Origin of the sequence: Gordonia marina, assembly GCF_052036135.1 — a bacterium.
In the GTDB taxonomy this organism is placed as follows: domain Bacteria; phylum Actinomycetota; class Actinomycetes; order Mycobacteriales; family Mycobacteriaceae; genus Gordonia.
The window spans coordinates 115,344-173,014 of the sequence record NZ_JBPSDN010000004.1 but is presented as its reverse complement, the minus strand read 5'-3'; the positions used below and the strand labels follow the sequence as shown (position 1 = coordinate 173,014).

Genomic DNA, 57,671 nt, shown 5'->3' with positions numbered 1-57,671 from the left:
CGCCCTGCCCCTCAGCTTCGGCGGCGGACTCGACATCGCGCTCACCGCGCTGTTCACCGGGGCGACGCTGGTGCCGGTGGACCCGCGCGACTCCGGCGTCGACGGCCTGCTCGCGACGATCGACGGTCACGCGCCCGACGGCCTGCACCTGTCCCCCCACCTGCTGCGGCAGGTCACCGCCCACCCCGCGGCCGCCGATGCGCTGACGGCCGTGCGCCTGACGTGCACCTGCGGCGAAGCCCCGGACGGCGCGGACCTCGCCGCGCTCCGCGCCGTCGCACCGCACCTCACGTACGTCAACCGCGCCGGATCCAGCGAGACCGGAAACCTCGCGAGCAACGTCTTCCCGCCCGGCCGGCCGATCCCGGACGGCACCGTGATCCCCGGCCGCCCGGCCGCGGGCAAGACCCTCGTCATCCGCGACGACGCCGGACGCCGCCTCGGCGACGGGCAGGTCGGCCGGATCGAGGTGGTGTCGGAGTTCCTCGCCGACGGCTACCTGGTCGACGGCGTCCCCGTCGATTTCGCGACCGACGAGTCCGGTGCCCGCCGCTACCCGCTCGGCGACGCCGGAACGCTGACCGGCGGGGAACTGCGGCTGGCGGGCCGCCTCGACGACGCCGTCAAGATCCGCGGCTACCTGGTCGACGTCTCCGAGGTCACCGCCGCCGTGCGCCGCTGCCCGGGCATCGGCGAGGCCGCGGTCATCGCCCGCGGCGCGCCCGCCGAACTCGTCGCCTACCTGGTGCCCGCGCCCGGCGCCCGGCCGCCGTCGATCGCCGCCGTGCGGACCGCGCTCACCGCGGCGCTGCCCGGATGGATGCGGCCGGCGCACTACGTGCTTCTCCCGCAGCTGCCCCGTACCGAACGGGGAAAGCTCGACCGGCAGGCCCTGCCGGCGCCCGACCCGCGCCCGGACCACGTGCCGCCGCGCACCCGGACCCAGCGACTGCTCGCACCGCTGTGGGAGGACCTGCTGGCCGTCACCGCGGTCGGCGCCGACGACGATTTCGCGGCCCTCGGCGGCGACTCGCTCACCGCGGTCGTCCTGATCGACCGCATCGACGACTGCTTCGGCGTCCGGCTGTCCCCCGCCGACCTCGCGGCGGCCCCGACGCTGGCGAGTTGCGCGGCCCGCATCGACGCGGCCGGGCAGACCGGCGACGCCCGCACCGGCCGGCCGCTGCCCCGCGACACCGTGCTGCTCTCCCCGGCCCGCGACGACGGCCCCATCCCGGACGAGGGCCCCCTCCCGGACCAGAGCACGGCCCGCCCACTGGTGGTCGTCTTCGCCGGCGCCGGCGAGTCGGTCCATGCCTTCATGCCGCTGGCCCGGCACCTGCCGGACTTCACGCTCGTCGGCCTCGGCGCCCACGCGCTCGAGCGCCGCGGCATCCCCGACTACACGATCGGGCGGGCCGTTCGCCGGGCGGTCCGCCAGGTCCGCGCGCTCTCCCCGCACGGACCGTACCGATTCGTCGGGCACTCGATCGGCGGGGTGATCGCGATGGAGACCGCGCGACGCCTCGAGGCCGCCGGCGGCCGCGTCGAACACGTCGTCTGCCTGGACACCGTGCTCGACGACGCGCTGCGCCGCCGCGCACCGATCGACTTCCCGGAGCCTGTCCCGACCGCGCCCGCGAACCGGCCCGAGCCCGCGCCCAGCCCCTCGAGCGCGGCGCGATGGCGGACCCGGCTGCGGTTGCTGACGGCCGGCTGGTGGCCCCGGCCCGCGCACGACCAGTGGGCGCTGTTCCACGAACTCGGGCGCCGCAGCGCCCTCCTGCATCGATTGCGCCCGTGGCCGGGCCCGGTCACCCTGATCAAGGCGGAGGAGAACGACGACCCCGACGACTGGTGGCCACTGCTCGCGCCGGGCACCGTGTCCATCGACCGGGTGCCCGGCGACCACGCCGGAATGCTGCGGCCGCCGTACGCGACCGCGACCGCGGCCCTCGTCGAGCGGGCGCTCGCCGGCCACGGGTCGTCGTGACCTTCCCGCGGCGGCCGCAGCGGTACGCGGTCCACATCCTGGCGCACGCCGATCCCGGCCTGTTCGGTGATCTCGTCGCCTCGCTGCGGCACGACCGCGTCGACGTGTACGCGCACATCGACGCGAAGGCCGACCAGCGGCCGTTCGCCGAGGCCGCCGGCGGCGCGGTGCGCTTCGTCGCCGACCGGACGACCGTCCGCTGGGGCGGCTTCAGCCAGGTGCGGGCCACCCTCGCCAGCCTGGACGCGGCCGGTGACGGCTACCACCGGCATTCCCTGCTGTCCGGCGCCGACGTTCTGTTGCGGCCCATCGACGAGGTCGTGGACGTGTGGTCGGGTCGCACCGAGCTTCTCCGTATCGACCGGCGGATCGACGACGAGCGATGCCCGCAGTACGGCAAGATCGGCCGCTTCCATTTCCCGGATCAGCCGGGGTGGCGGCGGTTCGACGGGCGGATACCGCGCCGGGTCCCGCGGCAGGTCCCCCTGATGCAGGGCAGCACCTGGTGGTCGCTCACCGGCGACGCGGTGCGTCATCTGCGCGGACACCTCGAGGAGCATCCCCGCTGGCTGGCCTTCTTCCGCTTCTCGCACTGTCCGGACGAGTACGTCTTTCACTCGGTGCTGTCCGCCTCGCCCTTCGGCGAGGCCCTGACCAGCATCGGAGGCTCGGTGACGGGCGCCTCTTCGGTGCACGGCCAGCACTTCATCGACTGGCCGCGTGACGGCATCCACCCGAACATGCTCGACGAGGCGGATCTCCCGCGCGCACTGGCCAGCGGGGCGCTGTTCGCCCGCAAGGCCGGACCGTCCTGGGTGTGGCGGGGGGCGGCGGTGTGAGCGTGCGCGATCGGCTCGTGGTCAACGCGAGCGCCCTGATGCTCTCGTCCCTGGCGACCGGCGCCCTCGGCCTGGTCTACTGGATCGCCGCGGGCCGCCTGTTCGATCCGGCGTCGGTCGGCCGCGCCTCGGCGCTGATCAGCACCGCGACCATGCTCGGCTCGTTCTCCTGCCTGTCGCTCGGCGGGGCCTACCAGCGCTTCCTTCCGCTCGCCGGGACCGCGACCCGATCGCTGGTGGCCGGCGGCTATCTGCTGAGCGGCGCGGTCGCGGTGGTCCTGGGTGCCGGTTTCGCGTGGACGCCGCTGTCGGACCGGCTCCTGCACTCCACCGGGCAGCGGCTCGCGTTCCCGGCGATGGTCGTGGTCTTCACCGCTTTCGCACTGACCGACCCGGTGCTCACCGCACTGCGGAAGGCGCCGAGCGTCGCCACCAAGAACATCACCTTCTCGCTCGTCAAACTGCTGCCGCTCGCCGTCCTCGGCGCGGGCAGCGCCGCGGTCGGCATCGTCTTCTCCTGGACGTTGCTCGCGCTGCTCGCCGCCGCGGTGTTCGGCACCGTCGCCATCCGGGGGGCGATCGCCGGAAGCCACGGCGCCAATCTGCTGCCTCCGGTCAAGGAACTGCTGTCCTTCCAGAGCGCGTTCTTCGCCCTGATGCTGGTCTCGGTGGTGACGCCGCTCGCCCTCCCGTTGATCGTCGTCCACCAGGCCGGGGTGAGCGACAACGCCTACTTCAATCTCGCGTGGACCATGTGCAGTGCCGCCGGTCTGCTCAGCGGCGCCGCGGGATCGGCGTTCATCGTCGAGGTGTCGGTGCCGGGGGCGGACCGGCCGGCGCTGCTGCGCCGCTACGCGCCGATCCTCGGCGGGGTCACCGCCGTCACCGCCGTCGGACTGGCGACCGGCGGCCCGCTGGTGCTGTGGATCGCCGGCGGCGACTATCTGGCGGCCGGCTGGAAGCTGATGCTGGTGATGGCGCTGAACACCGTGATCGAGACCGTCGTCACCTTCTACTACACGATCGCCCAGCTGCATCGGCGGCTGCGGCTGATGCTCGTGTCGCAGGTGCTCATCGTCGCGGTGACGGTCGGTGGCGCATACCTGCTGGTTCCCCGCATCGGTCTCGTCGGCGCCGGTCTGGCGAGCCTGACCGCCTCGTGCCTCGCGCTGGCCGTCGTCGCCCTGCCGCTGGTGCATGGGGTGCGGGCGATCTTCGACGAGGTGCCGCCGCCGTCGCCCGTCGGCGAGACGGTCGTGGAGATCCGGGGTTCCTGACCGGGGCGGTGGCGCGCCCGCTCAGCGGCGGGCCGCGGCCTCGATCACCTTCCGCCCGGTGAAGCGGGCGGTCTGCACGCCCGGCCGACGCCGCACCACGCGGGCCGCGGCCCTTACGGCCAGCCAACCCGACGCCGCGCGGGCGCGGACATCGCCGCCGCGATCGGGCCACAGCAGCGCGCGCAGGTCGTCGTCGGCGACCGGCGCCGCGCCCGCCGCGTCGGCGAAACGCCGGGCGATCCGCAGATGCGCCCGATGCTGGGCCTCGGCGTGACGGGCACTGACCTGCGTCGCATGGACGCGGTAGTGATAGCCGACGATCGGCAGATTGCCGAGCCGCCCGTGGCCGGCGAGCCGGGTGATGAACTCGTAGTCCTCGGCGTGCGCGAAGTCCGGGTCGAAGCGCAGGTTCGCGTCTTCGATCACCGACCGGCGGGCCACCAGCGATGCCCCGCAGTGGCAGCTGCCCATCAGCAATCGCTGACGGCAGGCCCGGTCGGAGCGCGGCATCCGCACCCGGCCGGTCATCGCTTCGAACAGCGTGTAGTCGGTCCCGCACGCGACCGCGTCGTCGTGCGCGCGCAGCCACGCCAGCTGCCGCGCGATCCGGCCGGGAACGGACAGGTCGTCGGCGTCCATGCGGGCGATGAACTCGCCGGTCGCCGCGTCGAGGCCGGTGTTCAGGGCGGCGACCAGGCCGGCGTTGTCCTGCCGGATCACCCGGATCCTCCGGTCGCCGGCGGCGGCGACCAGCTCGCCGCCGCCGTCGGTCGAGCCGTCGTCGATCACCAGCAGCTCGAGCCCGTCGATCGGCTCGGCGAGGATCGACTCGGCGGCGTCGACGATGGTGTCGGCGGCGTTGTAGGCGGGCATGATCACCGTGACCACGGGCCGATCGCCCGGTGCGGACCGGTCCACTAGGGCAGCCCCCTTCGGTCGAGGCCGAGCCGGGCGAACAGTGTCTCCCACTGCCGCACGACGTCGCTCGGCGACCGGTCGGCCAGGAACCGCCGGCCGTGCTCACCCATCGCCCGGCGACGCTCGGGATCGGCCATCAACGACGCCAGCGCGTCGGCGAGATCGCCGGGGTCCCCGGAGGCGGCGATCACGCCCGCGGCGCCGCCGTCCGCCAGTTCGACGACGCCCGGCGCGCACGGTGTGGAGACGAACGGGACACCGGCGGACATGGATTCGGTGAGGACCACCGGGAGGCCCTCGTCGATCGACGACAGCGCGAACACGTCCGCCGCGGCGTACAGCCCCGCCACGTCGTGCACGGCCGGTTCGACGGTGACCGAATCGCCGACCCCGGCGCACGTGATCGCCTCGCCGATCTCCGCGCGCAGCGGCCCCGATCCGACGATGCGTAATCGCCACCCCGAGCGTTCGGCGCCGATCCGGCTCCACGCTTCGACGAGCGCCGGGAACGCCTTCTCCTCGACGAATCGTCCGACCGCGACCACGGTGTGCGCGGCCGTGGGGGGACGGAACCCGTTCGGGTCCGCCGGTACGGTGACGGCGACCGGATTGGTGACGACGTGCACGCGCGGTACCCCGGCCCGCCGGAACCGCGCGGCGTCGATCTCGGTGAGTACGCAGAACGCGGCGAGCGAGGGCGCGTGCCGCTGGATGCGCGCGAGGTCGCCGCTGCGCTCGGCCGCGCCGAAGCTGGAGTGATACTGGCCGATGGTCCGCGCACCGATCCCGGCCGAGACCGCGTGCTCCACCAGTCGCCACTGCGTGAGAAGCCAGATCGCCGACGGGTGCGCGTCGGCCAGCGCCCGCAGCTCCGCGACAGCGCGCCGCCGCACCAGCAGGCCGCCGGTGTGGCCGCGGACGGCGAGTTTCGCCGTCTGAAGCCGGGTGGTCGGCTCGTACGGGAGTCCGCTGCGCCGGGTGGTGAGCCGGTATGCGTCGAGGACCGGCCCACCGGCGTCCATCCGGAAGGGCTCGGCCGACGGTTCGATGTCGAGGAGCGACACGGCGTGGCCGTGCTCGGCGAAGGCACGCGCCAGTGTCCGGACGACGGTCTGGACACCGCCGAGGTTCTCCAGGCAGTCCATGCCGAGGACGATCTCGGACGGACCGTCACCGGAGGGCGGACGCACGGGTTGCAAGCGGGTCACGCGTCAGGCCGCCATTTCTCGTGCGCCGGGCTCGGCGCGCGCATGGATCCGGATCTTCTCCTCGTCGGTGAGCCCGATCCGGCGCATCGACCACTTGAGCATGGGCGGTGCCATCACCGAGGTGGTCACCGCGACGATGATCACCGCCGTGTACATCGGTGCCGAGAAGATGCCCAGGCTCAGCCCGGTGGTGGCGATGATGATCTCGACCGCGCCCCGGGCGTTCAGGCCCGACCCGACAGCGGTCGCCTCCCATCGGGACAGACCGCCGACTCGAGCGCCGGCGAAGCTGCCGGCGAACGTCGCGGTGACCGCGACGACGAGCAATGCGAGTGTGCCGAGCGCGACGGTGACGTCCGCGAGAGCGGTCAGGTCCACACGCAGACCGGCATTCGCCAGGAACAGCGGCATCAGCACGGTCATGGTGACGGTGCGCAGCGGTGCGAGCAGGAACGGCGCGCGAGGTCCGATCACCAGGCCGGCCAGAAACGCCCCCAGGATCGCCTCCAGATGCAGCGCCTGGGTCAACGCCGCACATGCGAGCACGAAGACGACGCAGACCGGCACGAACAGCCCGGCGGAAGCCCCCGGCGAGGCTTCGTACCGTTGCAACAGCGGCTGCGCCAGGGGCCGCAGGAGGAACAGTGTCACCGCGAACGCCCCCAGCGTCACGACCGTGATGACGGAGATGTGACCGAGCGTCACACCGGCGGTCGCGGAGGCGGAAGCGACCGCGATCAAGATCCAGGTCATCGCATCCTTCACCGAGGCCGAAACCAGGATGATCTGGCCGACATTGCGGTGCAGTAGACCCATCTCGGTGAGGATCTGGGCGATCACGGGAAGCGCGCTCACCGAGATCGCTGCCGCGATCATCATGACGAACAGGCTTTTCGGTGAGTCGGTCCGCATCGCCTGCGGTACCCACAGGCCGAATCCGACACCGGCGAGCGCGGGAACGGCCATGCCGATCAGGCCGATCGACGCGACTGCTCTGCGCCTTCTTCGCACGAATCCCAGGTCGAGCTCGGTACCGGCGAGGGCCACGAGCAGGATCACGCCGATCTGCCCTACGGCATCGCACAGATGCTGGCGCGCCGGATCACTCGGGATCACCAGGTGCTCGAGCCACGGCCAGACCAGGCCGAGTACAGAGGGGCCGAGCAGAACGCCGGTGAGCATCTCTCCGACGACCTTCGGCATGCCGAGACGCCGCATGGCCTGTCCCAGCAGTACCGCGACACCGAGCAGCACCGCGATCTGGGTGAGGAGACAGACCACGTCGGTGGGCTTCAGGAAGGGCGCCGCCTCGGCGGCGACCGCGGAGGTCGTCATCGGCCGTCTCCGTCAGATGAGGTGTTCGGGGTGCATGTGCGAGGGCGCGAGCTGGAGCACGGTCATGTCCCAGGCGAACATCCGCCGATGACCGATCCGCTCGGAATACAGGTCCGCGAGTGCTGCTCGCTTGTCGCTGTGCGGCCCGACGACGCGGTAGCACGCCTGGTTGAAGGTCCCGAACCACATGTGCATGAACAACCGGGGATTGCGCATCATCATCCGCATCGGGATCAGGCAGCCGATCTCCTTGGCGAGGGCGTCCAGATAGAGGATGTTCGACGGGGTGGCCTCCGGGTGCCGCGGGCTCAGCGACGTCCAGTACTCCTCCCACGCCTTGTCGGTCTCGATGCGCTCGGGCAGGTTCTCCGGGACGGTCAGCTTCCCGTTCAGGACCCGCGCGAAGTAGCGCGACTGCATCTCCGCGCAGAGCGGGACCGCGCCGCTGAGCGGGCGGATGAAGCCGATGAAGGCGGCGGTGCCGTCGTGGTCGGGGTGCAGGAAGTGCCGGTAGAGGTTGCGGACGTTGCCGTCTTCCACCGACAGGTCGCCGATGGCCAGCTCGGTCGCCTGGTAGCCGGTGCACAGGATCACCGTGTCGAATTCGCCGCTGGTGCCGTCGCCGAAGTACACGGTGGAGCCGTCGAAGCGATCGACCCCGGTGTCGTTCAGGGTCACCGCGCCGCTGACCAGAGCGGGGATGAAGGAGACGTTCTTGCAGAAGATCGCCTTCTGGGTCCAGCTGCCGTCCGGATGCGACGCCCGGTTCCACTGCCGGATCGCGTCGAAGTTCTCGTCGTTGTGGAGGGTGTCGATGTCGAGCTTGAGCGGATGCATCGGCTGGCCGAGCGGATTGACGGCGGGTTCGGGTTCGCGGGTCCACGGGAGGACCCGGTTCAGCCCTTCCTTGAGGACGCCGAGGGCCGTCGTCACGACGCCGAGGACCACGGCCATCGCCAGGAACGCCGTCTTGGCGATCCGGCTGTCGCCCCAGAACGTGGAGAAGGCCAGCGGGTAGTCGGTGGAGCGGCGCAGCATCTCGTGATGGTGCGACCGGACGGTGCCGTGATCGGTGGTGCGGCTCCCCTCGACGCGCGGCAGCAGGAACGCCCGCGACCGGATCGCCAGGGTGCACTCGCTCGCGACCTGCGCCACCTCGCGCACCACGTCGGCGCCGGATTCGGCGAGTCCGACGATCAGCACCCGCTTGTCGCGGAACGGTTCGGCGTTGCGGTAGCCGGCCGAGTGGACCACCTCGCCGGAGAAGTCCGCGATCCCGGGGATGCCGGTGTTCGGCGTCTTGAACGGCCCGGAGCACACCGCGACCGCGCCGAACTCCTCCTCGGTCTCGACGCCGTCGCGCCGGACGGTGACGGTCCAGCCGCCGCCGTGGCGGGTCAGGCCGGTCACCTCGGTGCCGAACCGGATGTGGTCGGCGAGGTCGTACCGGCGCGCGTAGCTGCGCAGGTACTCCCAGTACTGGGCCCGCGTGTAGAACACGCGGTCGCCCCGGTGCGGATGGTCCGAGTAGGCCATCAGCTTGATCGAGATCGTCAGGAACAGGTTGTCGCACGCCTTGGTCTTGCCCGCGTCCGCACCCTCCCGGAGCCACAGTCCGCCGAGATCGTCGTTGCGGTCGTAGCAGACCACCTCGTGCCCCTCGTCGCGCAGCTGCTTGATCGTCGTCAGTCCGGACGACCCGGCACCCACCACACAAACCCTCATCGACACTTCCCCTTCATCTCCGGCGCACTCAGCGCCGGCGCAGAACCGCCGAGTACACACCCGGCGCCGACTTCATCAACACGGCGAACACGCAGGAGCGGAACTGCCGCTCGGCCAGCAACGCAGGCAGGTCGCGGAGCGCGACGCCGTCCTGGACCCGGCGGATCGCCGTCGCGTACAGCGGTGGGCGCCGCGGACTCGCGTGATCGGCCCGCATCGCCAGATGTGCGACCGAGATCAGCACCTGCCGGTACCGGAACGCGAGATAGTCCCGATGCCAGTCCAGGCCGCTGGCGGCCACCAGTGTCCGCACCTCGTCACCCGCCGTGAACAGGTCGAACGTGGTGTCCGAGAGCGCCGTCGACAGCGACCCCTCGCGATACAGGTAGCGGTACAGCGCGCGGTCGACCATCGCGACCCGTCGTGCCCGCAGGGCGAGGCGCACGGCGGCGGCCAGATCCTCGTACGCCTGGTCTTCCGGCCACGGCCGGTCGCCGAGCAGGTCGCGGCGGAAGAGCTTGGTGCACGCGTACGCCTTGACACGCCCCCGGAGCAGTTCGCGGGCGTAGACATCGCCGTCGACGACGGGTGCGGGCGAGGCCGCCTCGTCCGTCTGCAGCACCCGTCCGCCCGGATCGACGCGGTGCGTGCGGCACACCGCGAAATCGGCGTCCGCGGCGGTCAGGGCGCCGAGCAGCGTCTCGACGAAGTCGGCGTGGGCCTGATCGTCGCTGTCGAGGAACCACACCAGATCGGTGTCCAGCGCGTCGAGCCCGGTGTTGCGGGCGCGGCCGAGGCCGCCGTTGCGGACCTGCGTGATCAGCGTGTAGTCGCGGGCGTGCTCGCGGAGCGTGTCCTCGGCGATCCGCACCGATTCGTCGCCGCCCCGATCGTCGACCAGGACGATCTGGTCCACCGGATGCGTCTGCGCCAGCACCGATTCGAGGCAGCCGCGCACGTACGGGGCGCAGCGGTACACCGGGATCACCACGCCGACGGTGGGCGTGGTCACCGTGGCGCGAGCTCGCGTGACAGCAGCGGGATCACCTGTTCGGCGAACCGTCGCGCCTCGGCGGCCAGCGGCCATCCGGACAGGATCCAGTGATCGGCGCCCACCTGCTCGGAGAGGCGTTCGATGGTGGCGGCGACGGTGCGCGGACTCCCGATGAGATAGTTGCCCGATCCCTTGCCCGCGATGTCGAACGGTGGTTCCCCCGATGTCCAGGTGGTCAGGCCGGAGGCCAGTCCCGGCGCGAACTCGAGTTCCGCGCGGCCCGGGAGGCGGCCGGCGCGCAGCGCGTCGATCCGGGCCTGCACCTGCGGGTCGTCGCTGGTGATCTCGTCGAGTCCGCCGAACCCGAACGAGCGCAGGTTGCGGTCGGCCAGCCGCGCCATCTCCACCGGATCGGTGCGGGCCAGCTGCCATTCGAAGTGCGCCCAGGCCTCGTCGTCGGTGTCCCGGACGATCACGCTGGCGAGCACCCCGCACGGCAGATCACGGCCGGCGGCCGCCGCCGCGGCGCGGGCCGCGTCGAAGGTCTTCGCGAGCGCGTCCGGCTGCGCCAGGAAGCTCAGGTAGACGTCGAGCACCTCGGCGGCGTGGGCGAGACCGGCGGGCGAGGCGCCGGTCCCCCAGATCGGGAGGCGGTGCTGGCGCGGACCCGCGATGGCGGGTTTGTACTGCGGCCCGGCCCGGAAGTAGTCGCCGTCGACGGCCGCGGTGTCGTCGCCGTACATCGCGCGCACGGTGGCCCAGTACTCGGCGGAGACCCGGTAGCGCTCGTCCTTGCCCTCGAACCGTCCGTAGCGGGCCAGCACCGGATCGGCGCCGTTGACCTGATTGATGATCAGGCGGCCGTCGGAGTAGTGATCGAAGACCTGCGCCTGCTCGGCCATCAGCGCCGGCGGCTTGACGCCCGGGTACTCCGGGATCAGGAAGCGCAGCGCTCGCGTGGCCGAGACCAGCGCGATCGGCTCGCGCGCCGTGCACAGCACGCCGTAGTAGCCGAGCCGGTCGATCTCGGCGGCCACACCGCGCAGGTGGTCCAGCGACGGCGGCACCCGGTACTCCGGCTGCCACGGCACCGTGCCGTCGGCGTGGTTGAGATACCAGAGAAAGGTCTTCTCGCGGGTCATCGCCGGGTGCTCCGATGCAGCTTGCGCTCGTGATTGATGGTGCGCAGCACCCGCATCCCGTCGCTGACCGCGTTGAGGTTGCTGCGGCCGTGGATGCGGCAACGCTCGTGGCTGCCGACCTCGCGGATCTTCTTGCCCGCGCGGATCATCCGCACGTTGATCACGGTCTCCACCTCGAAGCCGTCACCCCACTGCGGCGTCTTGGCGTGCACGTCCGGCAGGTCGAGGACCGGCAGATTGGTCCGCCAGAACGCGTTGTAGCCGTAGCAGAGATCCTGGTATTCGGCGTCGAAGATGCGGTTGACCAGCCAGTTCAGGCCGCGGTTGCCCCACCGCCGGAAGAAGGTGATGTCGTCGCTGGCACCGCCCTGAGAGAACCGGCTGCCTTTGGCGAGGTCCGCGCCGCACAGCAGGGCGTCGACGAAATCGGGGATCTCCGCCGGATCGGTGGACCCGTCGGCGTCGATCATCACGATGATGTCGGCGGTGGCGTGGGCGAAACCGCACGCCAGCGCGTTGCCCTTGCCGGACCGCGTCTGTGTCAGGACCAGGGCCTCCGGCCAGAGCGTGCGTGCCACCTCCACGGTGTCGTCGGTGGAGTGCCCGTCGACCACGATGATCTCGTCGACCTCGGGCATCCGCTCGGCGACGTAGGGCAGGTTCCGCGCCTCGTTCATCGCCGGGATGATCACCGCGACGGTGGCGAACCGGGGCTCGAAGTCGAGTAGCGCGGCGGCGTGGTCGTCCACCGGGGTGGACTCGGATTCGTCGAAGACCTCGGTCACTGGTTCTGTCCCCTTGCATTGAACATGTTCGTGTCGGATTGGAGTGCCCAGCCCCGGCTGGCGCCTCCTACCGTAGGTACATTAGGTTAGCCTGACCAAATACTTACAGAGGAGTGTGGGCACCATCACGCAGGGAATTCAGCGCAGCCGCACGCAGGTCGCGATCGTCGGAGCGGGGCCGGCGGGCCTCAGCCTGGCGCACATGCTCGCCCGGCAGGGCATCGACGCCGTCGTCCTCGAACGGCACGACGAGTCGTACGTGCGGTCGCGGGTGCGCGCCGGAGTGCTCGAGCAGACCACCGTCGACCTGCTCGACGATCTCGGACTGGCCGATCGGCTGCACCGGGAAGCATTGCGGCACAACGGCTTCTACCTGCGCTTCGACGGCCAGACCCACCAGCTCGACTTCCACGCCGACACCGGCCGCAACGCCTGGGTGTACGGGCAGGCCGAAGTGGTCGCCGACCTGATCGACGGCCTGGCCGCGCGGGACGCGCCGGTGCGATTCGGCGCGGCCGACGTCGCCGTCCACGACATCGACACCGACCGGCCGTCCGTCACCTACACCGGTGCCGACGGAACACGGCACCTGGTCGAGGCGGATTTCATCGCCGGTTGCGACGGCTTCCACGGCGCCTGCCGCGCGGCCGTCGCCGATCGCATCCGGACCGCCGAGCGCGCCTGGCCGTTCGCCTGGCTCGGCATTCTGGCCCACAGCACGCCGGTGGCCGAGGAAGGCACGTATTCGGTGCACCCGGACGGTCTCGCGGTGCACAGCATGCGCGGTCCGCGGTTGTCGCGTCAGTATCTCCAGGTCCCGGCCGGCACCGACCCGGCCGCCTGGTCCGACGCCGAGATCTGGGCGGAACTGCGCCGCCGCGGCGCGGCCGACGACGCCCCGGAGATCGAGTCCGGGGAGATCATCGAACGCAGCCTCGCCCTCCTGCGCAGCCTGGTCTCCGAGCCGATGCGCGTCGGTTCGCTGTTCCTGCTGGGCGATGCCGCGCACATCGTGCCGCCGACCGGGGCCAAGGGGCTCAACCTCGCGGTCTCCGACGCGTGCGTCCTCTCGCACGCGCTGGGCGGCTTCTACGCCGAACGGCGCACCGACCTGCTCGACGCGTACTCGGACACCGCACTGCCGCGCATCTGGCAGGCGCAGGCGTTCTCCTGGAACATGACCTCGATGCTGCACCGCACCGACGGTGATGGATTCGACTGGCCGCTGCGCCGGGCCCGGTTGCAGCGGATCGTCGATTCGGACGATGATCGCCGGGCGATCGGACATGTCTACCTCGGACTTCCGTTCCCGACGCGCTGGCGGTACGCGTGATCGACCACGTAGCTGGTGTCCGGCGCGACGGCATCGGGCATGCCGAACCTGCTGGTCAACAGTGCTTCGGCGGCGTCGCGGGTCAACGCCCGCTCGGTCCGCCGCGGTCCGCGCGCCTCGATGAGGCGGTAGGCGATCGGGCCGGCCGGGCGATCGGGGCGCCCGGTGAGCGTGTCCCGCCCGCCGGGGCCGACCGGACGGGTGCAGATCACCGAGCCGGTGAACCGCGAATGCGGCGAACTGCTGTGCCAGCGCGCCATCTCGGCGAAGTCGTCCAGGTTCCGGTCGATCGGGTCGAGCCGGTACGACGCCCCGCCGAGCCGCACGAGGAGATCGGCGGGGTCGCTCGGATCGATCGGCCGGGTCACCGCCTCCCCGCCGAAACCGACGTCGACCAGCAGCCGGCGGTCCGGCGTGGGTGCGGCGACCACGGCCATGTGCCCGCGGGCCGGTCCCTCGCCCGCGCCGGAATCGACCCGCGCGCCCCACAGGGTCACCGGTACGCCGAGGGCGTCGAGCGCGAGCGCCAGCAGCCCGTTGAGCTGGTAGCAGATGCCGCCGCGGCGGCCGTCGATCAGCCGGGCGATCAGCGCGCCGGGCGCGACCCCGACGCATTCGCCGCGATGGATGTCGAGGTTCTCGAAGGCGATCGTGGCGTGCTGGGCCGCGGCGCACATCCGGATCAGCGCGACCGGATCGGACACGGCCGCCACCTGCGGCGACAGCCCGATGCGTGCCAGGTACGCGCTCGTCGGGAAGGTCACATCGCGCTCAGCCATACCAGTAGGATAGGCTACCCTCACATTCTTGAAGAAGGACCCCTCAGATGATCGAGAACGCCACCGCCCGTCCGGCGATCCTGGACGGCAAGCAGGTGCGGATGCACCGTATCTTCTCCGCGTCCAGCGGGCGCGCGCTGATCGTGCCGATGGACCATTCGGTCACCATCGGGCCGCTGGGCGACCACGCCCACGCCGACCGGCTGGCCGCGGTCCTGGGTGACGCCGGCGCCGACGCCATCGTCGTCCACAAGGGCCGGGCCCGGCACATCGACCCGGCGCATCTGCGGTCTCTCCGCCTCATCGTGCACTTGTCCGCGGGTACCGCCCTGTCGGTGGACACCACCGGAAAGGTGCTGGTCGGGTCCGTCGAGGAGAGCCTGGTGCTCGGCGCGGACGCGGTGAGCGTGCACGTCAACATCGGTTCCCCCACCGAGGCGCAGCAGCTCGCCGACTTCGGGGCCGTCGCCGCCGAGTGCGGGCGGCTCGGCATGCCGCTGCTGGCGATGATGTATCACCGCGGCCTCGTCGACGCGCCGGAGCCGCCGTCGGTGACGACGCTGTCGCATCTCGCGGCGATCGCGACGGATCTGGGCGCCGACATGGTCAAGCTCGACTACGCCGGCGACCCGGCCTCGATGGACGCCGTCGCCGCCACCTGCCCGCTGCCCATCGTGGTCGCCGGGGGTGCCGCGACCAACGACGACCACGCCGTCGACCTGGGCTCGGAGATCGCCGAGTCCCGGGTGGCGGGGCTGAGCTTCGGCCGCCAGATCTTCCACGCCGCCGACCCGGCCCGCGTCGCGGGCGCCCTCGCCCGCCGCCTGCACCACCGCACCGGCTCCCGCGCCCTCACCCCCGCCTGACCGCCCATGATGGTCGAGCGGAGTCGAGACCTCCGCCCAGTCCGGGTGATCTCGACTCCGCTCGATCGTCCTGTACTCCGCTCGATCGTCACACGCGGGCGCGCACCCCATGATGGTCGAGCGAAGTCGAGACCTCCGCCCAGTCCGAGTGATCTCGGACTCCGCTCGATCGTCGAGCGCTCCGCTCGATCGTCATGCCGGGGAGCAGCGCCGTCTCAGAGCCGGATTCTGCTCAGCACCGCGTAGTGGTCCGATCCCGGCAGCCGGACCCGCTCGAACGACACCGGCTCCGGTCCCCCGCGCGTCGCGATCCGGTCGAGCGCGAGCACCGGCGGGATCAGCGTGCGGTTCGCCGGATAGGTCGCGACGATCCCGGCGCCCGTGTGCTCGGCGGCGTCGGTGAGCGCCGCGTCGCCGAACAGTGCGCGCAACTGCGCGTGGTCGTACGTCGAGTTGAAGTCCCCACCGATGACGGCCGGCAGCGGCTCGGCCCGCAGGGTGGCCCCGAGTGAATCCAGTTCGGCCGCCCAGTGCCACGCGGGCTCGGGCCACGGCGGTACCGGGTGCACCGCGTACAGCGCGAGTCGCCCGAAGCCCGGGACCAGCGCCTCCGCCCGGACGTTCGCCATCCGGTACGCCCGGATCCCTTCGCCCGTCAGCCGCGTCCCGTTCTCCAGCGGATAGCGGGAGAACAGCCCGGTCCCGCCGCCGCCCGAGGCGACGGGGTACACCACCGAATACGGCAGCCGGTCCGCGATGCCCGACTCCCGGATCCGGTCGAGCGCCGCATCCGTCAGCTCCGACACCGTCAAGACATCGACGTCCCGGTCCTGAACCGTCCGGGCCAGCGCGGGGACGTCGGCCCGGCCCAGATAGATGTTCGCCTGCAGCACGGTCAGCGTCGCACCGTGCCCATCCGCGTTCGCCGACCCCAGGTACAGCGGCGCTTGCGTCAGCACGGCCGCCGCGGTCACGGCGACCGCCGGAACGATCAACCGCGCGCGCCGCGAGAACAGACTCAGCGTCAGCCCGGCCGGGGCGGCGAGCATCAGATACGGCGCCACCGAACCGAGCCGGGCGACCAGATTGCTCGTGACGTCCACGTAGTGCAGCAGCACGCCGAGCACCCCGCACGCGAGCAACGCGATCACCGCGGGCGTCCGGAGTCGGGTGATCACCCCTCCATCTTAGGGTGCCCTCACGGACTGAGCCTCGGGCCGGTCTCGAAAACACTAGGCTCGGAGTCACGCGCATCCGACGATCAGGAGCCCCCGTGTACCCCGGTTCTCACCTGCCCGAGTTCGCCGACAAGCCCGCGCTGATCCGCGCCTCGACCGGTGAGACGGTGACCTACGCGGAACTGATGGACTCGTCGACGCGGATCGCCAATCACCTCCGCGACCTGGGCCTGCGCCCCGGCGACACCATCGCGATCGTCTCCGAGAACGACCTGCGCGTGTTGAGCGCCTACTGGGCGGCGGTGCGCAGCGGCATGTACGTGACCGCGATCAACTGTCACCTCACCGCGGGCGAGGTCGACGTGATCCTCGAGGACTGCGGCGCGGGCGCGCTCTTCGCCGGTGCGGGCTCGGCCGCGGCCGTCGCCGGTGCGGCCCGGCTGATCACCGATCCGGCCCGGCGGATGGCGTGGGGCGGCCCGATCCCCGGCTTCACCGACTACGACACCGTGCTCGCCGCCGCGTCGCCTGCGCCGCTCACCGACCAGCCCCGCGGCACCGACATGCTGTACTCGTCGGGTACCACCGGCCGGCCGAAGGGTATCCGTCCGCCGCTCCCGGACGGGCAGGTCGACGAGGTGCCCGACATGGTGACGGCGGTCTTCGGCCCGCTCTACGGCTTCGGCCCGGACACCGTCTACCTGTCCCCCGCGCCGGTGTATCACGCTGCGCCCCTTCGCTATTGCGCGATGGTCAACGCTCTCGGCGGCACCGTGGTGATGATGGACCGCTTCGACCCGGAAGAGGCTCTCGCGCTGATCGAGCGGTACCGCGTGACCCACAGCCAGTGGGTGCCGACCATGTTCATCCGCATGCTGAAACTGCCGGACGACATCCGCGCACGCTACGACGTGTCGAGCATGACCGTCGCCATCCACGCCGCGGCCCCGTGCCCGCCCGAGGTCAAGCGCGCGATGATCGAGTGGTGGGGGCCGGTGATCCACGAGTACTACGCCGCGACCGAGGCCGCCGGCGTCACCCTCATCGGCCCCGGCGACGCCCTGCAGCGGCCGGGCTCGGTCGGCCGGGCGGTCCTGGGGATCGTCCACATCTGCGACGACGACGGCCGCGACCTGGCGCCAGGCGAGATCGGCACCGTCTACTTCGAACGCGACAGCGTGCCGTTCGTCTATCACAACGACCCGGTGAAGACGAAGGCCGCGCAGCACCCCGATCACGAGTTCTGGGCCACCACCGGCGATCTCGGCTATCTCGACGACGAGGGCTTCCTCTATCTCACCGACCGGCGCGCGTTCACGATCGTCTCCGGCGGCGTCAACATCTACCCGCAGGAAGTCGAGAACGTGCTGGCCACGCATCCCGCCGTCTACGACGTCGGCGTCATCGGTGTGCCCGACGACGACCTCGGCGAGGTCGCGCGCGGGTACGTCCAACTCGCCGACGGCGTGGAACCGTCCGCGGAACTGGCCGCGGAGCTGCTCGCCTACGCGGGCGAACACGTCGCCGCATTCAAACTGCCGCGGTCTATCGAGTTCCTCGACGAGTTGCCGCGCACCCCCACCGGCAAACTCGTGAAGGCGACGCTGCGGACCATGGTCGCCGACCGGAATGTGGGATAGGTAACACCTGTTCGGGGGCCGGCGACATAACCGGTGTCGGGACTCCCGGGTCGGGGAGGATCGAGAACACCGTGCACCGCACCGCATTTCGTCGTCTACCGGCCTGTCTCGCCGCGGCCGCTCTGCTGGCTGGAACGGGCCTGATCACCGGGCCGGCACTCGCCGACGACAGCACCACCACCACGACGACGACGCAGACCACCGAGACCACGACCACCACCGACACCACGACACCGACCGAGACCACGCAGACCACCACACCGAGCGGCGACACCGGCACGCCCGCCACCAGCGGCTCGGCGACCGAATCGGGATCACCGACCGAAGGTCCGCCCACCTCCGCGCCGACCGACGGCATCCTGAGCATCCGGGCGATCGACGTGGCCGGTGGCACCGACGTGACCGACGTCCCGGCGCGCGTCTTCCGTCCCGATCCGGCCGACACCCGCCTGCCCGCATCGATGCTGCTCCCGTCGGGCCGGTACCGCGTCGAACTGCTGGCCGTCCCGGGCGGCTACCGGCTGCTCTCGCCGTGGCACCTGGAGGGCGTGGTGCCGCCCGGTGAGACCGGCGTCGTCGTGTTCCGGATGGAACAGACCGGTGGACCGCACGACCGCGTGCCGATCAAGTCGATCCCGTCCGGCCGCACCCGATGAGCGCCACCCTCCGGTCGCTGCTGGCCGTGCTCGCGATCCTCGCGACCGCGCTGCTGGCCGGTTGCGGCACGCAGAGCGCGGCACCGAGCAGCCAGACCGGCGCCCAGCGGTCGCTACCGCCTCCGGTGGTCACCCACACCGACGACGCCTCCGCCCCGGTCCGGATCGCCGTCGGCGGCCAGTCCGCTCCGACCCGCACGGTCGACACCGACGCCGATGGGGTCCTGCTGCCGCCCAAGGACATCCACGAACTGGGCTGGTGGATCGGCTCGGCGCGGCCGGGCTCCGGGGCCGGCACCATCGTGGTCACCGGGCACGTCGACGACGTCGACCTGGGTACCGGCTTCGCCGCCCGATTCGCCACGCTCAAGCCCGGGGACCCGATCGAGGTCGATACCGCCGATCAAGCCGTGCATCGCTACCGGGTCACCACCACCGAAGAGGTGTCCAAGGAGGGCGGTCTGCCCGTCGACCGGCTGAACCGCCTCGACGGGCCGGAGACCCTGGCCCTGGTCACCTGCGGCGGCCCGTTCGTCGGCCCGCCCCTCGGCTACCGGGACAACGTGGTGGTCTTCGCCTCCCCGGCGTGATGCCCTCGGTGTCCTACACTCCATCGGTGACTTATGTGAACCCCGCGATGGGGCAGATGGCTCCGGCGCCCGCCCTCGATGCGCCGTATGCCCGTATCCTGCGTCCCGACGCGATCGCCGTCCTCAGCGAGCCCGCGCTCGTCGAGCTGTCGCGATCCGCCACCCGGATGACGACGCGGCGTCCGCTGATCATGGTCGCCGTGATGGTGCCGCTCATCGTGCTCATGATCACGCTGCCGGATCTCGGTACCGCGTCCGGGCTCGTGGGACTCATCGGCGGACTGATCATGGCGGCGATCGTCCTCGGAGTGTTCTTCGTCGGCGTCAACCGCCGCCGGGAACGTGCCCTGATGGACATCGCCACCGCCGGAGTACGGGCGCCCGAGTATCGCTACGAGGCCGCCTTCACCCCCCATTTCGCGGACATCGCCGTGGTGGGCAGCCGGATCGTCCGCATCTACTACACCACCCTGACCAGGGCGAACGTTCGAGACGGCGTCGTTCTCCTCTACTGCCGCGACCTCTTCTACTTCCTGCCGCGGGAACTCTTCGACGACACCCGGCTCGACCACCTGCGCGCGTGCGGCGTGCGGGTCACCGTGCGCTGAGCGCGCACCGTCGTGTCGGCGGCGGTCACGCCAGCTCGATGATCTCCTGGTACTCGTCCGACCAGTGGTCCTCGGTGCCGTCCGGCAGCAGGATCACCCGCTGCGGATCGAGGGCCGCGGCGGCGCCGGGGTCGTGCGTCACCAGCACGACGGCGCCGGTGTAGCTGCGCAGCGCCTCGAGGACCTGCTCGCGCGAGACGGGGTCGAGGTTGTTGGTCGGCTCGTCGAGCAGCAGCACGTTGGCGGCCGACGACACCAGCCCGGCCAGCGCCAGACGTGTCTTCTCGCCGCCGGACAGCGTCCCGGCCGGCTGTTCGAGCTGCGGGCCGGTGAACATGAAGGCGCCGAGCAGCCCGCGCAGGTCCTGCTCCCCCGCGTCGGGCGCGGCATGCCGGATGTTCTCCCAGACGCTCGCCCGATCGTCGAGCGTGTCGTGTTCCTGCGCGAAGTAGCCGAGCTTGAGGCCGTACCCGGCCTCCACGGTGCCCAGGTCGGGCTGCTCGGCACCGGCGAGGATGCGCAGCAGCGTCGTCTTACCCGCACCGTTGAGGCCGAGGACGACGACGCGGCTGCCCTTGTCGATCGACAGGTCGACGCCGGTGAAGATCTCCAGCGATCCGTAGACCTTGGTCAGTTCGGTGGCCGTCAGCGGCGTCTTCCCGCACGCGGCGGGCTCCGGGAACCGGATCTTCGCGGTCCGGTCGGCCACCCGCTCCTCTTCGAGCTCGTCGATCATCTTCTCGGCGCGCTTGAGCATCTGCTGCGCCGCGGTGGCCTTGGTCGCCTTGGCCCCGAGTTTGGCGGCCTGCGCACGCAGCGCCCCGGCCTTCTTCTCGGCGTTGGCGCGTTCGCGGCGGCGACGCTGCTCGTCGGTGGCGCGCTGATCCAGGTAGCGCTGCCAGTTCATGTTGTAGACGTCGGCCTCACCGCGCACCGCGTCGAGGAACCACACCCGGTTCACCACATCGGCCAGCAGTTCGACGTCGTGGCTGATCACCACCAGCCCGCCGTCGTGATTCTGCAGAAAGGTCCGCAGCCACGAGATGGAGTCGGCGTCGAGGTGGTTGGTGGGCTCGTCGAGCAGCAGGGTGGTGTCCGACTTGCCGGACCCGTCCGAGGCGGCGAACAGGATCCGGGCCAGCTCCACGCGGCGGCGCTGACCGCCGGACAGCGTCCGGAGCTCCTGCTCCAGCACCCGGTCGGGCAGGCCCAGGTTGTTGCAGATACGAGCGGCCTCGGACTCGGCGAGGTAACCGCCGAGCGTGCCGAAACGCTCCTCGAGCCGGGAGAACCTGGCGATCGCCTGATCGCGCTTCTTGTCGTCGACGGCCTCGGCCATGATGACCTGCTGCTTGGTCATCTGCGCCAGGATCTCGTCCAGACCGCGCGCGGACAGCACCCGGTCCTTGGCCAGGACGGAGAGGTCGCCCTCCTTCGGATCCTGCGGCAGATAACCGATGGGCCCGCTGCGGCGCACCGAACCGGCGTACGGTTCGGTCTCGCCGGCCAGGATGCGCAGGCTCGTCGTCTTGCCCGCGCCGTTGCGTCCCACCAGGCCGATGCGGTCGCCGGGGGCGATGCGCAGGGCATCGCCGGGCGCGGACAGCAGGGTCCGGGCGCCCGCTCGAACCTCCAGGTCGGTCGCGGTGATCACGACGAGCCATGCTACCGCCGGGCCCGGTGCCCCCCGAAATCGTCGCCGCCATCCCCTACCCTGGCCCCATGACCTCGTCGGCGCGCACCCTGCTGGTGGTCGGCGCCGGACCGGCCGGCCGGGCCCTCGCGCATCGCGCGCTGGTGCACGGGATGTCGGTCACCGTCGTCGACCCGGCACCGGACGCTGCGTGGCGGTCGACCTTCGGGATGTTCGACGACGACCTGCCCGGGTGGCTGCCCCGCGACGTGATCGCTTGCGACGCACCCAGTTTCACCGTCTTCACCCCGGAGCGCCGGGAGGTCGGGCGCCGCTACTGCGTGCTCGACGCACCCGCCCTGCAGCGTGCGCTCACGCTCGACGGCGCCCGCCTCGAGGCGTCGCGGGCGAGGGAGATCACCGCGCACACGGTCCGGCTGGACGACGGCCGGCTCCTGTCCGCCGACCACGTGATCGACGCCCGCGGCGGCGGGGCCACCGACCCGCGGATCCCCCGGCAGACCGCCTACGGGGCGGTGGTCTCCGGCGACGGGACCGAGATGGTGCTGATGGACTGGCGGCAGACCGGTGCGGCGGCGCCCACGTTCAGCTATCGCGTCGGCCTCGGCGGCGGGCGGCGGCTGATCGAGGAGACCTGCCTGGCCGGAGCTCCCCCGGTCCCGCTGGACGTGCTCGCCGCCCGGAACGCACGACGCGCCGGCAGCGCAGAACCCGGCGGCGCAGAACCCGAACTGGTCGACTTCCCGCTCCACCCCGGGCCGGCGCCGTGGCGGCCACCGGACGGTGTGCCGCGCTACGGCGCCGCCGGCGGGCTGATGCACCCGGCGACCGGCTACAGCATCGCCGCCTCGCTGGGCGCGGCGGACGGCCTCGCGGCGGCGCTGGCACGCGGCGGCGATCCGGTGCGCGCGCTGTGGCCCCGGCGCGCCCGCTGGACCTACCGTCTCCGGCTGGTCGGCCTGGCGGTGCTGCTCGGGTTCGACGGCCGCGAACTGACCGCGTTCTTCGACGCCTTCTTCGGCCTGCCGGTGCACCGCCAGCGCGCCTACCTCGGCGGTCGTGACGACCTGCGGGGCACGCTCGCCACGATGTGGGCGGTCTTCCGGGCGCTCCCCGGACAGCAGAAAGCGCGCCTGGTGAGACTCACCGGGCGCGCCGTCTGGGCTGGACGCCCTCGCTAGTCGTTGCCCTGCGCCTGGGATTCGGCGATCGCCTTCTCCACGTCGAGGGCCTCGACCTGCTCCACCAGCGACTCGAGTGCCTGCGGCGGGAGGGCGCCGGCCTCGTTGAACACCAGGTGGCCCTTCTTGAAGACCATCAGCGTCGGGATGGAGCGGATGCTCGCCGCCGAGGCGAGCTGCTGCTCGGCTTCGGTGTCGACCTTGCCGAACACCAGGTTCGGGTACTTCTCCGAGGCGGCCTCGAAGGTGGGCGCGAATTGGCGGCACGGGCCGCACCACGACGCCCAGAAATCGACCAGGACGATCTCGCTGTCCAGAATGGTCTGCTCGAAGTTCTCGCCGGTCAGTTCAATAGTGCTCATGTGTTCCTCAACATCGGTGACACCGGGATATTCCCGAGGCTACCGGGACGGCCCGCCGCCCGGGGCACTACCGCCACCGGGAGGGGCGGATCCCTGGGTATCGGCCGGCAGGACCGGCCTCGGCTGATCGAGCACCGTCGGCTGTTCCCCGAAGCCGGCGGTGGCGCCGCCGGGCCGCGGCTGGTTCAGCACGGTCGGCGCCTCCCGCGGTGGGGGCGGGACGGGCGCCGCGCGGGCCGGCATCGGTGGCCGGGGCGGTGCCGGGCGCGGCGGTGCCTGCTGGGGGCCGGGACGTCCTCCCGGGCGGGGTGGCGCGGCGAAACCCGGTCCGCGGGGCGGTCCGGCGACCGGTGAACCGGCGTACGGCCGTGGTCCGGGCGGCCCGCCGACCGGTCCGAACGGCGCAGGACCGGGCGGCGGACCCGCGGGCGTCCGGCGCCGGCGCCGGCGAAGCAGCACCGTGACCGCCGCGATCACCACGACGACCACCGCCACCGCGATACCCACCCCGATCCAAAGCCACCGGCCGGGGAACGACGACGACGGTGCCGCATCGACGGCGGCGAGCGTGACACCGTTCTGGGTGAGGAAGGGCCGCAGGGCGATGTTGTCGGTGATGAAGTTGAAGGTGGCCTTGTCGTCGGTCAGCGCCGCGTACGCCGAGTTGGTGCCGATCACCCGGGACTGCGCGTCGACCGTCGGGCCGCCCGACATGCCCTTGCCGAGCGTCGCCGAGATCTCGGTCCGGTACAGGCCGCTGTCCGCGGTCTGCCGCGACGACACCTTGCCGAACTGGAACGACGGCTGCGCCAGCTTGTCGGAGTCGTTGGTCAGCTGCACCGCGCCGGGGAAGCCGGCCGACACCACGTCCTGCCCGGGTTCCGGGGCGCGGTCGGAGATCGCCAGCGCGGGAAGCTTCTTCGGCGGCGCGGCGATACGCACCACCGCGTTGTCGCCCTGCTCGAAGGTCTGGAACGCGACCACCGACACCGGAACCCAGTCGGCGAAGACCTGCCCGGCACCGTCCGCCTGCCGAAGCTTGACCGTGACCGCGGCGCCGTCGTCGCCGGACTCGCCCGCGACCGGCCACTTGTCGTGAATCGCGACCTGCGCGTTCTGCTGGATCCAGCTGTCCGATGCGTTCTGGCTCTGGCCGATCATCCGCACGGCCTCGGCGCGGAAATCGTCGAGCAGGGTCGGTTCCTTGCCGTTGACGCAGTGTCCGGCGGTCGCCACGTACCCGGCCGGGTCGACGATGTAGCCGGTGCAGCTGGCCTGCACGGTCAGCGGCGGGGTCCACTGCGGGCCCGAGCGCAACGGCACCTGGACCCGCGCGGTGTACTCGCTCTGCAGGTAGACCAGGGACGACCGGATCGCGGCCGAGATCTCCGAATCGTTCGGCTCGGCGGCGGCGGGCGCCGCACAGAGCAGCGCGAGGAGAAACGCCGAGGTCAAGGACGCGGCGCGCAGGAGGAGCCTCACCCGGGTGAAACTATCACAGCCCTCAGACGGTGAAACCGAGTGCGCGCAGCTGCTCGCGGCCGTCGTCGGTGATCTTGTCCGGACCCCACGGCGGCAGCCAGACCCAGTTGATCTCCACGTCGGTGCACAGGCCGCTGGTGACCAGCGCGCCGCGCGTCTGATCCTCGATCACGTCGGTCAGCGGGCAGGCCGGCGAGGTCAGCGTCATGTCGACCTTCACCGACGCGTCGTCGTTGATGCTCAGGTCGTAGACCAGGCCCAGGTCGACGACGTTGATGCCCAGCTCGGGGTCGACGACGTCGCGCATGGCCTCTTCGACGTCGTCGTAGGTGGGCAGCGAGGTCTGCGGTTCGTTCACTTCGGTCATGTCAGATTCCGCTCTTTCAGGTGGGCTTGGGCGAGGGCGTCCTTGAAGGCGAGCCAGCCGAGCAGTGCGCATTTGACGCGTGCCGGGTACTTGCTGACCCCGGCGAAGGCGATGCCGTCGCCGATCACGTCCTCGTCACCGGCGTCGGCGCCGCGGGACGTCAGCATGGCGTTGTACGAGTCGACGGCCGCCAGCGCGTCGTCGATCGACAGGCCGACGATCTGGTCGAACAGCACCGACGTGGACGCCTGCGAGATGGAACAGCCCTGGCCGTCGTACGACACGTCGGCTACCACGCCGTCGTCCAGGTGAACGCGCAGCGTCACCTCGTCGCCGCAGGTCGGGTTCACATGATGCACCTGGGCGTCGTACGGGTCGCGCAGACCGCGCCCGTGCGGGTGCTTGTAATGGTCCAGGATCACGTCCTGGTACATCTGCTCCATACGCATCAGGAAAAGAACTCCTGCGCCGTGACGATCGCGCCGGCCAGCGCGTCGACCTCGGCGGTCGTGTTGTAGAGGGCGAACGAGGCGCGGGCACTGGCCGCGACGCCCATCCGGCGGTGCAGCGGCCACGCGCAGTGGTGGCCGACGCGGATGGCCACCCCCTCGTCGTCGAGGACCTGCCCGAGGTCGTGGGCGTGGATGCCGTCGACGACGAACGAGACGGCGCCGCCGCGGTTCTCGGCGGTGGCCGGGCCGACCAGGCGCAGCCCGTCGATCGCGGTGAGCCGCTCGAGCGCGTGCGCGGTCAGCTCGTGCTCGTGCGCGGCGACCGCGTCCATCCCGATGTTCTCCAGGTAGTCGACGGCCGCGGCCAGCCCGACCACCTGCGAGGTCATCGGCACCCCGGCCTCGAAGCGCTGCGGCGGTGCCGCGTAGGTGGAGACCTCCATGGTGACGGTCTCGATCATCGAGCCGCCGGTCAGGAACGGTGGCAGCTGCCCCAGCAGCTCGGCGCGCCCGTACAGCACGCCGACGCCGGACGGTCCGAGCATCTTGTGCCCGGAGAAGGCGGCGAAGTCGACGCCCAGGGCCGCGAAATCCACCGGCAGGTGCGGCACCGACTGGCAGGCGTCGAGCACGGTGAGCGCGCCCACCTCGCGGGCCCGCCGGACCAGCTCGGGCACGTCGGCCACGGCGCCGGTGACATTCGACTGGTGGGTGAACGCGACCACCTTGACGGTGTCGTCCAGGGTCAGCGAGTCGAGATCGATGCGACCGTCGTCGGTCACCCCGTACCAGCGCAGGGTGGCACCGGTGCGGCGGCACAGTTCCTGCCACGGCACCAGGTTCGCGTGGTGCTCCAGTTCGGTGATGACGACGGTGTCGCCCTCCCCTAGCGGGGTGCCGCCGAACAGGCCGGCCGCCCGGTCGTCGCCCAGGGTGTAGGCGACCAGATTCAGCGCCTCGGTCGCGTTCTTGGTGAACACGATCTCGTCGACCGCGCCGCCCACGAAGCCGGCGATCCGGGCGCGGGCGTGCTCATAGGCGTCCGTCGCCTCCTCGGCCAGCTGATGGGCGCCGCGGTGCACGGCGGCGTTCCGGGTCAGCAGGAAGTCGCGCTCGGCGTCGAGCACCTGCAGCGGGCGCTGCGAGGTGGCCCCGGAATCGAGGTAGACCAGCGGCTTGTCGTCGCGGACGGTGCGGGCCAGGATCGGGAAATCCGCGCGCACCGCCGCGACGTCGAAGGTCGGGACCGTCGTAGTCACGCCGATCAGCTCGCGGCGGCCGCCGCCGAGGTGAACCGCACGTAGCCGTTCTCCTCCAGCTCGTCGGCCAGTTCGGGGCCACCGGACTCCACCACGCGGCCGTCGACGAAGACGTGCACGAAGTCGGGCTTGATGTAGCGCAGGATGCGGGTGTAGTGCGTGATCAGCAGCACGCCGCCGTGCACGCGCTCCTTGTAGCGGTTGACGCCCTCGGACACCACGCGCAGGGCGTCCACGTCCAGACCCGAGTCGGTCTCGTCGAGGACCGCGAACTTCGGCTTGAGCAGGGCCAGCTGCAGGATCTCCAGGCGCTTCTTCTCGCCGCCGGAGAAACCCTCGTTGACGCCGCGTTCGGCGAACGACGGATCGACCTCGAGCTCGGCCATCGCCTCCTTGGTCTCCTTGACCCAGTGGCGCAGCTTCGGGGCCTCCCCGCGGACCGCGGTGGCGGCGCTGCGCAGGAAGTTCGACGTCGAGACGCCGGGCACCTCGACGGGGTACTGCATGGCCAGGAACACACCGGCACGGGCGCGCTCGTCGACGCTCATCGCCAGCACGTCCTCGCCGTCCAGGGTGATCGAGCCCTGGGTGACGACGTACTTGGGGTGACCGGCGATCGCGTACGCCAGCGTCGACTTGCCGGAGCCGTTCGGGCCCATGATGGCGTGCGTCTGATCGGAGTCGATCGACAGGTTCACGCCCTTGAGGATGTGGATCGGCTCGGCATCGGGGTCGGTGGAGGCGACGTCGACGTGCAGGTCGCGGATTTCCAGGGTGCTCACGAATTCTCTTTCTCGGGGTCTCGACGGTGCTCGACCGTCGGAAGGGATGATCAGGCGCCGGCGGATTCGAGTTCGGCTTCGACGGCGGCGGCGAGACGCTCGCGGAGTTCCGGGACGGCGATCTTGGCGAGGATCTCGCCGAAGAAGCCGCGGACCACCAGGCGGCGCGCCTGCTCCTCCGGGATGCCGCGCGACTGCAGGTAGAACAGCTGCTCGTCGTCGAACCGGCCGGTGGCGCTGGCGTGACCGGCGCCGACGATGTCGCCGGTCTCGATCTCCAGGTTCGGCACCGAGTCGGCGCGCGCGTTGTCGGTCAGGACCAGATTGCGGTTGAGCTCGTAGGTGTCGGTGCCCTCGGCGCTCGGCCGGATCAGCACGTCGCCGATCCAGACGGTGTGCGCTTCGCCGCGCTTGTCGCCGGACGGATCGCCCTGCAGGGCGCCCTTGTAGACCACCTGCGACCGGCAGTGCGGTGCGGAATGGTCCACCAGCAGCCGCTGCTCGAGGTGCTGACCGGCGTCGGCGAAGTACAGGCCCCACAGTTCGGCGTCGCCGCCGGGCGCGCGGTACTGGACGCGCGGAGAGAGCCGGACGGTCTTGCCGCCCAGGCTCACCGCGAAGTGCCGGAGCACCGCGTCGCGGCCCATGCCGATGTGGTGGGCGGCGACGTGCACGGCATCGTCGTCCCAGTCGTGCACGTTCACCACGGTCAGGTGCGCGGAGTCGTCGACCACGAACTCGATGTTCTCGCCGATCACCCCGCCGCCGCGCTGATCGATCACCACGGTCGCCTTGCTGAAGGCCTCGGCGTGGATCTGGATGTGCGAGTAGGCGACCTGGCCCTCGCCCGGACCGGTGACGGTCACGACGACCGGTTCGGCGACCTGCGCCTCACGTTCGACGGTCACCACGGTGGCCTCGGTGAACGACGAGAACGCCTGCGCCGCCACCCGGTCGAAGGGCACACCGCCGGTGCCGAGCCGCTGGTCGGTGCGGTCGACGGTCTCCAGCCGGACGCCGGCGCCGAGGCCCTCGGCGGTGACCGTGGTCGACGCGGTGGCGACCGCGGTGCCGTCGTGCAGCCCGTGCAGGCGGCGGAACGGGGTGAACCGCCACGCCTCCTCGCGCTGGCTCGGGACCTCGAAGGCCTCGACGTCGAACGAGCTGAACAGCTCGCCCTTGTTGACGACGGGGGACGTCGTATCGGTGGCCGCCATCAGCCGACCGCTCCTTCCATCTGCAGCTCGATGAGCCGGTTGAGTTCCAGGGCGTACTCCATCGGCAGCTCCTTGGCGATCGGCTCCACGAAGCCGCGGACCACCATGGCCATGGCCTCGTCCTCGGTCAGGCCGCGGCTCATCAGGTAGAAGAGCTGGTCGTCGCTGACCTTGGAGACGGTGGCCTCGTGGCCCATGGTGACGTCGTCCTCGCGGATGTCGACGTACGGGTAGGTGTCGCTGCGGCTGATCTGGTCCACCAGCAGCGCATCGCACTTGACCGTCGACCGGCTGCCGTGGGCGCCCGGGTTGATCTTGATCAGGCCGCGGTACGACGACCGCCCGCCGCCGCGCGCCACCGACTTGGAGACGATGTTGCTCGACGTGTACGGCGCCAGGTGCACCATCTTGGAACCGGTGTCCTGGTGCTGGCCCTCGCCGGCGAACGCCACCGACAGGACCTCGCCCTTGGCGTGCTCGCCGGTGAGCCAGACCGCCGGGTACTTCATGGTGACCTTGGAGCCGATGTTGCCGTCGACCCACTCCATGGTGGCGCCGGCCTCGGCCTTGGCACGCTTGGTGACCAGGTTGTAGACGTTGTTCGACCAGTTCTGGATGGTCGTGTAGCGGCAGCGGCCGCCCTTCTTGACGATGATCTCGACGACGGCCGAGTGCAGCGAGTCCGACTTGTAGATCGGCGCGGTGCAGCCCTCGACGTAGTGCACGTAGGCGCCCTCGTCGACGATGATCAGGGTCCGCTCGAACTGGCCCATGTTCTCGGTGTTGATCCGGAAGTAGGCCTGCAGCGGGATCTCCACGTGCACGCCCGGCGGGACGTAGACGAACGAGCCGCCCGACCAGACCGCCGAGTTGAGCGACGAGAACTTGTTGTCGCCGGCCGGGATCACGCTGCCGAAGTACTCCTGGAAGATCTCCGGGTGCTCACGCAGGCCCGAGTCGGTGTCCAGGAAGATGACGCCCTTCTCCTCCAGGTCCTCGCGGATCTGGTGGTAGACCACCTCGGACTCGTACTGGGCGGCGACACCGGCGACCAGGCGCTGCTTCTCCGCCTCCGGGATGCCGAGCCGGTCGTAGGTGTTCTTGATGTCCTCCGGCAGGTCCTCCCAGGACTGGGCCTGCTTCTCGGTGGACCGCACGAAGTACTTGATGTTGTCGAAGTCGATGCCGTCCAGGTCGGCGCCCCAGCGGGGCATCGGCTGGCGGTCGAAGATGCGCAGCGCCTTGAGGCGCTGTTCCAGCATCCATTCGGGCTCGTTCTTCTTCGCCGAGATGTCGCGGACGACGGCCTCGGACAGGCCGCGCTGTGCCGAGGCACCGGCGACATCGCTGTCGGACCAGCCGTAGCCGTACCGGTCGAAGGACGCGATCGTCTCTTCCTGGGACAGCGGTGCCGGTGGCGCGGTGGTCGCGGCGGGATCGGTGACCGTCATCGTGAGGCCTTTCCGTCGGGGTGTGCGGGACTGTGGGGCTGGACTGGCAGGGGCCGGACGTGCGGGAGCGTATCCGGCGGGGGATGCAGTGGAACGTGGGTGGTGCAGACGCAGTCGCCGTTGGCGATGGTGGCGAGCCGCTGGACGTGCGTGCCGAGAAGATCGGTGAAGCGCTGCGTCTCGGCCTCGCAGAGTTCGGGGAACTCGGCGGCGACGTGCGCCACCGGGCAGTGATGCTGGCAGATCTGTACGCCGGTGCCGGCCTCGCGGACGTTCGCCGAATAGCCGGCGCTGGTCAGCGCGTCGGCGATCTCGGTGACGGCGCGGATCACGTCGCCGTCGCCGGTCGCCGGGGTGACCGGCGCGACGATCCCGTCGATCCGGTCGCGGGAGAACGCGTCGACCGCGTCCTGCCCGCCGATCTCGCGGAGCTTGCGCAACGCCGCACCCGCGAGGTCGTCGTAGGCGTGCCGCAGTTTGCCGCGCCCGGCCGGACTGAGCTGGAACCACTTGGCGGGCCGGCCGCGGCCGCCCTTCCCGAAACCGGGAGCGGCGGTCTCCACGTCGCCCGCGGACGCCAGATTGTCGAGGTGACGGCGCACCCCGGCCGGACTGATGCCGAGGCGTTCGGCGATGTCGCTCGCGGTGAGCGGACCCTCGTCGACCAGCAGAGACACGACGGCGGCGCGGGTCTGGCCATCGGCACCAGATCCTTCCGCGGGCTGCTCGGCGAGCAGCGGCCTTCCGTCGTCCACGCTTTTCACAACATTATTGTGACGTAATTATTCCGGGCGTTCCAGCAAGGGTGACCTAAGCGCGGGCGACGTCGCCGCACCGGCCCGGACGCGGCCATGCCCTAGAGTCTCACCCGTGCGGCAAGTTCCCGGAGTGCGCCCGGCACTCGACTACCTCGGCCTGTCCCGGCCGTCGCGGAACACCGACATCGATGCGACCGGCGACTACGGCGTCACCCTGGCCCGGCTGCACGGTGACGAGCACGAGGTCGGCCCGCTCAACGCGCTGGAGAACAAGCGGCTGCGCCGCATCCGGCTGTTCGGCACCACCGGGACGGTGCTCATCCTGATCGGCTCGCTCGGCACCGGCATGATGCCGGTCCTGCAGAACCCGATCGTCGGGATGCGGGTGCTGTCGCTGCCGTCGCGGATGTTCTCCACGGCGCTGACCATCACCATCGGCGGCACCATGATCCTGGTCGCGGCCTGGATCCTGCTCGGGCGCTACGCGATCGGCCGCTACGGCGTGGAGGTCGCGGAGAACCGCAGCCCGGTGCGCCGGATGTCGCGGCGCCAGGCCGACCGGACGCTGGTGATGTGGATCGCGCCGCTTCTCGTCGCACCACCGCTGATCAGCAAGGACGTCTATTCGTATCTCGCGCAGAGCGCGATCGCCTATCGGGGGATGGACCCCTACCGGTACAGCCCGATGCGCGGCCTCGGCGTGGACCACCCGCTCACCGTGTCGGTGCCGAACCTCTGGAAGGACACGCCGGCGCCCTACGGCCCGTTGTTCCTGTGGCTCGGTGAACAGATCACCCGGGTCACCGGCTACGACATCACGGCGGGCATCGCGCTGCACCGGCTGCTCGCGCTGTGCGGGCTGGCGATGATCGTCTGGGCGCTGCCGCGCCTGGCCCATCGCTGCGGCGTGTCGTCGGTGGCGGCGCTCTGGCTCGGCGCCATGAATCCGCTCACCATCATCCACCTGGTCGGCGGCATCCATAACGAATCGTTGATGATCGGCATGATGCTGGTCGGCGTCGAATGGAGCTTCCGCGCGATCTACGGGATCCGGCGGCTCTGGGTGCCGGGCGGCTGCCGGCCGTCGCCGGCCGGCTGGCTGCTGCTGGCCGGTATCGCGATGATCTCGGCGTCGGCGATGATCAAGGTCGCCTCGATGCTGGCCCTCGGCTTCGTCGGCGTCGCCCTCGCCCGCCGCTGGGGCGCTACTCTGCCCGCCCTGCGCAACGCCCCGCGGAGTCAGTGGTGGGACCGGTCGCGCGAGTCGATCCGGGCGCTGCTGGCCGCCGGGCTGGTCACCGCGACGGTGATGGTCGTGGTGGTGGTCGCGATCTGCCTGGGCACCGGCCTCGGCTTCGGCTGGACGCGGACGCTCTCCACCGGCGGCATCGTCCGCTCGTGGATGTCGATGCCGACGCTGCTGGGCGTGGTGTCCGGCCGGCTCGGCCTGTGGCTGGGTCTCGGCGAGCAGACCGAGGCCATCCTGGAGATCGCCCGCCCGATCGGCGAGCTGATCGCCGCGCTCTTCGTGGTCCGGTGGCTGCTGGCGTGCCTGTCCGGCCGCATCCATCCGCTCGGTGGACTCGGCATCTCGATGGCGACCGTGGTGGTGCTGTTCCCCTTCGTGCAGGCCTGGTACCTGCTGTGGGCCGTCATCCCGCTCGCCGCGTGGGCCACCACGCGCTGGTTCCGGATCACCACCGTTGTGATCTCGGCGATAATCGCCATCGTCGTGATGCCCGCCGCCTCCGGAACACCGCCGCTGACGGTGCTGCAATCGCTGGCGACCGGCGTCGCCGTCATGCTCGTGACCAGTGTGTTCTTCTTCATCGACCACCCGCTCCGGCGGTGGATGCGGGCCCGGCGCCGCCGCTGACCCGCCTGCCGGGCGACGGCGCCCGGGGCCTAGGCTGTTGGTCGTGCCCTCCGATCCCGCTTCCATTCCGGCCGTTCAGGTCACCGGACTGGTCAAGCGATTCGGCGACGTCACCGCGGTCGACGGCCTGGATCTGGAGCTGGCCCGCGGCGAGATCCTCGCCCTCCTCGGCCCCAACGGCGCGGGCAAGACCACCAGCGTGGAGATCTGCGAGGGCTTCGCGGCGCCCGACGCCGGTGAGGTGCGCGTCCTCGGTCTCGACCCGATCGCCGACAACGACGCCCTGCGCGCCCGCATCGGCGTGATGCTGCAGGGCGGCGGCGCCTATCCCGGCGCGAAGGCCGCCGAGATGCTGTCGCTGTGCGCCGCCTACAGCGCCGACCCGCTCGACCCCGAGTGGCTGCTGACCACCCTCGGCCTCGCCGACTGCGCCCGCACGCCCTACCGCCGGCTCTCCGGCGGGCAACAGCAACGACTCGCCCTCGCGTGCGCGCTGGTCGGCCGCCCCGAACTGGTCTTCCTCGACGAGCCGACCGCCGGCCTGGACGCGCACGCCCGCATCCTGGTGTGGGAGCTGGTGTCCCGGCTGCGCGACGACGGCGTCGCCGTCCTGCTCACCACCCACCTGCTCGACGAGGCCGAGGAACTGGCCGACCGGATCGTCATCATCGACCGCGGGCGGGTCGTCGCCGCGGGCACCCCGGCCGATCTGACCGGCGCGCACGCGCAGGACCGGCTCCGGCTGGTGACCGCCGTCCCCGTCGCCCCCGCCGATCTGGAGGCGGCGCTCGGCGCGGACTACCGCTGCGGCGCGGCGCCCGGCGCGACCGCGAACGCCGTCACGGTGACCGGCCCGGTGACCCCGGACCTCGTCGCGCGGGTGGCCGCCTGGTGCGCCGAGCACGACATCCTCGCCACCGAGCTCACCGCGGCCACCGACAGCCTCGAAGAGGTCTTCCTCAGCCTGACCGGACGCGAGGTGCGCGCATGAGTAACCGCTTCGCCCCCGGCACCTTCGCCCCGGCCCCGCGCCCGGCCCCGCTGCCGGCGATGCTGGCCGCCCAGACCCGCATGGAACTGCTGCTGCTGATCCGCAACGGCGAGCAGCTGCTCCTCACCCTGTTCATCCCGGTCACCCTGCTGATCGGCTTGAGCCTGCTCCCGCTGACCACCGATGCGGGCGACACCACCGCGGCGCGGGTCACCACCTTCGTCCCGGCGATCATGGCGGTCGCCATCATGTCGACCGCGTTCACCGGTCAGGCCATCGCCGTCGGCTTCGACCGGCGCTACGGCGCCCTCAAGCGCCTCGGGGCCACCCCGATCCCGCGCTGGGGCATCATCGCGGGCAAGTCGTTCGCGGTGGTCATCGTCGTCGCCGGCCAGGCGGTGATCATCGGGCTGATCGCCCTCGCGCTCGGCTGGCGGCCGTCGGCCGCCGGCCTGGCGATCGGCATCCTGGTGATCGCGCTCGGCACCCTCGCGTTCGCCGCACTCGGCCTGCTGCTCGGCGGCACCCTCAAGGCCGAGGTGGTCCTGGCGCTGGGCAACCTGATCTGGTTCGTCCTGCTCGCCTTCGCCGGCCTCGTCGTGTACGACGACAAGGTGCCCGGCGCGGTCAAGATCCTCGCGCGCTGCACCCCCTCCGGAGCACTCACCGAAGCGCTGACCCGGGCCACCGCGCACTCCTCGTTCGACGTCGCCGGGATCGTCGTGCTTCTCCTCTGGGCCGCCGTCGGTGGCGCGCTCGCTATCAGGTGGTTCAAGTTCGAATGAGTAACTGGTTCGGTTTCCGGACTCCGTCACTGCGTTTCCTCTTCGCGTGGGCGGTCGCCGATCTCGCGGCCAACATCCTGCTGGTGGTGACCGGCGGTGCCGTCCGCGTCACCGGATCGGGCCTCGGCTGCCCCACGTGGCCGCAGTGCGGCGACGGCAAGTACACGCCGCCGGTGAGCTATCACGGTCTCATCGAGTTCGGCAACCGGATGCTGACGTGGGTGCTGGTCGTGGTCGCGATCGGTGCCTGGCTGGCCGCGATGCGCTATCGGCCGAAGGACCGGGTGGCCCGGAAGCTCGCGACCTGGGTGGCCCTCGGCATCCCGCTGCAGGCGGTGATCGGCGGCATCACGGTCCTCACGAAGCTGAATCCGTGGGTCGTCGCGCTGCACTTCGTGCTGACCATGGCGATCATCTCGCTGGCGACCTGGCTGGTCTACCGGACCCGCCCCGCCGGGGCGGCCGCCTCCGTCGACGAGGTGGCCCTCCCCCGCGATTCGGTGATCGCCCGGCTCGGCCTGCTCCTCGCGTGGGTCGTCTACCTGCTGACCTGGATCACCGTGTACCTCGGGACGGTGGTCACCGGCTCCGGTCCGCATTCCGGTGACGAGCACTCACACCGCAACGGGCTTCAGCCTACGCAGGCCACCCAGTTGCACGTCGATGCCGTCTGGACGCTCGTCGGCGCCACCATCGGCCTGCTGGCCCTGGCGTTCCTCGCCCACCTCGCCTGGCGCCGCGCATCGCTCTGGTTCGCCGCGATCCTGATCCTGCAGGGCGTGATCGGCTACGTGCAGTACCTGACGCACCTGCCGATGCTGCTGGTGATCCTGCACATGTTCGGCTCCGCCCTCCTGATGACCGGCGCCACCTTCCTGCTGCTCTCGGCGGTCGAGGCCGGTCGTACCCGCGATCTGTCCTGACGATCCGCGACGTGGCGGGCGAGCGGACTCCACATGATGGTCGAGCGGACTCCACATGATGGTCGAGCGGACTCCACATGATGGTCGAGCGGAGTCGAGACCACTCACCCGGTCGAGAGGTGTTGGTCTCGACTCCGCTCGACCAGCTTTAGGCGGCTCGACCAGCAAAAAGCCAGCTCGGTCGCCACGGCTTGCGGCGGGGCCGCGGTCAGCGGTAGTCGACGACCTTGCGGTTGCGCGGCTTCGGGAACCGCGAGGAGTTGGCCACCCAGCCGGCCATCTTGCGCCAGTGCTTGGGGCCGGTGGTGGCCGCGGTGGTGAGTTCACGATCCCATTCGGCGGTCTCGAGGCCGTCGACGGCGGCGACCACCTCGCGGGCGTCGTCCAGGCTGGGCACCACGCGGTCGCCGAGCACGCCGTCCTTCTCCCCGACCAGGGTGATGCGGACGCCGGCCGACCCGGCGGGCTGCAGCACGGCCTTGGCCGCGCCGTCCTCCGTGGCGACGTAGCCGCGGATCGAGTTCACGACGCCCTTGCCCGGCGCGGACTCGGCCGGTGCGTCGTTCGCGGTCTGGGCGGTGGTCTCTTCGGTCATGCGTCTCATGATAGCGGCGCGGTCTCGCCGCCCACGACAGCCGTCACGGTGCCAGTCTGCGGAGCAGCCCGGCGAGGGTCCGCAGGTCGTCGCCACTGAAGGCGGCGAGTTCCGGGGGCGCCGGGTCGGGGGTCGCGTCGGCGACGGCCACCGCGGCGCGGCCGGCGGCGGTCAGCGATACCAGGCGGCGCCGTTTGTCGGCGGGGTCGACGTCGCGCGAGACCAGTCCGGCCGCCGCCAGCTCGTTGACCGCCACCGTGGTCGCCGGTGCGTCCATGGCGGCCGCGTGCGCCAGTTCCTTCAGGCTGAGCGGGCCTCCTCGATCGAGGCGCCGCAGCACCCGGACCCGGGAGAACGGGAGGCCGGTGCGCTCGACGACCGCGCGGCGCCAGGCGTCGCGACTGTCGAAGACCGCGTGCACCAGCAGCGACCACACCTCGTCGGGGTCGGGCGGCGGCTCAGCGGGCATCGCTCACCGCCTCGGTCCGGGCGACGGGGTCGTCGTCGAACAGCGGGGCGACGCGCCGCAGGGAGCGGTCCGCGGCTGCACCGGTCGAGACGACACCGAGCACGATCACGCCGACCATCGCGACGGCCACCGTGGACCACAGCGCGGCGCCGGCCAGCACGCCGCAGAGGGCGACACCGACGCTGATGCCGATCTGCCGGCTCGTCGTGGCGACCGCGGCGGCGGCCCCGGCGCGGTCGATGGGCATCCCGCTGACCGCCGCGTTGGTGATCGGCGCGTTCACCAGACCGAAGCCGATGCCGAACACCGCCATCACCGCGGCGACGACCGGAATCGGCGTGTCGTCGCCGATCAGCGCCAGCAGCACCGCGGCGACGGTCATCACGGTGCCGGCGCTCACCATCGACGGCCGTGCCCCGTAGCGGCCGACCAGCCGGCCCGACAGCGGCGACATCACCAGGACGGCCAGCGCCATCGGCAGATAGACCAGGCCCGCGGAGACGGCGCTGAGCTGCCGGGTGGACTGCAGATAGATCGACATGGTGAAGAGGAAGGCACCGAATCCGGCGAAGGCGACGATCGCGGTCATCGTCGCGGCCGAGAACGGGAAGCTCCGGAAGAAGCGCAGATCGATGAACGGCGCCCGGTGCCGGTTCTCGTGCCAGAGGAAGGCGGCGAAGGCGGCGGCGGTGACCAGCAACAGCAGTGGCCGCCGCTCGATGAGCGCGAAGACCAGGGTGGCGAGGACGAGAACGGCCAGCACCTGGCCGATAGGATCGAGGCGGCGGGCGCTCGCCGAGCGCGATTCGGGCACCACCGCGGCGGTGAGGACGAGGGCGAGGGCGCAGATCGGCAGGTTGATCCAGAAGATCGACCGCCAGCCGAGGGAGTCGATCAGCGTGCCGCCGACGATCGGACCGACCGCGGTCGAGACGCCGACGACCGCGCCCCAGACACCGATGGCGCGGGCGCGTTCGACGCGGTCGGTGAAGACGACGGTGATGATCGACATCGCCACCGGGTTGAGCATCGAGCCGCCGACCGCCTGCAGGAACCGCGCCGCGATCAGTACCTCGATGTTCGGCGCCAGACTGCACAGCAGGGATCCGGCGGCGAAGACCGTCAGGCCGATCTGGAACACCCGCCGCCGTCCGAAGCGGTCGGCGATCGCCCCGGAAAGCAGCAGCAGGCTCGCCAGGGTCAGCGTGTAGCCGTCCACCACCCATTGCAGATGGGACAGCGAGGCGTGCAACTCCCGGCCGATCGTCGGCAGCGCGAGATTGACGATGGTGGAATCCATCGTCGAGATGAGGATCGCCGTGCAGCAGGTGATGAGCACGGCGCGCTTGCGGCTCGTCGAGAGCGGTGCGGGACCGGTCACCCGATCAATTGTATAAACACAACTGTCCGCGCCGCGTGCCACACTGAAGTCATGCGCGCGATCACTGTGACGTCCACCGGCGGTCCCGAGGTCCTGCGGTACGGGCCGGTCCCGGATCCGGCGCCCGGCCCCGGCGAGATCCTGGTGCGGGTGCGCGCGGCCGGGGTGAACTTCATCGACACCTACTTCCGGCACGGTCTCTACCCGATCGCCCTGCCCTACGTGCCCGGCCACGAGGGCGCAGGCGAGATCGTGGCGCTCGGCGCCGGGGTCGACGGACTGGCCGTCGGTGACCGGGTGGCCTGGTGCGATGCGCCGGCCAGCTACGCCGAACTGGTCGTCGTCCGGGCGGCACGGGCGCTCCGGATACCCGACGGCGTCTCCGACGAGGCGGCCGGATCGTCGCTGCTGCGCGGCCTCACCGCGCACTACCTGCTGAATCCGTCCCTGCCGCAGCGGGCCGGCGGCAGCGCACAGCCGCGGGCCGGCGACACGGTCCTGGTCCACGCCGGCGCGGGCGGCGTCGGCCTGATCCTCACGCAGCTCGCCACGCGCGCTGGGATCCGGGTGATCAGCACGGTGTCCAGCGACCGCAAGGCCGAACTCTCGCTCGCCGCCGGCGCGCAGACGGTGCTTCGCTATCACGAGGACATCCCCGCCCGGGTACGCGAGTTGACCGACGGGCACGGCGTGCCCGTGGTGTACGACGGCGTGGGCGCCGCCACCTTCGAGCAGTCCCTGGAATCGGCCGCGGTGCGCGGCACGGTGGTGCTGTTCGGCGCCGCCAGCGGACCGGTGCCGCCGTTCGATCTGCAGCGGCTCAATCCGCTCGGCTCGCTGTCGGTGACCCGCCCGACGCTCGCCCACTTCATCGCCGCCCCCGACGAGCTGGCGTGGCGGGCGGGCGAGTATTTCGAGGCGGTCGCCGACGGCGACGTCGTGATCCGCGTCGGACAGACCTATCCCCTGGCCGATGCCGCGCAGGCCCACCGCGACCTGGAGAACCGGCAGACGACCGGCTCGACGGCGCTCCTCCCGTGACACGGGTGTCGCCGGCCCGGGCCGGTATCGGGATCGCCGTGACCGTGGCCGTCGTGCTGCTGGCGGCCATCCGGCCGATGAGCGCGGTCGCCCTCAGCATCTGCCTCGCCCTGCTCCTCGGCCTCGGCGTGATCGTGGCGGCGTTCCCCGGCGCCGGGACGGCGGCGCCCGCCGCCCGGGACGGCCGTCAGGCGCGCCGCGAGCGCTGGACCGCCGCGACCGGTCATCACGACGACATCCTCGCCGCCTACGGCGTCTACGAGCTCGATCCGTCGATGCTGCTGCGCTACCCGGCGATGTGGGACCTGAGCGCCCCGCCGATCGTGAACTTCCACGACGCCCTCGACCTGGCCGGATCCCTGCGCACCGACTCCTACCCGGGAGACGACGACGCGCAGGAGTACGTCGACGCGGTGAGCATGCTCCGCACGGACTGGGCGGCCGCCGACCGGTACGCGCGCACCACCGGCACCGGCCATCTCGACGACACCGACGCCGGCGAATGCCGCCGGGCCCTCGGCCTGCTGCAGCACGCCGAGGGCACCGCGGGCCCGGAACGGGCGACCTATCTGGAGAAGGTGATCGGCAGCCTCGACAAGCTGTCCGAGCGCGGCGTCGTCACCGCGCCCGCGCCGATGCAGGACGCACTCACCAAGCAGGTGCAGCGCTCCCTCGAGTCACCACAGACCTGAGCGCAGGAAGGTGCCGCTGCGGGCGTAGACGCCTTCGGCGCGCACCCCGATCGGCCCGGTCCGCATCATGATCACTTCGTCACCGGACCGGTCACCGGGCGCCGGTCCGGCCTGAAAGGCGACCAGGTCGCCGTCGAACGGCTTCAGGTCGTTCCGGGCCAGCAGGTCGTCGCGGGCCTTCACCAGCGCCGCGGTGGTCACCGTATCGGCCCGGAAACCGGTGCTCTCCCGCGAGTTCCGCGGCCGCAGCTCGGGGAAGCAGCCGGGCACGATCTTCAACGACTCATAGGGGCCGCCGGTGAAGTCCACGTTGACCCCGCCGGAGTTCTGGATCGCCGAGGCGAACACCGACGACGATCCCTCGGCGAGCGCCATGAAGTCGATCTCCCGCACCAGCGGCGCCGCCGGGTCCAGGCGGTACTGCCGCATCACCTTCTGCAGCAGCGGCATCGCGGTGTCGAGGAAGGCCGCATCGGTGGTCGGCGCGACGTGCCCGGCGGCGTCGACCTGGATCGCGTGCATGTCGATCTGATACTCGGCGACCAGCAGGTCGTCGCTGCGCCGGGAGAGCGTGATCCCGTCGGCCGGATGCGATCCGGTGATCTTCAGCGCGGCCGCCGCCTTCGCGACCTCGGGTGTCGCGGCGTTCAGGTCGAGTCGGTCGATGTCCGCGCGGGAGAACGTGCGCCGGTCGGTGGCACGCCTGCGGTCCGCGGAATACCACCGCCCGTCGCTGCGACTGGCGTACACCGCGTCGCCGGTGGCCGGGTCGTACACGCGCAGCGACGTCGACAGATCATTGATGCGGATCTCCAGTACACTGCGCGAGCCGTTCGGGACCAGCTGATCGGCGTGGTCCAGCGCGGCACGCAACTCGCCCTGCGGATCGGCCGGCAGCTCCTCGGTGACCGGCGCGCCGCCGCCCGGCCGCGGCCCGGCCCCCGCACCGCCGGCCCGGCTGTCCGACATCATCGCGACCACCGTGATCCCGACGGCGAACAGGGCGGTCGGGATCAGGATCAGTGCGATCAGGGCCGCCGACGGATAGCGGCTCCGGAGCCACGTGAGGATCGCCACCGGGACGACAGCGGCGATCAGCGCGCCGACCACGCGCCAGCCGGCCGCCTCGGCGACGCACGCCAGAACCATGCCGCCGACGGCGGCGACCGCCGCGATCAGCACACCCAGCAGCGGGACGACGGAACTGTGCTTCATCGGCTCACTGTCCCAGACGGGCGCCGGTCAGGAGAAGTATGACGAGATGGTCGGCAGGTTCAGCACCGCGTCGACCGCGAGACCGCAGAACAGCAGGGCCAGGTATTCGTTGGACTTGAGGAAGATCTTCAGCGGCTTCACCTCGGCGCCGCGCCGGGTGTTGACGTACAGCTTGGTGACGTACCAGAGGAACCAGGCGCCGGTGCCGACCGCGACCACCAGGTAGATCCAGCTGGTCACCGGGATCAGCGCGAAGGAGGTGAGCACGGTCAGCCAGGTGTAGATCAGCATCTCGCGGGTCACCCGCTCCGGGGTGGCGATCACCGGCAGCATCGGCACGCCCGCGGCCGCGTAGTCCTCGCGGTAGCGCCAGGCCAGCGCCCAGGTGTGCGGCGGGGTCCAGAAGAAGACCACCAGGAACATCACGAACGGCTGCCAGCTGAGGCTGTGCGTCACCGCCGCCCAGCCGATCAGCGCCGGCATGCACCCGGCGGCACCGCCCCAGATCACGTTCTGCCAGGTCCGCCGCTTGAGGATCAGCGTGTACACGAACACGTAGAACGCGATGGTGATCATCACCAGGATCGACGGCAGGAACGAGCGGTGCCCGGCGTCGTCGGCCGTGCCGTAGTACAGCGTCACGAACGACGCGGCGGCGAGCACGATGCCGAAGATCAGCGCGTTGCGCACCGGCACCGCGTGCCGGGCCAGCGGCCGGCGCTGGGTGCGCTTCATCTTCTGGTCGATGTCCGCGTCGGCCACCATGTTCAGGCTGTTGGCGCTCGCCGCGCCCATCCAGCCGCCGACGACGGTGACCAGGATCAGCACGATGTCGACGTGCCCGCGGTGGGCTTGCAGCATCACCGGGATGGTCGAGACCAGCAGCAACTCGATCACCCGGGGCTTGGTGAGCGCGATGTAGGCGCCCGCCGTGGCCTTGATCCGGGCCGGGATCGTCGCCGGTCCTGCCGGTGCCGCCGCGGGATCCGGGGAGACCGGGGACGACGAGGAGTCGCTGGCGGAAGCGTCTGAATCCACGCTTTGCCCGATCTTCAACGCCTGGCTCCCTTGCCTGCTCGAGAAGTGCGCACCGGCGCGCACGCCAGCCACCACGGAGAGTTCTCCCGAAGGGCTGCTTCGCCTCGAATGGTAGCCCTCGCGCGGCGGAGCGGAGAATCGGGTCCGCCGCACGCGATCGGCCCGTCCTGGCCGGACGAACGCCGGCCCTATGCCCTAGGCTGGGGGAATCAGCCGTTTCACACCCTCAGGAGATCCCCGAACCGTGACCGCTACAGAACAGATCGCCGAGCTGACCAAGCAGGTACACCCTGACGATTGGACTGACGTGGACACCCGGGCGGTCGACACCGCCCGGCTGCTCGCGGCGGACGCGGTCCAGCATTGCGGAAGCGGTCACCCGGGCACGGCGATGAGCCTGGCCCCGCTGGCGTACACCCTCTACCAGCGTGTGATGCGGCACGACCCGAAGGATCCGGAGTGGGTCGGCCGCGACCGCTTCGTCCTCTCCTGCGGCCACTCCAGCCTCACCCAGTACATCCAGCTGTACCTCGGCGGTTTCGGCCTCGAGCTGGGCGACCTCGAGGCGCTGCGCACCTGGGATTCGCTGACCCCGGGCCACCCCGAGTACCGCCACACCAAGGGCGTCGAGATCACCACCGGCCCGCTCGGCCAGGGTCTGGCGTCGGCGGTGGGCATGGCGATGGCGGCCCGCCGCGAGCGCGGCCTGTTCGATCCGGACGCCCCGGCCGGCGACAGCCCGTTCGACCACCACGTCTACGTGATCGCCTCCGACGGCGACATCGAGGAGGGCGTCACCTCCGAGGCGTCGTCGCTGGCCGGCACCCAGGAGCTCGGCAATCTGATCGTCTTCTACGACCAGAACCACATCTCCATCGAGGACGACACCCAGATCGCCCTCACCGAGGACACCGGTAAGCGCTACGAGTCGTACGGCTGGGACGTGCAGCACATCGAGGGCGGCGAGGACATCGTCGCGATCGAGAAGGCCGTCGAGCACGCCAAGAGCGTCACCGACAAGCCGTCGATCATCCTCATCCGCACCATCATCGCGTGGCCGGCCCCGACCAAGATGAACACCGGCGCCTCGCACGGCAGCGCGCTGGGCGCCGACGAGGTCGCCGCCACCAAGAAGATCCTCGGCTTCGATCCGGAGCAGAGCTTCGAGGTGCCGGCCGAGGTGATCGCGCACACCCGTGCACTCGCCGATCGCGCCGCCACCGAGCGGGCCGCCTGGCAGGTCGAGTTCGACGCCTGGGCCGCCGCCAACGGCGAGCGCAAGGCGCTGTTCGACCGGCTGTACGCCGAGGCGCTGCCGGAGGGCTGGACCGACGCGCTGCCGTCGTGGGAGGCCGGCGACAAGGCCGTCGCCACCCGCTCGGCGTCGGGCAAGGTGCTCTCCGCGCTCGGTCCGGTACTGCCGGAGCTGTGGGGCGGCTCGGCCGACCTGGCCGGTTCCAACAACACCACCATGGACGGCGCGACGTCGTTCGGCCCGGCGTCGATCAGCACCTCCACCTGGACTGCCGACCCGTACGGCCGCACCCTGCACTTCGGCATCCGCGAGCACGCGATGGGCGCCATCCTCAACGGCATCGTGCTGCACGGGCCGACCCGCCCGTACGCCGGCACCTTCCTGCAGTTCGCCGACTACATGCGTCCCGCGGTGCGGCTCGCCGCCCTGATGCAGATCGACCCGATCTACGTCTGGACCCACGACTCGATCGGCCTCGGTGAGGACGGCCCCACCCATCAGCCGGTGGAGCACCTGGCCGCACTGCGTGCGATCCCCGGCCTGGACGTGGTCCGGCCGGCCGACGCCAACGAGACCGCACACGCCTGGCGTCACCTGCTCGGCCGTCGCCGTACCCCGGTCGGTCTGGCGCTGACCCGCCAGAACGTGCCGGTGCTGGCCGGGACGTCGTACGAGGGCGTGGCCCGCGGCGGCTACGTGCTGTCCGATCCGGCGGGCGCCCCCGAGGTGGTCCTGATCGGCACCGGCTCGGAGGTCGCGCTGGCCGTCGAGGCCGCCGAGGCGCTGGCCGCCGAGGGCGTCGCGGCCCGCGTGGTCTCGATGCCGTCGATCGAGTGGTTCGACGAGCAGGACCAGGCGTATCGCGATTCGGTGCTGCCGGCCGGTGTGCCGCGCGTCGTCGTCGAGGCCGGCATCGCCATGCCGTGGTACCGGCTGGTGCACGGCGGCGGCGGAATCTCCGAGTCGACCGGCGAGATCGTCTCGCTCGAGCACTTCGGCGCCTCGGCCCCCTACCAGAAGCTGTACGAGGAGTTCGGCATCACCGCCGACGCGGTCGCCGCGGCGGCCCGCCGTCTGCTCGGCCGCTGACTCCCACCCGTACCGGACGAATCGGAGGAACCCCCATGACGCAGAATCCGAAACTGGCCGAACTGTCCGCCGCGGGCGTCTCGGTCTGGCTCGACGATCTGTCCCGCGACCTGCTCGACTCGGGTGCGCTGCAGGACCAGATCGACAGCCGGTCGGTGGTCGGTGTGACCACCAACCCGGCGATCTTCCAGGCCGCGCTGGCCGGATCGAGCATGTACGACGCGCAGATCGCGCAGCTCGCCGCCTCGGGCGCCGACGTCGACACCGCGATCACCACGATCACCACCGACGACGTCCGCCGGGCGTGCGGGGTGTTCGAGCAGGTGTTCACCGACTCGGCCGGCGTCGACGGCCGCGTCTCGATCGAGGTGGATCCGCGCCTGGCGCACGACACCGACGCCACCGTCGCGCAGGCCATCGAACTGTGGAACCTGGTGGACCGCCCCAACGCGCTCATCAAGATCCCGGCGACCAAGGCCGGCCTGCCGGCCATCACCCGGGTGCTGGCCGAGGGCATCAGCGTCAACGTGACCCTGATCTTCTCGGTGGAGCGCTACCGCGAGGTGATCGAGGCCTACCTGAACGGGCTCGACGCGGCGCTGGAGAACGGGCACGACATCGCCCGGATCGAGTCGGTGGCCTCGTTCTTCGTGTCCCGGGTGGACACCGAGATCGACAAGCGGCTCGACGCGATCGGCACCCCCGAGGCGCTGGCGCTGCGCGGCAAGGCCGGGCTGGCCAACGCCCGCCTCGCCTACGCCACCTACCGCGAGGTCTTCGAGTTCGGCGTCCGGTTCCCGGACCTGAAGGCGCACGGCGCACGACCGCAGCGCGCCCTGTGGGCGTCGACCGGGGTGAAGAACCCGGATTACGCCGACACGCTGTACGTCAGCGAGCTGGTGGCGCCGGACACGGTCAACACCATGCCCGGCAAGACCATGGAGGCCTTCGCCGACCACGGCTGGGTGGACACCGACTCGATCATCGGCAAGGAGGCGGAGTCCCGGGCGGTCTTCACCGCGCTCGCCGAGATCGGCGTGAATCTGCCGGAGGTCTTCGAGGTCCTCGAGGCCGAGGGCGTCGACAAGTTCGAGGTCGCCTGGAGCGAGCTGCTCAGCGCCACCGCCGCCCAGCTCGCCGCCGCGAAGGGCTAGCGGCGTGCCGGCCTCCGGCGGATGGGTCAATCCGCTCCGCGACCCGGACGATCGGAGGCTGCCGCAGATCGCCGGTCCGTGCGCGCTGGTGATCTTCGGCATCACCGGTGATCTGTCGCGGCGCAAACTGATGCCGGCCATCTACGACCTGGCCAATCGCGGGCTGCTCCCGCCGAGTTTCGCGCTCGTCGGGTTCGCCCGGCGCGAGTGGGACCACGAGGACTTCGCGGAGTTCGTCAAGAAGGACGTCGAGGAGCGCTCGCGGACCGGTTTCCGGGAGGCCCAGTGGGCCAAGCTCGCCGAGGGCATGCGGTTCGTCGAGGGGTCGTTCGAGGACGATGCCGCGTTCGATCTGCTGCGGGACACGCTCGCGGAGCTGGATTCCGAGCGCGGCACCGACGGCAACCACGCGTTCTACCTCGCGATCCCGCCGAACGCCTTCCCCACGGTGCTGCAGCAGCTCAAGCGCACCGGGATGGCCACGTCCGACGTGCCCGACACCTGGCAGCGCGTGGTGATCGAGAAGCCGTTCGGGCACGACCTCGAGTCGGCCCGGCAGCTCAACGCCCTGGTGAACAGCGTCTTCCCCGAGGAGTCGGTGTTCCGCATCGACCACTATCTGGGCAAGGAGACGGTGCAGAACATCCTGGCGCTGCGCTTCGCGAACCAGCTGTTCGAGCCGGTGTGGAACAGTCACTACATCGATCACGTGCAGATCACCATGGCCGAGGACATCGGCCTGGGCGGCCGGGCCGGGTACTACGACGGCATCGGCGCCGCCCGCGATGTGATCCAGAACCACCTGCTGCAGTTGCTGGCGCTGGTCGCCATGGAGGAGCCGATCTCGTTCTCGCCGCGCGAGTTGCAGGTCGAGAAGATCAAGGTGCTGTCGTCGACCCGGAACATCGAGCCGATCGCCGAGAACTCGGCGCGCGGCCAGTACGGTCCCGGCTGGCAGGGCTCGGAGAAGGTGCCCGGGCTGCTCGAGGAGGGCTTCTCCCCCGACTCGACCACCGAGACCTACGCCGCGATCGCGGTGGAGGTCGACACCCGGCGCTGGGCCGGGGTGCCGTTCTACCTGCGCACCGGCAAGCGGCTCGGCAAGCGCGTCACCGAGATCGCGCTGATCTTCAAGCGGGCGCCGCATCTGCCGTTCGACGCGTCGATGACCGCCGAACTCGGCCAGAACGCGATGGTGATCCGGATCCAGCCGGACGAGGGCGTCAACATCCGCTTCGGCGCCAAGGTGCCCAGCACCGGGATGGAGGTCCGCGACGTCAACATGGACTTCAGCTACGGCGAGGCGTTCACGGTCAGTTCGCCGGAGGCCTACGAACGGCTCCTGCTCGACGTCCTGCTGGGCGAGCCGTCGCTGTTCCCGGTGAACGAGGAGGTGGAGCTCAGCTGGGAGATCCTCGACCCGGTGCTCGACACCTGGGCGGCCTCGCCGGAGCCGCCGGAGACCTACGCGGCCGGGACCTGGGGACCGGAGTGCGCCGACGAGATGATGGAACGCTCCGGACGCAGCTGGCGGCGGCCGTGACCGGGGCGCCGGAGATGCGGAGGACGCGCGAATGATCGTCGAACTGCCCGACACCTCCACCCAGGAGGTCAGCAAGAAGCTGGTCCGGATGCGCAACAGCGGCGGCGAGGTGACCGTCGGGCGCGTCCTCACCCTGCTCATCGACACCGAGCCCGGAGAGGTCGCCGAGACCGCCGTCGCGGTCGCCAACGAGGTGAGTCGTGAGCACCCGTGCCGCGTGATCGTGGTGATCCGCGGGGATCGGTCGGTACCGGTGCGCCTGGACGCCGAGATCCGCGTCGGCGGCGACGCCGGCGCCTCCGAGGTGGTGCTGCTGACCTTGTCCGGCGAACTGGCCGGCCACGCGCACGCGGTGGTCACACCGTTCCTGCTGCCCGACACCCCGGTGGTGACCTGGTGGCCGGGGGCCGCGCCCGACTGCCTGTCCGCCGATCCGCTGGGCAAACTGGCGTCGCGGCGCATCACCGATGCGCGCAACGCCCCCGACCCGTGGGCGTTCCTCGAGGCCCGGCGCGCCACGTACAGCCCCGGCGACACCGATCTGGCGTGGTCGGCGATCACCCCGTTCCGGGCGACACTCGTCTCGGCACTCGATCGGCCGCCGCACCAGCCGATCCTGTCGGCGAGCGCCACCGGCCCGTCGCGCCTCCCCTCGGTCGACCTGTTCGCCGGCTGGCTGGCCGGTGAGCTCGGCGTGCCGGTGACCCGCGGAACCGGCCGCTGGAGTATCCGGCTCACCCGGCCCGACGGGGTGCTGGAGATGACCGTCGACGGGATCGACGGCGTCCTGCACTCCCCCGGTCACCCGGACGGCCGCGCGCCGTTCCACCGGCGGACCACCGCCGAATGCCTCGCCGAGGAGCTGCGGCGCCTCGACGCCGACGTCGTCTATCGCCGCGCGCTGGACGGCCTCTCCGGCGTCACGATCGGAAAGTGAGCACCGTGAGCGAGACCGAGCACCTGGTATTCCCCACCTCCGCCGATCTGGTCGCGACCGCGACGGCCCGGCTGGTCGACGCGATCGGCCGCGCGCAGCAGGCTCGCGGTCTCGCGACGATCGCGCTGACCGGCGGTTCCAACGGCATCGGCCTGCTCCGGGCGCTGGCCGCGGACGCGGCGGCCGTCGACTGGTCGCGCGTCGAGCTGTACTGGGGCGACGAGCGCTTCCTGCCCGCCGGGGACCCGGAACGCAACGAGCGGCAGGCGCGCGAGGCGCTCCTGGATCTGGTGCCGGTCGATCCGGCGCGGGTCCACCCGATTGCCGCCTCGGACGGCGAGTTCGGCGACGACATCGACGCCGCCGCACGCGCGTACGCCGGGCTGATCGGCGACGACCTGCGCTTCGACGTGCACTTGCTCGGCATGGGCGGCGAAGGTCACATCAACTCGCTGTTCCCGCATTCCGCGGCGACGGCCGAGGAGACCGCGCCCGCGGTGGCCGTGGTGGATTCGCCGAAGCCGCCGCCCCGCCGGATCACCCTGACCTTCCCGGTGATCAACCGTTCCCGTGAGGTCTGGTTCCTGGTCTCCGGCGGCGAGAAGGCCGAAGCGGTGGCCGCGGCCGCCGCCGGCGCCGCCCGCGCGGACTGGCCGTGCGCGGGCGCGCACGGCACCGAGCGCACCGTCTGGTTCCTCGACACCGCCGCCGCCTCCCTGCTCTGAGCACGAGCCGTCTTCCCACCCGTTGAGCCGACCCGAGCCTGATAGGGAGCCCTTCGACGCCGCGTCGTCGAAACGACCCCTGTCCGATGAGATCGGTGAGCCGGGTGTCGCGGGAGCGCCGCTACCCGGCGAGCGGCGTGATCGCCGAGAGATCGACCCGGCCGCGGGCGCGCTGCAGGTCGTAGTCCATCTGGATCTTCAGCCAGAACAGATCGCTCTGGCCGAACAGGCGACCGAGCCGGAGGGACATCTCGGCGGACACACCGCGCTGTCCGTGCACGATCTCATGCACGGTCCGTACCGATACGCCGAGATGTTGCGCGAGCCCGCGCTGCGACAGCGCGTAGTCGTCCATGTACTCCCGCAAGTGCTCGCCGGGATGGCTGATCACGTCCACTCGTTGCTCCCTTCAGTGGTAGTCGATGATCCGCACGTGTTCGGGACCGTCTTCGCCCCAGACGAACACGACTCGCCACTGGCGATTGATCCGGATGCTGTGCGAGCCATCGAGATCCCCTTTCAGCGCCTCGAGCCGATTTCCCGGCGGGACGCGTAGATCGGACAGCGTCTCGGCAACGTCGACCCACACCAATCGCCGACGAGCACGTCTCGCGAGGTCGACGCCCATCCCGCGGGGCAACTCCCCCTGGAACAAGCGCGCGGTCGCCCTGTCGCCGAATGACTGGATCACGGCAAACATACCCGTGTTGCGCTACAGGAAACAACTGTGGACAACCGCTCGTCTGCAAGCCGCTGTCCGGCGAATCCCCGACGATGTGGCAGCGGTTGGTTCCGGAAGCAGCGCTCGCGGGCGCTGCTTCCGGAACGACACGCCGCCACCGCGTCGCGACGCTGCTACGAGAGGGGGCCCGGCTCGCCGGGCATCCGGGTGTCGTCGCGGATGCGGGCCTCGCGGTTGCCGATCATGTGGCGGTCCAGGACCAGCGGCGCGGCGAGGGCGTCCCCGGTCTCGGCGGCGTCGCCGGTCTCCGCGTCGCCCGTTTCCGCCGTACCGGCGGTCGGGGTCGCGACGGGTCCGGTCGCCCCGGCCGCGGCCGACTCGCCGCCCTGGTCGCGGACGGCCTCGACGGCCCGGTCGGCGAGCGCCTCACCGGCACCCTGATACAGGTGGATCACCACGTCGATCCCGAGTTCCTCGAGTTCGCGCACGTCCTCGCGGTACAGCGCCACCGACGCGACGACGGCGCCGCTGTGTCCGATGCGCCGCAGTTCGCGCAGCGCCTCGATGTTGGCGTACTGCGCGGGCATGGCCAGCACGATCATGATGACGCCGCCGGTGTCGACCATCCGCGTCCAGAAGTCGTAGTCGGTGGCGTCGCCCTCGATCACCTGGTAGCCGCGTTCCTCCAGATAGGCGGTGCGATTCGGGTCGTGCTCGACGCCGAGCGTCCGGTAGCCGTACTCGTCGGCCAGCTGCCGGTACACCGCGGAACCGACTCGCGCCATGCCGAGCACGACGGCCTCGGCGTCGCCGATGTCGATCGGCCGGTCCTCCGGGTGCAGCCGGTCGGGATGGCGCGCGGGCAGTCGCCGCGCCAGCCGGGACACCCCGGACACGCTGGTCGGGTTCAGGAAGCCTGCCACCACGAAGCCGCCGGACACGGCGACCACCAGGGTGAGCAGCCAGCTCTCGGACAGCCAGCCGTCGTCGGCGCCGACCTCGGCGATGATGAGCCCGAACTCGGAGTAGTTCGCGAGTGCGAGGGCGGCCAGCAGCGCGGTCCGGTTGCGCAGCCCGAACAGCCACAGCAGCGCCCAGTAGCCCACCGCCTGCACCGGCAGCAGGACCAGCAGCGCCGCGCCCAGTCCGAGATTCACCCAGGTCGGGATCCCGTGGAAGCCGATCGCCACGAAGAAGCCGACCAGCAGCAGATCCTTGATCCGGAACAGCGCGTTCGACAGCTGGTCGGCGCCCGGGTTGCGCGCCAGCGTGATCCCCATGATCAGCGCGCCCAGACTCCCGGACAGCCCGACCGCGGTGAACAGCAGATACCCGGGAATCAGCGCCATCCCGATGCCGAACAGCACTTCCATCTCGCCGTGACCGAGCCGGTTCCAGTAGCGGGTGTTCCAGGAGATCACCGGCACGACCACCAGCAGCGTCAGCGCCCACGGACTCGGTGGCTTGCCCTGCGAGACCGACATCAGCACCACCGCGCCGATGTCCTGCATCACGAGCACACCGATCACCACGCGCCCGTACAGCGCCTGCTCGTCGCCGCGTTCCTGCAGCACCTTGACCGCGACGATGGTGCTGGAGAACGACAGCACGAACGCGATCGCCACCAGGACCCGCAGCGACTCCGGTCCGAAGGCGCCGGCCAGGGACAACAGCGACAGGAAGCCGACGCCGACCACGGACATCAGCACCATGTGCACGGTGGAGCCGAGCCACACCTCCTTCTTGATCAGCGACCGCAGATCCAGTTGCAGGCCGATCGCGAAGAGGAGCAGCATCACACCGATCTCGGCGATCTCATCGATGCCGGTCAGCTTCTCCACCCCGGCGGCGTTGAGGATGAAGCCCGCCGCGAGGAAACCGATCAGCGGCGGCAGCCGCAGCAGTCTGGCGACCAGGCCGCAGCCGAACACGACCGCGACGTAGATCGCCACCAGAGTCATGGGATCATTCTAGTGTCCGTTATCGGCGCTCTGACCGGCTCCTCCCCGTAGCCCCGGTCGCGGTGAGCGATCGTGCCCGAACCGGCCCCGAGCAGCAGGAAGAACAGCGCGCACGGCACCCCGGCGATCACCGTCGTCGACGACGCCCCGGCCGTGTACGCGGCCGCCGCCGCCCCGGCGGTGAGCAGCGCACCGCCGATCACGAGGCTGTCCAGCCAGTCCCGCTGCGCCCACCCGTGCAGCGCGAGCCAGAGCAGGATCGCGGCGACCGCCGCGGCCAGCGCGGGCCAGAGCGCGGCGGCGTCGACCCGCCACGGCCGGCCCGGCCACCACGGTGCCGTGCATGCGGCCCCGGCCGCCGTGACGAGCAGGCATGCCGCCCAGTTGACCGGACTCGCATGCCACGGACGACGCGCCGGCCTCGGCAGGTCGGCGGGCACCGTCCGGGCACGTGCCGACGCTCCCGCCACCAGCCCGAGCACCACCGCACCGATCAGCACCCAGCCCTCCGGGTACAGGGAGCGGCTCGCGTCGAGCGTGCCCACCGCGGCCGCGACGCCGGCCCCGGCCAGCGCCAGCCCGCCCGTCAGCGCGAGCCCGGCGAGCACCCACGTGGCCGTCACCGCCCGCCGCGTCGACTCCTCGGCGTAGTCGAGATCGGTGTGCCAGGCCGACGACGGCCCGCCGGCCGCCCCGTCGATCGCTTCCCGCAACAGACGTCGCCGTCGTCGCCCGCGAAACGCCGACCACAGAATCGCCGGCGCGACGATCGCCAGCACCGCACCCACCGTGATCTGCGTCGCGGCCACACCGGCGGCATCGGGCCGCTGGGCGCTGGCCGAGAGGGCGTGCCCGAGCGCGACCGCGGTGAGCACCGTCGCGCCGACCGCCGCGAACCGGAGCGGTTCGGCGAGGAAGAGCAGCGGGAACGCCACGATGCGCGCGAGCAGCACGGCGGCGCGGCCGAGTTGCCCGGCCGGCGTCCAGCGGGTCCGGGCACGCGGCGCGAGTGCCCGCCCCACCAGCGGGCCGAGCCGGGCCGCCAGCGAATACCGGTATTGCGGCGACAGATCGGCGAACGAGTAGCTCAGCTCCGGCATGCGCCACGTACCGCCCGCACCGTCGGTGAACGTCTCCTCCTGTTCGAGGACACCGCGCTGCAAGTCGGCCACGCGGTGATCGACGACGACGGACGCGGCACGCGCGGTCCGGTTGTCCGCGCCGGCGTCGTCGAGGATGCCGACGATTCCGGCCGCCGCGTCGAGGCGGCCCCACCGCCAGTCGTTGGCGCGCCAGCGCCAGTCCAGGAAGCCGCTGAAGTTCGCGATACTCGTTCCGGCGAGCTTGCTCGACGCCGCCAGCGGCCGGTGCTCGCCCTGATCGATCACCGCGTGCACCCCCGTGCGCCATTCCGGCAGCAGCGCCCGGTCCCGCGGGACCTCGCGCAGCCAGCGGCGGATCCAGAGATTCCGGTCGGCGGCGTCGACGGCACCGGTCATCACCGCGGGCCGCTGGGTGCCGCTGATCGAGGCGAAGGCGACGATCGCATCGGTGCCCGAGAGCTCGATGATCGCCATCGTGCGCACCAGCGCACGCGCCTGCCGCGCGTCCATGCCGGGTGCGTCGAGTGAGCCGTCGGCCACCCGCCGCCAGATCGAGCCCGACCACCACTGGGCGGGCTCCGCGGGCGCGAACGCCGTCGTGCGAAACTCGGCCATCAGCTCGTCGAGCCGCCGGAACAGCCTGTCGATCAGCGGTGTACCGGTACCGCCGAAGGTCAGTCCGTCGCCGAGGGCGGTGAGGAACCGGCCTTCGGCCGGCGCCCCGGTCTCGGCGGCACCGATCGTCGTCCACAGTGCGTCCGACATCCGCAGTTCGCGCTGCTGCCGCGCGGCGGCGTCCAGCGCCGCCGACAGTCCGTCGAGTGTCCCGTCCGGCCCGATCGCGGTCACGACCGGCCGGTAGACGGCCTCGCGCCGGGCGAGCAGCGCGGTGATCAGCATCCGGTAGAGCTGCGCCTTGCGCACCGGGAGCAGGGCTGGCGGCCGATCGGTGGCGGCGTCGATCTCCCGCAGCCAGAGGATCAGCAGGGCGACTCCGTCGATCACCGCCTGCAGGTCGCCGGAGAGATCCGGCGCCGGCGACGCACCGTAGCGCGCGGTCAGCCGGTCGCCCAGGGTGAGCACGTCCGTGCGGCCGGCCGCGTGCAGCGCGGTGATCGGGCCGGGCGCGGCCCAGCCGGGCGGCCGGACGGGCACCTCCACCCAGGGCTCACGCAGCAGCCGGGCGAGCCGCCGCGCATCCGGCCCGATCCGCGCGCGGGCATATCGCCGGGCGGTCACCGCACCCAGCAGCGGGATCTCGCCCTCCGCCCCGGCGAGCGCGGCGACCCGGGACCGCTGACGCAGCAGTTCCTCGTTGCCGCCGCGCACCAGATCGAGTTCGTCGTCGGCCGACTCCTTGCGGATCTTCAGCATTCCGGCCGTGACCAGCATGTTCAGCCAGGTGGGATCGGCGCGGCGGCGCGGTGTCTCGATCCGCAGCGCCGGACTCGGATCCAGGTAGATCAGGCGGCGGGTGGTGCAGTCCGACGACGGCGCACTCTGGATCGCGCGCATCGCCCGGTCGACGGGGATGTTGTCGAAGATGCCGCCGTCGATCACCCGGAACGACACGCTCTGCGCCATCGCCGATCCGGCGGGCACCACATCGGCGAGCGGAAAGACGCCCGCGGCGTTGTGCCCGAGCCGGCCGTCCCGGGGCCGATCGCCCCGGCCGCCGGGCCCGGTGGCCTCGCCGGGTACCGCCGATCCGTCGTCGGCGACGGCGGAGTAGATCGACGCCGCCTCGAACGCGCCCGGGAACGACGACGACGCGCGCGCCGCCAGCGCGAGCAGGTCGAGCGCGGTGCGGAAGTCCGCCACGCTGTCCTCGTCGGGCTGCGGGACGGTCGAGAAGCCGGTGGCGAGGCGGCCCGGCCGGGAGGTGAAGGTGAAACCGGCCCGATGGTCGTGATCCCGCACCTGCGCGTCGTTCCCGGCGTAGCCGCCCGCGTCCGGGCCCCGGCCGACGACGGTGGCCGCGAGATCCACAGTGATGTCGGTCGCCGAGAACGCCGTCTGCTGCTGCGTCGGCAGCGCGGTGCCGTCCCCGGCGATCCGCTCGAGCGCGGTCCGGGCCACGTGGAAGAAGCGGCCGTCGCCGCTGAGGATCGACCGGATACGGCCGAACCCGGGATGCCACAGCAGTTCCCAGATCCCGCCGTCCTGGATCCAGGTGCGGTGCGCCGGGCCGTCGAGCGGAATGCCGATGCCCTGAGACACCCCGAGCAGCACCGCGTTCAGCCCCCCGGCGCTGGCCCCGGCGAGGATGTCGATCTCCACCTTGTCGAAGCCGCTGTCGGCCAGCAGCGTCCGGTACATCTCGACGCGCCCGCGTTCGGCGGGCAGGAAGAACTCCGCTGGCAGATGATCGCCCGTGTCGTCCCGCAACGACGCGCGCCGGAACAGGTCCAGCTCGGCCACCGCGCCGCCGATCCAGACCGCCAGCGACACGCCGCCGCGCAGCGCCAGCGCCAGCCGGAGAGTGCGGCGCGGGTGCGGCGACGGGGCGGTCATTGGACTACCCGCTGTTCCGCAGCGCGGTCGCGAGGCCGTTCATGGTCAGCTGGATGGCGCGGCGGATCTCCGGGGTGTCCTCACCGCCGCGGAACCGGCGGAGCAGCTCGATCTGCATCAGATTCAGCGGTTCCAGATACGGGAAGCGGTTGTACACCGACCGTTTGAGCGCGTCGTTGTCGGCGAGCAGGTCGTCGGTGCCGGTGATCCTGGTGTACATCTCCAGCGTCCGCTCGTGTTCGACGGCGATCATCCCGAAGACCCGCGCGCGCAGATCGGCATCGGGCACCAGGTCGGCGTAGCGCGCGGCCAGCCCCAGATCCGACTTGGCGAGCACCTGCGCCATGTTGCTCATCACCGACCGGAAGAACGGCCAGGTCCGGTAGTACTCGGACAGCTGCGCGAGCCGCCCGTCGTCGTCGCCGATCCAGGTGGCGAAGGCGCTGCCGGTGCCGTACCAGCCGGGCAGCATCACCCGGCACTGCGTCCACGACAGCACCCACGGGATGGCCCGCAGATCCGAGATCGCGGTGGTCTGCTTCCGGGACGTCGGCCGGCTCCCGATGTTCAGGGCGCCGATCTCCGACAGCGGCGTCGAGTCGGTGAAGTACTCGACGAAGCCGGGCGTGTGATGCACCAGGTCGCTGTACGACGCCCGCGCGAGCGCCGCGAGCTCGTCGAGCACCCGGTAGGCCTCCGCGGAGTCGTCCAGGCCCTCGATGTCGAGCAGCGTCGACTCCAGGGTGGCCGCCAGCAGCGTCTCCAGGTTGCGGCGGGCGCCGACCGGCTCGGCGTACTTGGCCGCGATGATCTCGCCCTGTTCGGTGAGCCGCAGCGACCCCTGCACGGCGCCCGGCGGCTGGGCGAGGATCGCGTCGTAGCTGGGTCCGCCGCCGCGGCCGACGGTCCCGCCGCGGCCGTGGAACAGGCGCAGCGCGATCCCGGCCTTCCGGGACGCGGCGACCAGGTCGAGTTCGGCCCGGTACAGCGCCCAGTTCGCCGCTAGGTAGCCGCCGTCCTTGTTCGAGTCCGAGTAGCCGAGCATGATCTCCTGCGCCCCGTGCTGGGCGTCGACCAGAGTCCGGTAGAACGGCAGGTCCCAGGCGGCCGAGATGATCCCGGCACCGGACTGGAGGTCTTCGATGGTCTCCAGCAGCGGCACCACCCGCACCGTCGACGACGGCCGGCCCGCCGTATCGAGGCCGTACAGCCCCGCTTCCTTCAGCAGCACCAGCGCTTCGAGCATGTCCGACACCGACTGGCACATGCTGATGATGTAGGTGGGCACGGCCGCCGGGCCGAATCGCTCCACGGCCCGCGCGGCCGCCCGGACGACCCCGAGTTCCTTGGCCGCCAGTTCGCTGAGCGGCGCCTCGGGCGTCGTCAGTGGCCGCCGGGAGGTCAATTCCTCGGACAGCAGCGCCACCCGGGCGGCCTCGTCGAGCGCGGCGTAGTCGTCGCACACCCCGGCCCACGCCAGCAACTCGGCGACCACCTGCTCGTGCGTCTCCGAGTTCTGCCGCATGTCCAGGCCCGACAGATGGAACCCGAAGGTGTGCACCGCCTCCCGCAGGGCGCCGAGGCGGTTGTCGGCCACCGTGTCGTCGACGACGGCCCGCAGCGCCGCATCGATCACATCGAGGTCGGCCAGCAGCTCGCCGGGCCCGGTGTACGCGGCGTGCCCGTCGACCCACGACATCTCGGTCGCCGAGAGGTATTCGGGTCCGAGCAGCTCGAGCATGGTCGCCACCAGGCGCGCCGAGACGGTGTGCAGTGCCGACCGGAACGGTTCGTCGTCGTGGTCCGCGGCACGGCCGGACAGCGCGCGCAGATCGTCGGTGATCGGTGCCACCAGGCGCGCCGACATGGCGAGTTCCTGCCGGAGCCGGGTCAGCTCGTCCAGGTGGTGCCGCAATGCGGCGACGGCCGCCTTGGTGGTCGCCTCGGCCACCACCTCGGCCGTCACGTACGGGTTGCCGTCCCGGTCGCCGCCGATCCACGAACCCATCGTGATCATCGAGAGGCCGTCGAGACCGGCGTCCGGATAGGCCGCCGTCAGCGCGGCGCGGACGTCGCGGTTCAGCCGGGGCACCACCTCGAAGAAGGAGGCGTCGTAGTAGCGCAGACCGGTGGTGATCTCGTCGCTGATGGTCAGCCGGCGCAGGCGGATCAGCGCGGTCTGCCAGAGCATCAGGATCTGCTGGTAGATGTCGCGGTCGATGCGGTCCAGTTCGGCGGGGGTCAGCTCGGTGCGGGCCCGCACCCGCATCAATTCGGTGATGCGGTTCTGCGCGTCGAACACGCTGCGCCGCCGGGTCTCGGTCGGGTGGGCGGTGATCACCGGCACCACCGCGGCGTGCGCCAGGGCGCGGCCCACCGCGGCCGCCGGCAGCGCGGCCGCGGCCAGCGATTCGAAGGTCCGGGCCAGGCTCGACGGCTGCGGCGGATCCTCGGCACGCAGGTGGATGCGGCGCCGTCGTTCCCGGTGCAGGTCCTCGGCCAGGTTCGCCAGCAGCGCGAAGTTGGAGAAGGCGCGGATCACCGCCATCAATTCGCGGACGGTCGGCGTGGTGTACCGCGCCGCCAGGTCGTCGCGACTGATCTCGGAGTAGCGGATCGCGAACGCATCCCGGCGCGAGCTCTCGACCAGGGCGAAGGTCTCCTCCCCGGCGTGCGCTTTGATCACGTCGCCGAGCAGGCCGCCGAGGAAACGGATGTCCTCCCGCAGCGGCTCGGTGGCCGCCCGGCCGGAGTCGATGATGCGGATGCGCTCGATCATCGGAGTACGGAGTGCGCGGTCGATGGCGGCGGGATCGGGGATCGGGAAGTCGGCCATGGGTCCCAGTATCGTCCCGTCCCTCCCGGGGCGCA

The 57,671-nt window shown here is 71.2% G+C and carries 50 protein-coding genes (1 of these 50 only partly in view); 21 read left to right on the top strand and 29 right to left on the bottom strand.

Annotation, left to right across the window (positions count from 1 at the left end; translation table 11 throughout):
• The 3 genes in view from ACSEEN_RS03755 to ACSEEN_RS03745 are tightly spaced (at most 2 nt apart) and all read left to right on the top strand, a layout consistent with a single transcriptional unit that may run on beyond the window.
• Positions 1 to 1,993 carry the 3' portion of an AMP-binding protein gene (locus ACSEEN_RS03755; protein WP_440712343.1) on the top strand. 476 nt of this gene lie to the left of the window's left edge, so only the last 1,993 of its 2,469 coding nucleotides appear in the window; its start codon lies off the left edge, out of view; it ends in the stop codon at positions 1,991 to 1,993.
• Positions 1,990 to 2,832, top strand: coding sequence for a beta-1,6-N-acetylglucosaminyltransferase (locus ACSEEN_RS03750; protein WP_440712342.1), 843 nt, complete (start codon positions 1,990 to 1,992; stop codon positions 2,830 to 2,832). The genes ACSEEN_RS03755 and ACSEEN_RS03750 overlap by 4 nt, the downstream gene beginning before the upstream one ends.
• A 2-nt stretch (positions 2,833 to 2,834) precedes the next feature.
• Positions 2,835 to 4,109 carry a lipopolysaccharide biosynthesis protein gene (locus ACSEEN_RS03745; protein ID WP_440712341.1) on the top strand — a complete coding sequence of 425 codons (1,275 nt, stop codon included), beginning with the start codon at positions 2,835 to 2,837 and terminating at the stop codon, positions 4,107 to 4,109.
• A gap of 21 nt (positions 4,110 to 4,130) precedes the next feature.
• Here the strand turns inward: ACSEEN_RS03745 and ACSEEN_RS03740 are convergent, their stop codons facing one another.
• Genes ACSEEN_RS03740 through ACSEEN_RS03710 form a run of 7 tightly spaced genes read right to left on the bottom strand, consistent with a single transcriptional unit; the run spans position 4,131 to position 12,180 of the window.
• A complete protein-coding gene (locus ACSEEN_RS03740) occupies positions 4,131 to 4,997 on the bottom strand; it encodes a glycosyltransferase family 2 protein (RefSeq protein WP_440712340.1) in 867 nt (288 codons plus the stop codon).
• Positions 4,998 to 5,026: 29 nt separating this feature from the next.
• Positions 5,027 to 6,235 carry a glycosyltransferase gene (locus ACSEEN_RS03735; RefSeq protein ID WP_440712339.1) on the bottom strand — a complete coding sequence of 403 codons (1,209 nt, stop codon included), beginning with the start codon at positions 6,233 to 6,235 and terminating at the stop codon, positions 5,027 to 5,029.
• 3 nt (positions 6,236 to 6,238) lie between these two features.
• Complete coding sequence (locus tag ACSEEN_RS03730) at positions 6,239 to 7,570, bottom strand: cation:proton antiporter (RefSeq protein ID WP_440712338.1); 1,332 nt, start codon at positions 7,568 to 7,570, stop codon at positions 6,239 to 6,241.
• 12 nt (positions 7,571 to 7,582) lie between these two features.
• A complete protein-coding gene (locus ACSEEN_RS03725; RefSeq protein ID WP_440712337.1) occupies positions 7,583 to 9,295 on the bottom strand; it encodes a flavin-containing monooxygenase in 1,713 nt (570 codons plus the stop codon).
• A 28-nt stretch (positions 9,296 to 9,323) separates the two neighbouring features.
• A complete protein-coding gene (locus ACSEEN_RS03720) occupies positions 9,324 to 10,307 on the bottom strand; it encodes a glycosyltransferase family 2 protein (RefSeq protein WP_440712336.1) in 984 nt (327 codons plus the stop codon).
• Positions 10,304 to 11,431 carry an LLM class flavin-dependent oxidoreductase gene (locus ACSEEN_RS03715; RefSeq protein WP_440712335.1) on the bottom strand — a complete coding sequence of 376 codons (1,128 nt, stop codon included), beginning with the start codon at positions 11,429 to 11,431 and terminating at the stop codon, positions 10,304 to 10,306. The genes ACSEEN_RS03720 and ACSEEN_RS03715 overlap by 4 nt, the downstream gene beginning before the upstream one ends.
• Complete coding sequence (locus tag ACSEEN_RS03710; protein ID WP_440712363.1) at positions 11,428 to 12,180, bottom strand: glycosyltransferase family 2 protein; 753 nt, start codon at positions 12,178 to 12,180, stop codon at positions 11,428 to 11,430. The genes ACSEEN_RS03715 and ACSEEN_RS03710 overlap by 4 nt, the downstream gene beginning before the upstream one ends.
• 151 nt (positions 12,181 to 12,331) lie before the next feature.
• Between ACSEEN_RS03710 and ACSEEN_RS03705 the strand changes: the two genes are divergently transcribed.
• The gene (locus ACSEEN_RS03705) at positions 12,332 to 13,549 is read left to right on the top strand and encodes a 4-hydroxybenzoate 3-monooxygenase (protein ID WP_440712334.1); all 1,218 of its coding nucleotides are present in this window, start codon (positions 12,332 to 12,334) and stop codon (positions 13,547 to 13,549) included.
• Here the strand turns inward: ACSEEN_RS03705 and ACSEEN_RS03700 are convergent.
• The gene (locus ACSEEN_RS03700) at positions 13,507 to 14,328 is read right to left on the bottom strand and encodes an arylamine N-acetyltransferase family protein (protein ID WP_440712333.1); all 822 of its coding nucleotides are present in this window, start codon (positions 14,326 to 14,328) and stop codon (positions 13,507 to 13,509) included. The genes ACSEEN_RS03705 and ACSEEN_RS03700 overlap by 43 nt on opposite strands.
• A gap of 47 nt (positions 14,329 to 14,375) precedes the next feature.
• Between ACSEEN_RS03700 and ACSEEN_RS03695 the strand changes: the two genes are divergently transcribed.
• Positions 14,376 to 15,194 carry a 2-amino-3,7-dideoxy-D-threo-hept-6-ulosonate synthase gene (locus ACSEEN_RS03695; protein WP_440712332.1) on the top strand — a complete coding sequence of 273 codons (819 nt, stop codon included), beginning with the start codon at positions 14,376 to 14,378 and terminating at the stop codon, positions 15,192 to 15,194.
• A gap of 215 nt (positions 15,195 to 15,409) precedes the next feature.
• On the opposite strand, the gene ACSEEN_RS03690 is transcribed toward ACSEEN_RS03695, so the two are convergent.
• Positions 15,410 to 16,372 carry an endonuclease/exonuclease/phosphatase family protein gene (locus ACSEEN_RS03690; protein ID WP_440712331.1) on the bottom strand — a complete coding sequence of 321 codons (963 nt, stop codon included), beginning with the start codon at positions 16,370 to 16,372 and terminating at the stop codon, positions 15,410 to 15,412.
• 95 nt (positions 16,373 to 16,467) lie between these two features.
• On the opposite strand from ACSEEN_RS03690, the gene ACSEEN_RS03685 reads away from it, so the two are divergent.
• The 4 genes from ACSEEN_RS03685 to ACSEEN_RS03670 all read left to right on the top strand — a co-directional run bounded on the left by ACSEEN_RS03685 (position 16,468) and on the right by ACSEEN_RS03670 (position 19,866).
• Complete coding sequence (locus tag ACSEEN_RS03685) at positions 16,468 to 18,012, top strand: acyl-CoA synthetase (protein ID WP_440712330.1); 1,545 nt, start codon at positions 16,468 to 16,470, stop codon at positions 18,010 to 18,012.
• A gap of 71 nt (positions 18,013 to 18,083) precedes the next feature.
• On the top strand, positions 18,084 to 18,668 hold the full coding sequence (locus ACSEEN_RS03680) for a hypothetical protein (protein ID WP_440712329.1): 585 nt from the start codon (positions 18,084 to 18,086) through the stop codon (positions 18,666 to 18,668).
• Positions 18,665 to 19,258 (top strand): class F sortase, encoded by a 594-nt coding sequence (locus ACSEEN_RS03675; RefSeq protein WP_440712328.1) that lies wholly within the window; start codon positions 18,665 to 18,667, stop codon positions 19,256 to 19,258. The genes ACSEEN_RS03680 and ACSEEN_RS03675 overlap by 4 nt, the downstream gene beginning before the upstream one ends.
• A 26-nt stretch (positions 19,259 to 19,284) precedes the next feature.
• Positions 19,285 to 19,866: a hypothetical protein gene (locus ACSEEN_RS03670; protein ID WP_440712327.1), complete on the top strand. Its 582-nt coding sequence runs from the start codon at positions 19,285 to 19,287 to the stop codon at positions 19,864 to 19,866.
• A gap of 25 nt (positions 19,867 to 19,891) precedes the next feature.
• Here ACSEEN_RS03670 and ACSEEN_RS03665 read toward each other — a convergent pair whose 3' ends face one another.
• Positions 19,892 to 21,520 carry an ABC-F family ATP-binding cassette domain-containing protein gene (locus tag ACSEEN_RS03665; RefSeq protein WP_440712326.1) on the bottom strand — a complete coding sequence of 543 codons (1,629 nt, stop codon included), beginning with the start codon at positions 21,518 to 21,520 and terminating at the stop codon, positions 19,892 to 19,894.
• A 68-nt stretch (positions 21,521 to 21,588) separates the two neighbouring features.
• On the opposite strand from ACSEEN_RS03665, the gene ACSEEN_RS03660 reads away from it, so the two are divergent.
• Positions 21,589 to 22,701: a lycopene cyclase family protein gene (locus ACSEEN_RS03660; RefSeq protein WP_440712325.1), complete on the top strand. Its 1,113-nt coding sequence runs from the start codon at positions 21,589 to 21,591 to the stop codon at positions 22,699 to 22,701.
• Here the strand turns inward: ACSEEN_RS03660 and trxA are convergent.
• The 9 genes from trxA to ACSEEN_RS03615 are packed head-to-tail and all read right to left on the bottom strand — an operon-like array spanning position 22,698 to position 30,828.
• Positions 22,698 to 23,063, bottom strand: a complete 366-nt coding sequence (trxA, locus tag ACSEEN_RS03655; protein WP_247867861.1) for a thioredoxin — start codon at positions 23,061 to 23,063, stop codon at positions 22,698 to 22,700. The two genes, ACSEEN_RS03660 and trxA, sit on opposite strands and share 4 nt — an antisense overlap.
• Before the next feature lie 39 nt (positions 23,064 to 23,102).
• On the bottom strand, positions 23,103 to 24,545 hold the full coding sequence (locus ACSEEN_RS03650) for a S1 family peptidase (protein WP_440712324.1): 1,443 nt from the start codon (positions 24,543 to 24,545) through the stop codon (positions 23,103 to 23,105).
• A 22-nt stretch (positions 24,546 to 24,567) separates the two neighbouring features.
• A complete protein-coding gene (locus ACSEEN_RS03645) occupies positions 24,568 to 24,912 on the bottom strand; it encodes a metal-sulfur cluster assembly factor (protein ID WP_247867863.1) in 345 nt (114 codons plus the stop codon).
• Positions 24,909 to 25,361, bottom strand: a complete 453-nt coding sequence (sufU, locus tag ACSEEN_RS03640; RefSeq protein ID WP_247867864.1) for a Fe-S cluster assembly sulfur transfer protein SufU — start codon at positions 25,359 to 25,361, stop codon at positions 24,909 to 24,911. The genes ACSEEN_RS03645 and sufU overlap by 4 nt, the downstream gene beginning before the upstream one ends.
• A complete protein-coding gene (locus ACSEEN_RS03635; RefSeq protein WP_247867865.1) occupies positions 25,361 to 26,623 on the bottom strand; it encodes a cysteine desulfurase in 1,263 nt (420 codons plus the stop codon). Before ACSEEN_RS03635 ends, sufU begins: the two co-directional genes overlap by 1 nt.
• A gap of 5 nt (positions 26,624 to 26,628) precedes the next feature.
• Positions 26,629 to 27,405 carry a Fe-S cluster assembly ATPase SufC gene (gene sufC / locus ACSEEN_RS03630; RefSeq protein ID WP_247867866.1) on the bottom strand — a complete coding sequence of 259 codons (777 nt, stop codon included), beginning with the start codon at positions 27,403 to 27,405 and terminating at the stop codon, positions 26,629 to 26,631.
• Positions 27,406 to 27,455: 50 nt separating this feature from the next.
• A complete protein-coding gene (gene sufD / locus ACSEEN_RS03625; RefSeq protein ID WP_440712323.1) occupies positions 27,456 to 28,622 on the bottom strand; it encodes a Fe-S cluster assembly protein SufD in 1,167 nt (388 codons plus the stop codon).
• A complete protein-coding gene (sufB, locus tag ACSEEN_RS03620; RefSeq protein WP_247867868.1) occupies positions 28,622 to 30,073 on the bottom strand; it encodes a Fe-S cluster assembly protein SufB in 1,452 nt (483 codons plus the stop codon). Before sufB ends, sufD begins: the two co-directional genes overlap by 1 nt.
• Entirely contained in the window at positions 30,070 to 30,828 is a 759-nt protein-coding gene (locus tag ACSEEN_RS03615) for a helix-turn-helix transcriptional regulator (RefSeq protein WP_247868004.1), read from the bottom strand. The genes sufB and ACSEEN_RS03615 overlap by 4 nt, the downstream gene beginning before the upstream one ends.
• Before the next feature lie 115 nt (positions 30,829 to 30,943).
• Here ACSEEN_RS03615 and mptB point away from each other — a divergent pair, with 115 nt between their 5' ends.
• From mptB to ACSEEN_RS03595, 4 genes are read left to right on the top strand one after another with little or no spacing between them, the layout of a single operon-like run.
• Positions 30,944 to 32,707 (top strand): polyprenol phosphomannose-dependent alpha 1,6 mannosyltransferase MptB, encoded by a 1,764-nt coding sequence (mptB, locus tag ACSEEN_RS03610; RefSeq protein ID WP_440712322.1) that lies wholly within the window; start codon positions 30,944 to 30,946, stop codon positions 32,705 to 32,707.
• 34 nt (positions 32,708 to 32,741) lie between these two features.
• Positions 32,742 to 33,698 (top strand): ABC transporter ATP-binding protein, encoded by a 957-nt coding sequence (locus ACSEEN_RS03605; protein WP_440712362.1) that lies wholly within the window; start codon positions 32,742 to 32,744, stop codon positions 33,696 to 33,698.
• Positions 33,695 to 34,483: an ABC transporter permease gene (locus tag ACSEEN_RS03600; protein WP_247867871.1), complete on the top strand. Its 789-nt coding sequence runs from the start codon at positions 33,695 to 33,697 to the stop codon at positions 34,481 to 34,483. Before ACSEEN_RS03605 ends, ACSEEN_RS03600 begins: the two co-directional genes overlap by 4 nt.
• Complete coding sequence (locus tag ACSEEN_RS03595) at positions 34,480 to 35,406, top strand: COX15/CtaA family protein (protein ID WP_440712321.1); 927 nt, start codon at positions 34,480 to 34,482, stop codon at positions 35,404 to 35,406. The genes ACSEEN_RS03600 and ACSEEN_RS03595 overlap by 4 nt, the downstream gene beginning before the upstream one ends.
• A gap of 208 nt (positions 35,407 to 35,614) precedes the next feature.
• Here the strand turns inward: ACSEEN_RS03595 and ACSEEN_RS03590 are convergent, their stop codons facing one another.
• Genes ACSEEN_RS03590 through ACSEEN_RS03580 form a run of 3 tightly spaced genes read right to left on the bottom strand, consistent with a single transcriptional unit; the run spans position 35,615 to position 37,851 of the window.
• Complete coding sequence (locus ACSEEN_RS03590; protein WP_247867873.1) at positions 35,615 to 36,001, bottom strand: hypothetical protein; 387 nt, start codon at positions 35,999 to 36,001, stop codon at positions 35,615 to 35,617.
• A 43-nt stretch (positions 36,002 to 36,044) separates the two neighbouring features.
• Positions 36,045 to 36,470 (bottom strand): MarR family transcriptional regulator, encoded by a 426-nt coding sequence (locus tag ACSEEN_RS03585; protein WP_298442390.1) that lies wholly within the window; start codon positions 36,468 to 36,470, stop codon positions 36,045 to 36,047.
• Positions 36,460 to 37,851 carry an MFS transporter gene (locus ACSEEN_RS03580; RefSeq protein ID WP_440712320.1) on the bottom strand — a complete coding sequence of 464 codons (1,392 nt, stop codon included), beginning with the start codon at positions 37,849 to 37,851 and terminating at the stop codon, positions 36,460 to 36,462. Before ACSEEN_RS03580 ends, ACSEEN_RS03585 begins: the two co-directional genes overlap by 11 nt.
• A gap of 51 nt (positions 37,852 to 37,902) precedes the next feature.
• Between ACSEEN_RS03580 and ACSEEN_RS03575 the strand changes: the two genes are divergently transcribed.
• Both ACSEEN_RS03575 and ACSEEN_RS03570 read left to right on the top strand, forming a co-directional pair.
• Entirely contained in the window at positions 37,903 to 38,892 is a 990-nt protein-coding gene (locus ACSEEN_RS03575; protein WP_298442394.1) for a quinone oxidoreductase family protein, read from the top strand.
• The gene (locus ACSEEN_RS03570; protein ID WP_440712319.1) at positions 38,889 to 39,584 is read left to right on the top strand and encodes a hypothetical protein; all 696 of its coding nucleotides are present in this window, start codon (positions 38,889 to 38,891) and stop codon (positions 39,582 to 39,584) included. Before ACSEEN_RS03575 ends, ACSEEN_RS03570 begins: the two co-directional genes overlap by 4 nt.
• On the opposite strand, the gene ACSEEN_RS03565 is transcribed toward ACSEEN_RS03570, so the two are convergent.
• A complete protein-coding gene (locus tag ACSEEN_RS03565) occupies positions 39,570 to 40,799 on the bottom strand; it encodes a hypothetical protein (protein ID WP_440712318.1) in 1,230 nt (409 codons plus the stop codon). The genes ACSEEN_RS03570 and ACSEEN_RS03565 overlap by 15 nt on opposite strands.
• A gap of 27 nt (positions 40,800 to 40,826) precedes the next feature.
• Entirely contained in the window at positions 40,827 to 41,753 is a 927-nt protein-coding gene (locus ACSEEN_RS03560; RefSeq protein WP_440712361.1) for a heme o synthase, read from the bottom strand.
• Between the two features lie 328 nt (positions 41,754 to 42,081).
• Here ACSEEN_RS03560 and tkt point away from each other — a divergent pair, with 328 nt between their 5' ends.
• The 5 genes from tkt to pgl are packed head-to-tail and all read left to right on the top strand — an operon-like array spanning position 42,082 to position 48,540.
• A complete protein-coding gene (tkt, locus tag ACSEEN_RS03555; RefSeq protein WP_440712317.1) occupies positions 42,082 to 44,181 on the top strand; it encodes a transketolase in 2,100 nt (699 codons plus the stop codon).
• 35 nt (positions 44,182 to 44,216) lie between these two features.
• Positions 44,217 to 45,335: a transaldolase gene (tal, locus tag ACSEEN_RS03550; protein WP_298442403.1), complete on the top strand. Its 1,119-nt coding sequence runs from the start codon at positions 44,217 to 44,219 to the stop codon at positions 45,333 to 45,335.
• Positions 45,336 to 45,339: 4 nt separating this feature from the next.
• On the top strand, positions 45,340 to 46,878 hold the full coding sequence (gene zwf / locus ACSEEN_RS03545) for a glucose-6-phosphate dehydrogenase (RefSeq protein ID WP_440712316.1): 1,539 nt from the start codon (positions 45,340 to 45,342) through the stop codon (positions 46,876 to 46,878).
• A gap of 31 nt (positions 46,879 to 46,909) precedes the next feature.
• Positions 46,910 to 47,815, top strand: coding sequence for a glucose-6-phosphate dehydrogenase assembly protein OpcA (locus ACSEEN_RS03540; RefSeq protein ID WP_247867883.1), 906 nt, complete (start codon positions 46,910 to 46,912; stop codon positions 47,813 to 47,815).
• A 5-nt stretch (positions 47,816 to 47,820) separates the two neighbouring features.
• Positions 47,821 to 48,540 carry a 6-phosphogluconolactonase gene (gene pgl / locus ACSEEN_RS03535; protein WP_440712360.1) on the top strand — a complete coding sequence of 240 codons (720 nt, stop codon included), beginning with the start codon at positions 47,821 to 47,823 and terminating at the stop codon, positions 48,538 to 48,540.
• Between the two features lie 121 nt (positions 48,541 to 48,661).
• Here pgl and ACSEEN_RS03530 read toward each other — a convergent pair whose 3' ends face one another.
• The 5 genes from ACSEEN_RS03530 to ppc all read right to left on the bottom strand — a co-directional run bounded on the left by ACSEEN_RS03530 (position 48,662) and on the right by ppc (position 57,636).
• Positions 48,662 to 48,937, bottom strand: coding sequence for a HigA family addiction module antitoxin (locus tag ACSEEN_RS03530; RefSeq protein ID WP_440712315.1), 276 nt, complete (start codon positions 48,935 to 48,937; stop codon positions 48,662 to 48,664).
• Between the two features lie 12 nt (positions 48,938 to 48,949).
• Complete coding sequence (locus ACSEEN_RS03525; RefSeq protein WP_440712314.1) at positions 48,950 to 49,240, bottom strand: type II toxin-antitoxin system RelE/ParE family toxin; 291 nt, start codon at positions 49,238 to 49,240, stop codon at positions 48,950 to 48,952.
• Between the two features lie 155 nt (positions 49,241 to 49,395).
• Complete coding sequence (locus tag ACSEEN_RS03520; protein ID WP_440712313.1) at positions 49,396 to 51,183, bottom strand: cation:proton antiporter domain-containing protein; 1,788 nt, start codon at positions 51,181 to 51,183, stop codon at positions 49,396 to 49,398.
• Complete coding sequence (locus ACSEEN_RS03515; protein WP_440712312.1) at positions 51,180 to 54,800, bottom strand: DUF3376 domain-containing protein; 3,621 nt, start codon at positions 54,798 to 54,800, stop codon at positions 51,180 to 51,182. Before ACSEEN_RS03515 ends, ACSEEN_RS03520 begins: the two co-directional genes overlap by 4 nt.
• A 4-nt stretch (positions 54,801 to 54,804) precedes the next feature.
• Positions 54,805 to 57,636: a phosphoenolpyruvate carboxylase gene (ppc, locus tag ACSEEN_RS03510; protein ID WP_440712311.1), complete on the bottom strand. Its 2,832-nt coding sequence runs from the start codon at positions 57,634 to 57,636 to the stop codon at positions 54,805 to 54,807.
• Between the last annotated feature and the right edge of the window lie 35 nt (positions 57,637 to 57,671).

Bases quoted from the DNA above. Each gene is read 5' to 3' on its own strand.
- ACSEEN_RS03730 (WP_440712338.1), bottom strand. From the start codon at position 7,570: ATGACGACCTCCGCGGTCGCCGCCGAGGCGGCGCCCTTCCTGAAGCCC.
- ACSEEN_RS03725 (WP_440712337.1), bottom strand. From the start codon at position 9,295: ATGAGGGTTTGTGTGGTGGGTGCCGGGTCGTCCGGACTGACGACGATC.
- ACSEEN_RS03715 (WP_440712335.1), bottom strand. From the start codon at position 11,431: ATGACCCGCGAGAAGACCTTTCTCTGGTATCTCAACCACGCCGACGGC.
- ACSEEN_RS03700 (WP_440712333.1), bottom strand. From the start codon at position 14,328: ATGGCTGAGCGCGATGTGACCTTCCCGACGAGCGCGTACCTGGCACGC.
- ACSEEN_RS03695 (WP_440712332.1), top strand. From the start codon at position 14,376: ATGATCGAGAACGCCACCGCCCGTCCGGCGATCCTGGACGGCAAGCAG.
- ACSEEN_RS03675 (WP_440712328.1), top strand. From the start codon at position 18,665: ATGAGCGCCACCCTCCGGTCGCTGCTGGCCGTGCTCGCGATCCTCGCG.
- ACSEEN_RS03660 (WP_440712325.1), top strand. From the start codon at position 21,589: ATGACCTCGTCGGCGCGCACCCTGCTGGTGGTCGGCGCCGGACCGGCC.
- trxA (WP_247867861.1), bottom strand. From the start codon at position 23,063: ATGAGCACTATTGAACTGACCGGCGAGAACTTCGAGCAGACCATTCTG.
- ACSEEN_RS03645 (WP_247867863.1), bottom strand. From the start codon at position 24,912: ATGACCGAAGTGAACGAACCGCAGACCTCGCTGCCCACCTACGACGAC.
- sufU (WP_247867864.1), bottom strand. From the start codon at position 25,361: ATGCGTATGGAGCAGATGTACCAGGACGTGATCCTGGACCATTACAAG.
- sufD (WP_440712323.1), bottom strand. From the start codon at position 28,622: ATGGCGGCCACCGATACGACGTCCCCCGTCGTCAACAAGGGCGAGCTG.
- sufB (WP_247867868.1), bottom strand. From the start codon at position 30,073: ATGACGGTCACCGATCCCGCCGCGACCACCGCGCCACCGGCACCGCTG.
- ACSEEN_RS03600 (WP_247867871.1), top strand. From the start codon at position 33,695: ATGAGTAACCGCTTCGCCCCCGGCACCTTCGCCCCGGCCCCGCGCCCG.
- ACSEEN_RS03595 (WP_440712321.1), top strand. From the start codon at position 34,480: ATGAGTAACTGGTTCGGTTTCCGGACTCCGTCACTGCGTTTCCTCTTC.
- ACSEEN_RS03590 (WP_247867873.1), bottom strand. From the start codon at position 36,001: ATGACCGAAGAGACCACCGCCCAGACCGCGAACGACGCACCGGCCGAG.
- ACSEEN_RS03585 (WP_298442390.1), bottom strand. From the start codon at position 36,470: ATGCCCGCTGAGCCGCCGCCCGACCCCGACGAGGTGTGGTCGCTGCTG.
- ACSEEN_RS03575 (WP_298442394.1), top strand. From the start codon at position 37,903: ATGCGCGCGATCACTGTGACGTCCACCGGCGGTCCCGAGGTCCTGCGG.
- ACSEEN_RS03565 (WP_440712318.1), bottom strand. From the start codon at position 40,799: ATGAAGCACAGTTCCGTCGTCCCGCTGCTGGGTGTGCTGATCGCGGCG.
- tal (WP_298442403.1), top strand. From the start codon at position 44,217: ATGACGCAGAATCCGAAACTGGCCGAACTGTCCGCCGCGGGCGTCTCG.
- ACSEEN_RS03540 (WP_247867883.1), top strand. From the start codon at position 46,910: ATGATCGTCGAACTGCCCGACACCTCCACCCAGGAGGTCAGCAAGAAG.
- ACSEEN_RS03525 (WP_440712314.1), bottom strand. From the start codon at position 49,240: ATGTTTGCCGTGATCCAGTCATTCGGCGACAGGGCGACCGCGCGCTTG.
- ACSEEN_RS03520 (WP_440712313.1), bottom strand. From the start codon at position 51,183: ATGACTCTGGTGGCGATCTACGTCGCGGTCGTGTTCGGCTGCGGCCTG.
- ACSEEN_RS03515 (WP_440712312.1), bottom strand. From the start codon at position 54,800: ATGACCGCCCCGTCGCCGCACCCGCGCCGCACTCTCCGGCTGGCGCTG.
- ppc (WP_440712311.1), bottom strand. From the start codon at position 57,636: ATGGCCGACTTCCCGATCCCCGATCCCGCCGCCATCGACCGCGCACTC.